Here is a 57,671-nt window from a genome sequence, read left to right as displayed (position 1 = left end):
CCAGGAGATCGACGCGCGGCTGCTGAAGCTCGCCGACGGCACGGCCGTGCTGGGCGAACCCCTGCCCCTGTGAACCCCTCCCCCCACCTTCCCGCTTCCGCTTTCCGCACAGATGGAGACACACCCATGAAGAAGGCCCTGATCTTCGGCGAGTACAAGATCGCCAGGTTCCTGCCGGTGCTGCGCGACCGCGGCTACACGGACTTCGTCGTGTACTCGGCCGTCGAGTTCGACGCGGCCCTCGAGTTCGACGCCACCGGCGTCGAGGTCAAGCTGCTGAGCCTGGACTGGGACGCCGACGACGTGGTCCGCGTCCTGGACGCCGAGCGGCCCGACGTGGCCATCGCCAACCCGTACGCCCACGGCCAGGAGCAGCTGCCCATCGTCTACGGACGGGCCGCGGCCCGGTGGGACGGCCGGTTCGTCGCCCACTCCGCCGAGTTCGCGGAGGTCGCCTGCGACAAGGTCAAGCTGCACGAGACCGGCGTGGAGCGCGGCTGGCCGGTCCCGGCCGGAGCGGTCTGCGCGGACGCCTCCGCGGTCTCCGGCGCCGCCGCCGAGCTGGGCTTCCCGCTGGTGATCAAGGAGGCCCAGGCCCAGGCGGGCGACGGCCGGTTCTTCGCCGCCTCGTCCGAGGAGCTCGACGCGGTACTCGCGAAGGGGCTGGCGTTCCCGGCCATCGTGCAGGCGTTCAAGGTGGGCGAGGAGACCGGCATCGAGCTGATCAGCGCGGACGGTGAGCTGATGCGCTGGCCGATCGTGTCCATGGGCCCGCTGGACGCGGGGCTCGACCCGTCGAAGCGGGCGCGGGTGGTCCCGTACGCGCTCCCCGAGCGTGCCGCGGCGCGCCTGGAGGCGTTCCTCACCGACATCCAGGACAACTTCGCCCCCTACGGCCCGTGGCAGATCGACTTCGCGGTGGTCGAGGACGACATCGTCGTACTGGAGATCAACCCGCGTCTCGGCGGCCTGTCCGACCTGGGAGCCACGGGCAGCGGCACCGACCCGCACGCGGTGTTCACCGCGGCCGCGCTCGGCGAGCCGCTGCCGCGGGCGAGGACGCGCGCGGTGGCGATCGAGCTGCCGTCCGTCGAGATCCCCGGCGTCGAGGTGCCCGCGCACCCCGAGGGCGCCGAGGTCATGCGGGTGACGGCCCGCAAGCCCACCAACCGCTGCTTCATCAACACCGACCGCATGCAGCTGGTCACCACCGTGGGCGACCTGGACGCGGGCAGGCGCTGGGTGAAGGAGCTCGACGCCGCGGGCCTGCTGCGCTGCTCCGTGGACTCCGCGTTCCGTCAGCTGGAGCAGGGCTTCGGCGTCTTCGGCGGGAAGGCGGAAGCGCTGTGAAGGTGCTGATCGCCGGACTCGGCGACAACAAGGAGTTCGGGCTCAAGTCGCTGCGCGACGCCGGGCACTTCGTCGGGGTCATCGACCTGCCGCAGCGCGTCCCCGTCAACCAGTGCGACTGGTGGCGGGCGGGCGACCGGTTCTCCGTCGACTCGATGCTCGAAGCGGCGAGCTCGGCCGGGTTCGAGTGGGACGCGATCCTCTGCTGGGAGGAGCTGTCCACCGACATCGCCCGGGAGGTGGCGCGCAAGCTGGGCGTGCCGGCGCCGCGGATGCCCGCGGGCCACTTCCGCGACAAGGGCGTCATGCACGGCCGGCTGCGCGAGCTGGGCGTCCCCTCGCCGCAGCTCGGCGTGGCCCGCACGGTGGAGGAGTGCGTCGCCCTCGCCGGCGGCCGGTTCCCGGTCGTGGTCAAGCCCACGGACTACGGCGGCAGCGGCGGGGTCCGGGTCGTCGACGATGCGGATGACCTCGCCGAGGCCTTCCGGGCCGCCGCGTCGCTGGCGGCGAGCGGCCGGGTCGCGGTGGACCGCTACGTGACGGGCAAGGAGTACAGCGTCGAGGCGGTGACGTGGGCCCCCGGCGACTCCCAGGTCCTCGCGATCACCGACAAGTACCTGACCCGGCCGCCGTACTGCATCGAGGTCGGCCACATCTCCCCGGCGGCGGTCTCCGAGGCGGAGCGCGAGCTGCTGTCGCAGGCGACGGTCCGCGCGCTCGACGCGCTCGGCATGGAGGCGGGCGTCTCCCACGCGGAGTTCCGCATGACGGAGACGGGCCCGGTCCTGATGGAGATCGCCGGGCGCCCGGCGGGCGGCCAGATCCCGCGGCTCGTCGAGCTGGCCACCGGCTGGAACCTGAACACGGCGGAACTCGCCGCGGTGCTGGGCGAGCGGACGACGCAGGGAACCCCGGCCGCCGAGTCCTCGGCCATCCGCTTCTTCGTCGGCGACGGCCGCACCCCGTTCCGCCACCCCGTGACGTGGGAGACGGCGAGCCTGCCGCCGCTGGTGGACACCCTGCGGGAGCTGCGCTACTTCGCGGGCGAGGGGACGGTGGCGCGGGTGCCGCGCGGCCCGGAGGACCGGCTGGGGTACGCGATCTTCGCCGGTACCCGCGAGGAGACCGCGGCGGCGCTGGCCGCCGTCGACAACGGCGCCGAGGAGTACCGCGGTGAGTAGCACTCAGGCCCGGACGGCGAGCGCGCCGTCCGGGCCCGGCCGGACCGGCCGGGGCCTGTGGCACAACCACGACTTCCTCAAGCTCTGGTCGGGCGAGACCGTCGCCGCGCTCGGCTCCCAGGTGACGCAGCTGGCCCTCCCGCTGCTGGTGCTGGGTGCCCTGGGCGGCAGCGCGTCGCAGGTCGGGCTCGTCACGGCCATGCAGTTCCTGCCGGCGCTGTGCGTGACCCCGTTCGCGGGCCTGGTGATCGACATGTTCGACCGCCGGCTGATCATCCTGGTGGCCAACCTGGTGCGGGCCCTGGCCCTGGCCATGGTGCCGGTGCTCTACCTGACCGACAGCCTCGGCGTCCCGGCGCTGTGCGTGATCGCGTTCGTGGTCGGCTCGGGCACCGCGGTGTTCGACGTCGGCTACCTGGCGTACCTCCCGGCGCTCGTGCCCCAGCAGCATCTCGTGGACGCCAACAGCAAGCTGCAGGGCTCGTACGCCGTCGCCCAGATCGGCGGCTCCGGCGTGGGCGGCCTGCTGATCAAGGTGCTGGGTGCGTGGTTCGCGATCCTGGCGAACGTCGTGGCGTACCTGGCGGCGTTCGTGGCGATGTTCCTGATCCGGCACCGGGAGCCGGCGCGCGACCCGGAGGCGGCGAGCAGGCCGCGCCTGGCCGACATCCTCACCAGCTTCGGGCTGCTGTGGCGCAACCGGATCCTGCGCATGCTGAGCCTGCGGGCCGGCTGGTTCAACATGTGCGAACAGGCGATCCTCACGCTGTTCCTGGTCTACGCGGTCAAGGAACTGCACATGGACGCGGGCGGGGTCGGCTTCGTCCTCGCCTTCGGCAGCATCGCCTCGCTCGCCGGGGCGGCGGTGGCCAAGCGGGCCGGAAAGCGCTTCGGGTTCCCCCGGATCCTGATCCTGGCCAGCAGCGCCTCCTCCGTCGCGCCGATGCTCCTGCTGCCGACCGGCAGCGGCACCGGCTGGAACTTCGCGCTGGCGACGCTGACGTTCGCCGTCTACGGGTTCGGCCTGACCATCTACAACGTCCACGTCGTGGCGTTCCGGCAGACGGTGATCCCGTCGGACGTGCTGGGCCGGGCGACCGCGGCGTACCGGATGCTCACGTACGGCCCGTTCCCGCTCGGCGCGTTCCTCGGGGGCGTGATGGGCGAGCGGCTCGGACTGTGGAACTCGCTCCTGGTCTTCGCGGTCGCCTCGCTCGCGGGGTGGGTGCTGTTCGTCGTGGCCTGTACGAGGCTGCCGGAGACGGAGCCGGCGTCGTCCTGACGAAGGTGTCCCGATGAAGACGCATGCCGACGAGGCGCTCGACGAGCGCCTCGTCGCGGCGCGGTTCCCACGGTGGGCGGGGCTGCCCGTACCGCCCGACTGGGCCACTTCATCCTGGCACTCCACCGCATCGACACCACCACCGCTCCTGACGCTTCCCTTCCGCTCCCCCGACATCCCCGTTGCCGGCCACCGGCGGCGGGGATTCGGCGTGCCCCCGCACAGGCCGCAGCCCGGAGCAAGGTGCTCCGGGCTGCGGGAAAGCGGCGGGAAGAGGCGGGCAGAGGCGGGCAGAGGCGGGAAGGCTGCGGGCAACCGGCGGGCAACCGGCCTCGGGCCGGGGCCGGACGCGCGGGAGCCGGGCCGGAGGTCCGCCTCCGGCCCGGCTCCCGCGCCGGTTCACGTCGTCGGCCGGGTCCTGCCCGCCCAGGCCACCAGCGGCCGGCTGCCCAGGCCGACGAACAGCAGGAGGCAGCCCAGCACCAGCCAGCCGGGCAGCCCCATGCCGAGCGGCAGCAGGCTCATCACCGCCGGCGCGACCGCCTGCACCGCCCCGCTGCCCAGCCCGAACACCCCGGCGTACTGCCCCTGCAGGTGGGCGGGGGCGAGCCCGAAGCAGTACTGGGTCGAAGCGGCCGCGTACCAGAGCTCGCCGAGGGCGAAGACGGCCATGCCGCCCATGAGCAGCCCCGTCGCCGTCCAGCGGGAGGGCCCGTCGGCCAGTGCCATCAGCGTGAGCCCGGCGGCGAAGGCGGCGCCGGCCCAGGCCATGCGCTGACCGGCCGTGCGCACGTCGTCCACCCCGCGGCTCACCTTCACCTGGAGCAGCACCACGAAGGCCATGTTGAGGACCAGGACCGCCGAGACCACCCATCGGGGGGCACTCGTGTGCGCGACGATCCACAGCGGCAGCAGGAACCCGGACACGGCGTAGTTCAGCGACAGCACCGCGTTGGCGAGCGTGGCGCTGAGGTAGGTGCGGTCGCGCAGTGCCGTCCAGCCGCGCCGCCCCACGCCGGCGGCGGCGGTGATCCTCGGCAGCCGAAGGAGGATGAGGCCGCAGCTGACGTAGGCCAGGGCCCGGCAGACCACCAGGGCCAGGTACGCGGGACGGCTGTCGATCTGGATCGCGAAGCCCGCGACGACCGAGCCGAGCGCGAGGGCCAGGTTGGTCACCGACCGCAGATAGCCGATGAGCACCGTGGGCTTCCCCCCGGCCACCCCCCGGATGAGCGGCGCCTTGCTGGCCACGTCCGCGGGAATGATCATTCCCGCGACCAGTGAGACCGCGAGGAAGGACCGGAAGGAACCGATGAGGGTGAAGCAGGAGATCACCGCCCCGCCGCAGAGCATGACCGTGACGTGGACGCGTTTGGGTCCCCACTGGTCCGCCAGCCGTCCGACCAGGACCCCGGCGACCAGGCCCGCCATCGCCCCGCCGAACAGGCCGATGGCGACCTGCCCGGCCGGCAGCCCCACGACGCGCGTGAAGTACAGGGCGCTCGCGGTGGTGAACATCCCGCCGCCGAAGCTGTTGGCGAAGGTGGCGAAGGTCAGGATCCGCTGCTCCGGCGATGCGGGCAGGAGCCGGCGCAGGCCGCCGCGGGCGGATGCGGGCGTGGTCGTCGTCACCGCCACAGTGCGTCCCCGAAGCGGACGCCGGGGCGCAGCGTGGGCTGGAGCGCGCGCAGTTCGCGCGGGGTGAGGCCGTCCGGGACGATCTTCACCTGCGGACCGAACCAGTCCCAGACCTTGGCGAACCGCTGCTGCAGTTCCTCGGCGGTGTCCGCCGCCACCATGAACTGGCCGATCCTGTGGTTCGTACCGGAGACGGCCGGGGTGCGCTCGCCGACGGGCCGCTCGATCCGTACGAACTCCACCCCGGGCCGTGCCATGACCTGGTCCGCCGAGGGGCAGTCGAGCAGCAGACCCGGACCGGAGGTCAGGTACGCGCCGCCGATGGATCCCGGGCGGATCTTGACGTCGATCTCGGGGCGCCGCCCGAGCGCGACCTGGATGGCGCATGCGGCCAGGTCCACGTTGAACTTCGCGTGCACGACTTCCTGTACGAGTGCCCCGCCGCGGCGCGCGGCGCACTCGCCGAAGGTGAGCGCACCGGTCTCGGCGTCGTGGAAGAGCTCCATGTGGAACACCCCGTCCCGCAGGCCCAGCGCCGCGAGCGAGGCCGTGACCACGGGCAGGGCCCGTTCGTAGGCCCAGCCCTCGCCGGCGGGGTCGAAGTGGCGGAAGTTGAGCGGGCGTCCGCTGTCCACGGACGTCAGGCACGGGTCGCCGTACCGGCCGAGGGCGCAGAACAGCAGCTCGCCCTCGAACAGCACGCCGTCGGCGATCCATTCCTCTCCCCGGACGAACTCCTCCAGGATGAAGGTGCGCTGCGCGGTGCCCTGCCTGCGGTATTCCTCGCTGCGCCGGCGCAGCTCCGCCACCGAGGAGACGACGGACGTCCGCTCGGTGGCCGCGCCCGCGACCGGTTTCAGCACGGCCTTGGACGAGTCGAGTCCGGTGATCCCCTCGACGTCGTGGACGTCCTCGACGACGACGGCTCCCGCCGTGGCCAGGCCCGCGGCCCTGATGGCCCGCTTCTGCACGGACTTGTCCCGGAAGCGTACGGCGACCTCGGGCGGTACGGCCGGCAGGCCCAGGTACGCGGCCAGCAGGCCGACCATCACCAGGGAGCCCTCGGTGGTGGTGTACACGGCATCGAAGGACTCGGAGGTCAGCCCGGAGCGGGCGAGCGCCATGAGGACGGCCTCGGCGCTGGTGTGGTCGTCGACCAGGACCACCCTGACCTCGTCGGGTATCGCGATGTGCCCCTGGTCCCAGGCGGCCGCCCCGCAGACGACGGTGACCTCAAGGCCGAGGCGGACGCATGCCCGCATGCCGTAGCGGTCGAGGCCCACGATCAGGATCCTGGGGCGGCTTGCGTTCTCCATGCGCTTCCTTCCTCGTGCTCCGAAGCCGTGTCCGAAGAATTGCCAATTTCGGCAACAGCGTGGCGGCCCATTAACCCAGCACTGGAAGCTCGTTGTCAATAAAGGGCAAACAATCTTGCCTCAGTGAGGCAATTCAAGGCAAGGCTCGACTGCCGGCCCGGGGGCCGCGGCGCCGGCCTTCCCGGCGGTGCGGCGGGGCACGGTCGTGGCGGCCGCGAGGGCCGTGAAGGCCAGCATCACGGCGGCGGCGGACAGGAAGCCTGCGGTGAGGGAGACCCCGGCGAAGTGGCCGACCAGGGGCATCAGCACGGTGGTGGCCACGCCGATGGACAGCATGCGCAGGCTGGCCATCTTCGCCTTCTCCCCGTCCCCCGCGCGGTTCTGGAGGCTCGTCAGGAGCCAGGTGAGGGCGGAGAGGTTGGCGAAGCCGGCCGCGAGCAGGGCCGCCAGGTGGACCGCCGGCGCGGCAAAGAGGCCGAGGGCGAGGGCCGCCGCGCCCTGGAGGGCGCACCACAGCGGCAGCAGCGCGGCCCGCTGGGTGTGCCGGGTGAAGAAGGAGGAGGCGATCATGCCGAGGGCGAAGACCGCCTCCAGCAGGGAGACGTACGGGCCCCGGCCGCCGTAGTGCTCCGCCACCAGCGGGACGACGAGGGTGCTCACGCAGGACTGGAAGACGAAGTCGGCGGCGCACAGCACGATCACGCCGAGGACGGCGAGGTCGCCGCGGTGGCGGTGGAACATGGCCCGCCAGTCGTGCAGGGCCAGCGGCAGCGCCGTACGCAGCACCCCGGCGGCCGGGCCGCGCGGCTCGGGAGCCGTCGCCGGCAGGCCGCGTACGAGCGCCGCGACGGCCAGCGCGACCGCGGTGTCGGCCAGCAGGGCGCCGGCCAGGGAGGTCCACAGCAGCAGGAGGCCCAGCAGGGCCATGCCGGTCAGCGCCCCCACCTGGACGGCCACGTTGATCAGGGCGTTGAGCCGGGCCCGGCGGGCGGGCTCGACGTGCCAGGCGGTGTACTTGAAGAGGGCGGCGCGCTGGACGTTGTCCACGAAGGCCAGCAGGACGACGCCGGCGGCGATCAGCGCCACCGCGCCCGGCGGCCGGATCAGCCCGGTCAGGGCGAGCCCGGCGACGGTGACGGCGCGCACGAGGCTGCACGCGGTGTGCACGTGCCGCGAGTCGAGGGCGTCGACCAGGGGCCCGGAGAACGGCAGGACGCAGACGGCCGCGGCGCCCTGCAGGGTCAGGGCGAGCGCGAAGGCCTGCGGGCTGCCGGTGAGCTGGTACAGGAGCTGGCCGAGGGCGAGCAGGTAGACGCCCATGCCGATGCCCAGGAGGGCGATGGAGGTCAGCAGGGTGGGGACGGTGCGGTCCCGGACGGGAGCCGGGGCGCGGTCGCCCGGCATCAGGCTTCCACCCGGCGGTCCACGACGGGGCGGATCTTGCCGCTGGCCGGGTTGCGGGCGAGGGCGCCCGGGGCGTGGCATTCGACGCGGAAGTCGGCCCGGTCGGCCCGCTCGGCGCCGTCGGCCCGCTCGGCGCCGTCGGCCCGGTCGGCGCCGTTTTCGTAGATCCGGCTGCCGGCCAGGAGCGGGAAGCGGTCGGCCAGGTGGGCGCGCAGCTCCTCGGGGCGCAGCGGGCGCGGGGACTCGGTGCGGACGGTGAGGGTGTCGCGGCCGTCCTGCGAGGTGATCTCGGCCTGGAGCTCGGAGACCCCGAACCCGGATACGGCGTCGAGGAGTTCGGCGTGCAGCAGGGCCGCGCCCATGAGGCGCACGACCCCGTCGGAACGGCCGTGGTATTCGAGGGTGCGGCCGGAGATCCCGCAGGGGCAGTCGTGGTGGACGAAGCGGCCGCGGTCGCCGATCCGGTAGCGGATCAGCGGGCCCTCGCCCTTCTGGAACGTGGTGGTCAGCAGCTCGCCCGCGGTGCCGTCGGGCAGGGGGCGGCCGTGGTCGTCGACGACCTCGAGGTAGTTGTAGTCGTCGTTGACGTGGTGGAGCATCCCGTCGAGGGCCGCGCACTGGTAGCCGAGCTGGGCCCCGTCGTTGGCGGCGAGGACGCTGGAGACGATGCGGGTGCCGAGGTGCTCGCGCAGCCAGGCGCGGTCGGCGCGGCCCATCGCCGTGCCGAGGTAGAGGACCTTCTCGACGCGCAGGAGGGGGTCTTGCCGGTACGCCTCGCGCAGCAGCGGGACGATCATGGTCGGTACGCCGATGACGGCGTTGGCGCCGAAGCTGCGGGCGAGCATCAGGAGGGACTCGGGGGTGGCGGCCTGGGCGGTGGTGCAGCATTCGAGCGGCATCCGGCTGAACTCGGTGACCGTCGTGGTCAGTCCGCCGTAGAGGTCGCCGCCGAAGAGGGTGTTGACCAGCCGGTCCCCCGGCTCCAGCCCCATGGCGTAGAAGAGCGGGACGGCCTCGCGGACCATGTTGTCCCAGTCGGTGCGGGCATAGACGATGTAGCGCGGCGTGCCGGTGGTGGAGCCGCTGCGCAGCACCTCGCCGGTGGGGCGGGCGCCGCTGGCGAAGCCGCGGCCGGCGGGCAGCGAGTGCGCGGCGAGGGCCGCCTTGTCGAGCACGGGCAGGCCGGGCAGGTCGTCGAGGGTGCGTACGGGGGGCAGGTCGCGGTAGTACGGGGACCTGCGGGCGCGGGCCGCGGTGTGGCGCAGCCGGGCGTCGAGGCGGCCGGTGCGGCGGGGGTCCTCGGCGGCGCGGGCGGCGGCGAGGGTGGTGCCGTGCAGGCGGGTGCGCCGGCTGAGGGACGCGGTCCAGGCGGCGCGGCAGTCGCCGCGCAGCACCCCGGCGGTGAACGCGTCCTGCGCGGGCACCGCCCGCCCTCCCGGGAACCGCGTCTCGAGCGCGTCGGGCCCGGCTCCGGCGGGGGCGGCGTACAGGACGGGGTCCCAGCCGGGGGCGGTGTACGGGGCCGACCCCGCGGCGGGGGCGACGAGGGGCAGCAGATCGGGCACGCGCAGCGGAGTTCCGGCCGCCGGGGTGTCGCGGGGGGTGGTGCGGGCGGTGGGCAGGGGCAGGCCGGGGCGGTGCAGGAGGGCGGTGAGCTCCTGCCAGAAGCCGGGGTTCGCGGTGCGCACGGTGACGTGGTTGCCGGTGGCCCAGGCGAGCAGGAGGCCGCGCAGGGTGGTGCCGGGGCGGTCGTCGTCGAGGACGAACGCGCCGACGGGCCGCAGCTCGTCCACGTCGTTGGTGTCGGTGAGCGGCTGCCAGGGGTACTGGGCGAGGCCTCCGAGGAGCTCGTCGAGCCCGTCGGCGAACTCCTCGGCGGCCCCGAAGAGCGGGCGCAGGGCGGCCAGTCCGTGCGCGCCGAGGAGCTCGTCGAGCCCGGAGCCGGGCCGGTCGGCCTCCTCCATCGCGAGCAGCAGGTCGGTCGGGTAGTACCGCACGACCTGCGCGGCGACGGGCGGCGGGAAAGCGGGCACCGGCGCGGGGGCGGTGCGGGCCGCGGGGACGGACGGCGGGGCGGGGGCGGGGGCGGGCGCGGGGGCGGTCATGCGGCTTCCTCGGTGGGGGTCGCGGCGGCTTCGGCGCAGGAGTGGAGGTAGGCGCGCAGGACGTCCGGGTCGGGGTGGGAGGCCTCCACGGCCAGCGGTACGAGCCACTCCTGGTAGGTGATGTGGCGGGCCGCCGGGGTGCCGGGCGGGAGGGTGTGGATCCGGTCGGCGCAGGGGTGGTCGAGCAGGTGCGCGGGGAGGGCCGCGGTGTGCGGGCGGTCGGCGGCCAGGTGGTGTCCCGGGACGACGAGCCAGCCGTGGTAGCGCCCGCTGGGGGTGTCGGGGGCCGGCCTCGGCAGGCCCAGCCGCAGGGCGATCTCGTGCGAGGGCAGGTGGACGCCGGTGTGCCGCAGGTGGGCGTCGACGACCCCGGCGCCGCCCATCCGGTTGGCCACCTCCAGGAAGACGAGTTCCCCGTCCGGGGTCTCGAAGAACTCCAGGTGGACCGTGCCGCAGTCGATGCCGAGCGCGGAGACGGTGCGCCGGGCGAGCTCCTCGTACCGCGCGTCGGGCGGCAGTTGGTGGGAGCCGAGCGGGACGCCCGCGGCGTAGTCGGCGGGCTTGCCCACGTACCGGCTGGTGACGCTGTGGACGAGGACGCCGTCTTGGACGAGGCCGTCCGTGTGCAGGATGTCGCCCTCCACGTACTCCTCCAGCTCGTACGCCTGCGGGTCGGCCAGCGCGCGGTGCGCGGCCAGGGCGCGGCGGCCGGTGGGGAAGACGCGGACGCCCTCGCTGCACGTGCCGCGGCGGGGTTTGAGGACGGTGGCCCCGGACCAGGGCAGCAGGGCGCCCTGCGCGGGGGCGGCCGCGAAGCGGGGGGTGCGGATGCCGGACCCGGCGAGCGCCTGCTTCATGCGGACCTTGTCGTGGGCGAGTTCGGCCCGCTCGGGGGTGGGCCCGGGCAGGCCGAGGTGGCCGCGGACCCGGCAGACGGCGAGGACGCCGAACTCGGAGAGGGACAGCACCGCTTCGTATCCGTCGGCGGGTGAGGTGCGGGCGATGACGCCCGCGGCGAAGTCCTCGTCGGCCGGGACGGGCAGCCGGCGGGCGGGCAGGTCCCCGGGCAGGTCGGCCAGCCGGTCGGCGTGCCCCGCGTAGGTCACGTCGTGGCGCCGGTGGTCGATGGCCCGGTCGTAGCCGGCCTTGCGGTACGGCAGCTGGTGAAGGACGAGGATCTTCATGCCTGACGCTCCAAGGGGACTGCCGTCCGCGGCGCGGGGACGGCGGGAAAAACCCTTGTTCAGCCGCCGGGGCCGGGTCAACGCGGGGCGTGCGGGAATGGCGATGCCGGCGATCGCCCTTTTCGATCGCCCGCCGATCGGCGGCCCCGACCCGGCTCCGGCCCCTCGCCGGCCCCTCGCCGCCTCCTCGCCGGCCCCGCGGCGGCCCGCCCCGACCCCGCCCCTGACCTCGCAACATCGGATTCTTCGATGGCGGCGATAGCGGTTCTCCATCGACGGCGCGTTGAATCGGCGCGGGCAGCGCCACGAGGATCGGTGTACCGCCTGCGCCGATCCGCCACCCGGGGGTGTCCCATGCCGAAGTACCGCAGCCGCTCGGGGAAGTTCGTCGTCTCCGGGGTCTCGTCCGACGCGCACACCTGGAACCTGGTCTTCCTCCAGCTGATGCTGGAGGAGCGCGGACACGAGGTGGTCAACCTCGGCGCCTGCCCGCCCGACGACGAGGTCGTCGCCGCCTGCCTGCGCGAGCGCCCGGACGCCCTCGTGGTCAGCACGGTCAACGGGCACGGCCACATGGACGGGGAGCGGCTCGTACGGACCCTGCGGGCGCACCCGGAACTGGACGGGCTGCGCGCCGTCATCGGCGGCAAGCTCGGCGTGGGCGGCGCGGCCGACAGCCACGTGGACGCGCTGGTGGAGGCCGGCTACGACGCCGTCTTCGCCTCCGAACACGGGCTGGAGGAGTTCGCCGACTTCCTGCGGGAGCTGCGCCCGCGCCGCCGCGCACCCGCGGAGCCGGTCGCATGAGCGGGCCCGGCACCGCCGGCACGGGCCGGTTCGCGGCGCACGTGCGACGGGCCCGGGAGTCCGGGTCCCTGGTCGTACAGCCGCGGATGGGCTTCGCCGGCGCACGCCGGATGCGGGAGGGGCTGCGCGCGGTCCGCGATGTCGCGGCGCCCACCGCGGGCACCGTCACCGTGGACAGCTACACCCGGGTCGGGGAGTACGCGCGGGCCCTGGAGGCGCTGCGCTGCGGGGCGGAGCTGAACGGCTTCCCCCTCGTGGCCCACGGGGTGGAAGGTACGCGTGAGGTACTGAACGGGCTGGCTGCGCAGGACTTCCCGGTCCAGGTGCGGCACGGTTCGGCGCTGGCCGGGCCCCTGGTGGCGACGGCCTGCGCGGCCGGTGCGGACGCCACCGAGGGCGGCCCGGTCTCGTACTGCCTGCCCTACGGGCGGGTGCCGCTGCGGGATTCGGTACGGGCCTGGGCGCAGTGCTGCGAGCTGATCGCGGCGCGCGCGGAGCCCATGCACCTGGAGACCTTCGGCGGGGGCATGCTGGGGCAGTTGTGCCCGCCGCCGATGCTGGTGGCGCTGAGCGTGCTGGAGGCGCTGTTCTTCCGCGAGCGGGGAGTGCGCTCCCTCTCGCTGAGCTACGCCCAGCAGACGCACCCCGGGCAGGACCTGGAGGCGCTCGCCGCGCTGCACCGGCTCGCCGCGGAGCGGCTGGACGGCGGCGCGGACGGCGGCCCGGACTGGCACGTCGTGCTCTACACGTTCATGGGCGTCTTCCCGCGCTCGGCCGCGGGCGCCTTCCGGCTCCTGGAGGAGAGCGCGCGCCTCGCGGTGCGCGGCGGGGCGGCCCGGCTGGTGGTCAAGACGCCGGCGGAGGCGCACCGGATCCCGACCCCGGACGAGAACGTGGCCGCGCTGGAGTTCGCCGCGGCCGTGGCCGCCGACGAGCGGGACCGCACCCGTACCCGTACGCCCGTGCGGCCGGCTTCCGCCGCGGGCCGATACGGCGTGTACGAGGAGGCCGCGCTGCTGGTGGACTGCGTGCTGGAGCAGGCGCCGACGGTGGGCGAAGCGCTGCTGCGGTCGTTCGCGACGGGGCTGCTGGACGTGCCGTACTGCCTGCACCCCGACAACGCGAACCGGGCACGGGCCGTCGTGGACCCCTGGGGGGTGCTGCGCTGGGCGGACCCGGGCCGGGTCCCGCTCCCCCCGGGGACCCGGCGCGCCGCGTCCGGCGGCACGGCGGTCGGCTCCCGGCAGCTGCTGGACATGCTCGACTTCAACGCGCGCCGCTTCGACGCGGAGGACGTGCTCGGACGCCGCCTCGGCGACGGGGCGGCGGCGTGAGCGCCGCCCGAGGCGGGAGCACGCTCGCCGCCGTGCGGGCGCGCGGGGCGTTGCGCGCCGTCGTCAGCCGGGGTGTGCCGGGGTTGTCGGCGTGCTCGGCGCCCGGCGTGTGGTCGGGGCTGGACACCGATGTGGCGCGGGCCGTGGCCGCGGCCGCGCTGGGGGACGCCGGCGCGGTGGAGTGGGTGCCCGCCGATCCGGCGGACCGGCTCGCCGTACTGGCGGCGGGCGACGCGGAGCTGACGGTGGCCAACACCACTTGGACGATGGGCCGCGAGGCCGCCTGGCCGGTCCTGTTCGCCGCCGTGACCTGCTACGACGGCGAGGGTTTCCTCGTCCGGACGGCGGAGGGGATCACCGGCCCGGCCGCTCTCGCGGGCCGCGAGGTCGCGGTGCAGGCGGGTACGACGAGCGCCGACAACCTCGCCGCCTGGTACGGGCCGAGGGGCCTGGCCGTCCGCGTGCGGGAGTACCCGACGCCCGCGGCCGCGCTGGCCGGATACGCCGGCGGCGGGTGCGCCGCGCTGGTGCTGGACCGGGTCGCGCTGGCCGGGCAGCGGGCGCTGCTCCCCGTACCCGACGGGCACACGGTCCTCGCCGAGACCATCTCGCGCGAGCCGATGGCCGCGGCGGTCCGCGAGGACGATCCCGGCTGGCTGCGGCTGTGCCGGTGGGTGGTGAACCTGCTGCTGGCCGCCGAGCACGAGGTGGCGCGGGCCGGCCCCGGGGACGGCGGCCGCGCCGCCGCCCTGGAGCGGGTGGCCGGGGCGGCGGGCCGGCACGGGCCGGCCGCCGGGCTGGACCCGCGCTGGGCCGCCCGGGTCCTGGCCGCCGTCGGCACCTACGCGGACGTATACGAGCGCGCGCTGGGCCCGGCCTCCGGGCTGGACGTGCCGCGCGGCCTCAACGAGCTGTGGACCGGTGGTGGTCTGCACTACCCGGTTCCCCTGTACTGAAAGATCGAGATCGGAGATTCGTGTGACCCTCGTCAGCGACCCCTCAGCGCCCCGCATCGCCATCATCGGGGCGACCGGCGCGGTCGGCGGCACCCTCGTCGAGCTGTTCGAGGAGCGGAAGCTGCCCTACCGCGAGTTGTACCTGGTGGCCTCGCCGCGCTCCGCCGGCCGGGAGGTGTGCGTCGCGGGCCGCTACTACACCGTGCGGGACCTGGAGGAGTTCGACTTCGGCTCGGTGGACCTGGCCTTCTTCTCGGCCGGCACGGCCGTCAGCGAGCGGTGGGTTCCGCGCGCCACGGCCGCGGGCGCCCTCGTCATCGACAACACCCGCGCCTTCCGCGCCGACCCGGCGACCCCCCTGGTGGTCCCGCAGGTCAACGCCGCGGAGCTGGACCGGCGGCCGGACAGCGGTACGGTCGCCAACCCGAACTGCTCCACCATCCCGCTGGTACGGCTGCTGGACGCGGTCGGCCGGCGCTGGGGGCTGCGCCGGGTCGTGGTGAGCACGTACCAGGCGGCTTCGGGGCTGGGGCACTCGGGCATCGAGGAGCTCCAGGAGGCGACCGCGCTCGCGCTCCAGGACCCGGGCGCCGAGCCGCTGTCGAAGCGGTTCACCCCCTCCCTGGCCTTCAACGTGCTGCCGCAGATCGACGAGGTGCTGGAGAACGGCTTCACCCGCGAGGAGGAGAAGCTGCTGCACGAGTCGCGGCGGATCCTGGGCCGGCCGGACCTGGACGTGACGGCGACGTGCGTACGGGTGCCGGTGGTCAACGGGCACTCGGAGTCGGTGTGGGTGGAGTGCGCCAGCGAGGTCGACCGCGGTGAGCTCGTCGCGCTGCTCGGCGCGCTGCCCGAGGTCAGCGTGTACGACGGGCCGCGGGAGCTGCCTCCGGTGCCGGCCTCCCTGGAGGACCCGGACCGGGTGCACGTGGGCCGGATCCGCGTCTCGCCGAACGACCCGCGGGGCTTTTGGCTGTGGCTGGTCGCCGACAACCTGCGGGTGGGCGCGGCGCTGAACGCGGTGCAGATCGCGGAGGAACTCCTGGCCCGGGGCACGCTGTGAGCGGGGCGCGGGTCCTGAAGTTCGGCGGGTCGAGCTTCGCCGGGCCGGACGGGTACGAGCGCGTCGCGGACGCGGTCGGCCGCCGGCTGCGGGAGGGGCGCGGCCCGCTGGCGGTGGTGGTGAGCGCGGGGCCGGGCGAGACGGAAGCCCTGCGGGGGCGGCTGCTGGGCATCGATCCGCATCCCGAGGACGAGACCCTGGCAGGGCTGCTGACGCTGGCCGACACGGCGGGCGCGCAGCTGCTGGCCGCGGCCCTGCACCGGGCGGGCATCGGGTCGGCGGTACTGGCCGGGCAGCAGCTGGGCCTGGTCTCGGACTCGGTGTTCGCGCGGGCCCGGCTGGTGCACACGGACCCGGGGGCGCTGACCTCGGCGCTGGCCGGGCACGAGGTGGTGGTCGTACCGGGCGGGCAGGCCGTGGACGCGCGGGGGCGGCCGACCTGGCTCGGCAAGAACAGCTCGGACCTGTCGGCGGTGGCGGTGGCCGCGGCCGTCGGCGCGCCCGCGTGCGAGATCCACTCGGACGTGGACGGCATCTACAGCGCGGACCCGCACCTGGTGCCGGGGGCGCGGCTGCTGCCGCGGGTCTCCTACGACACGGCCTCGCTGCTGTCGCTGCACGGCGCGAAGGTGATCCACCGGCGGGCCGTGGAGATGGCCCGCAAGTGCGGCGTGGAGCTCGTACTGCGGCACGGGCGGCCGCCGTTCGCGCAGGGCACCCGGGTGGGCGCGGCCGGCGAGCCGGTGCGCGCCGTCGTCCTGAACCGGCGCTCCGTCGCGCTGCGGTACTCCGGCGAGGCCGAGGCCGACCGGGCGTACGCGGCGCTGCGCGCGGCGAACGCGGACGCCGTCCGGCTGGGCGAGGGCCCGCTGGTCGTGGCCGTCGGCGGGTTCCTGGACCTCGCGGAGTTCCACCGCCGCCGGGGCCTGGCCCCCGGAGCGGGCGCGGGCGTACCGGTGACGGTGCTGCGCGGCCCGGTGGCGACCACGCATCTGGCGGCCGACGCGGACGGGGCCGTGGCCCTCGCGCGGCGGCTGCACGGCACGTTCGAGAACGGCCCGGCCTCCCGTGCCCGGCCCCTGAGACTCGCAGGAGTGTGACGCACATGACCATGACCGTCGCCGACATACTCGGCACGCGGCCGGACAGCGGCTCCACGCTCGCCGTCTGGGACCTGCCCGATTCCGTGCGCGAGGCGGTGGGCCGGGACCTGGCGCGGCTGGCCGACCCCGCCGCGGACCTCGACTGGGCCACGGCCCGCTGCCACCAGGTCTTCGCCCAGCTGCCGACCGAACTGCTGCGCCGCCTCCTGGACTTCGGCCGGCACCCCGACACGCCGGGCGTGGCGCTGGTCGGGAACCTGCCGCAGGACGCCCTGCTGCCGCCCACCCCGCTCGACGGCGGGCCGAGCCCGGCCAAGGGGACCTTCGTCGCCGAGGGGGTGCTGCTGGGGCTGAGCGGGCTGCTGGGCGAGCCGGTGGGGATGCTCAGCGAGAAGGACGGCCGGATCGTCCACGACGTGGTGCCGGTCCCGGGCGGCGAGCACACCCAGACCAACCAGGGTTCGCGCGCCTTCCTGAACTTCCACAGCGACATCGTCCACGACCCGGCGGGCCGCTACGACCTGGCCAACCCCGACTTCCTGGTGCTGAACTGCCTGCGCGCCGACCACGACGGCGAGGCCGTGACGTACTACGCGGACGCCCGCGACATCGCGGCCTCCCTCGGCGACGACGTGCTGACGACGCTGCGGAGCCCGCTGTTCCGGCTGAACGCCCCGGGTGGCTACACCCGGGCCCACGCCGGCGGCCGCGAGGTGCTCTCCGACCCGGTGCCGCTCATCGGCGGCGCGGCGGCCTTCCCGGAGATCACCGTGGCGGCCAACGGGGTCCGCCCGATGACCACCGCGGCCGGCACTGCGCTGCTGCGCCTCCAGGAGGTCTGCCGCTCGGTGGCGCAGCCCGTGCGGCTGCGGCCCGGGCAGGCCCTGCTGGTCAACAACCGCAAGGGGGTGCACGCCCGTTCGGTGTTCACGCCCCGCTATGACGGGCTGGACCGCTGGGTCCAGCGCACCTACGTACGGCGCAGTCTGTGGACCATCCGCCACCGCGCCTCGCCGACCGCCCGCCGCGTCCACCTGTGAGCCCCCTCAGGCGGCCGCCGCGGCGGCCGCGGCCGCCGGCCGGTAGTACTCGGACATGAAGGCGACCGTCTGCTCGACGAACAGGCGCATCTCCCGCGACAGCTGCTTGCCGCGCCGCCAGGCGAGCTGGGTGAACACCTCGAAGGGCGGCTCCCAGTCGAGGACGGCGAGCTGGCCGCTCTCCACCGCCTCGGCGACGGTCATCGTCGGCAGCAGGCTGATGCCGAGGCCGGCGGCCACGCCCCGTTTGATGGACTCGATGTTGCCGAACTCCAGGAAGGAGACCGGCTCCCCCGAGCCGTCGTTCAGCTCGGCCTCGAACAGCTCGCGGTAGGCGCAGCCGGCCTCGGGGGCGAGGACGGCGGCCGTGCGCAGGTCCTGCGTCGTGAGGGAGCGGGCCAGGGCGAGGGGGTGGCCGGGAGCGGCCACCACGGACAGCGGCTCGGAGCCCAGGACGGCGGTCTGCACCCCGGAGTGCTCCGTCTCGGCCTCCATCAGGAAGCCCAGGTCGAAGGAGCCCTGGCGCAGCGAGTGGCAGGTCTCGGCGCACAGGCTGGGGCGCAGCACCAGCTGGAGCAGCGGGTAGCGGTGGTGGAAGTACTCCAGGACCGGGGGCATCCGGTAGGAGATCAGGCTCTCCATCGTGCCGATGGTCAGGACCCCGGACGGGTCTCCCAGGCCGGCCGTCACGCCCCGCGCCTCGTCGGCGAGGGAGAGGATCTGCTCCGCGTACGGCATCAGGCGCTCACCGGCCGGGGTGAGCTGGATCTTGCCCCGGAGGCGTTCGAAGAGCTCGACGCCGAGGGAGATCTCCAGTCCCTTGATCTGCGCGGTGACGCTGGACTGGGCGTACTTGAGCTCGGTGGCGGCCCGCGTGAAGCTGAGCAGTGTCGCCACCCGGTGGAAGGTCGTCAGCTGTCGGATGTCCACGTGGTCTCCCGCGGGTTCGGAGCCGGCTGCCTCGGTGTCCGGTCCGGTCAGCCCCAGCCCATGTCGTCACCCGTGCCGTTGCCCGTGCCGGTGCCGGTGGCCGTGCCGGGGGCCGGCTGGGTGGCCGCCGGGACGGGGCCGTCGGCGAGGACCGTGGTGGTCGCGGCGGCGCCGGCCGGCAGGAGGCACGCGGCGGCGAGGGCGAGGGCGGCGGTCTTGGCGGCGATCGGGGCGAAGCGGGCGCGGAGCATGAGCAGTCCCATTCAGGAGTCGGGGTGGGGTTCTCGAACTCCCCTCACACGTCCCGCGGTTGACGTGTTTCGGGGGGTTTCTGCCGAGCTGTGCGGCGGCTGTTTTCCGCCGTGGCTCAAGCATCCTTCGAGTGGTGGGGGCAGGTGAAGGGAAACCGGCTGGCCTGATTGGGCCCTGGCCCTTTCAGTCCACCCGGCGGCTTCCTGGTGGCGCGGTGCCCCGCTGGGTGGTTTCATCCCCTCGATCGGCAGCTCGCTGTTTGGCATGATCAGGGCGGAGCGACCAGTCCGCTCTGTTCAGCAGGGGGATCCAGTGCTTGAGTCATTGGGGTTGGACGGCCCCACAGAATCCGTCTACCGCACGATGCTGGCCCATCCGGGGGACGACGCGACCGCGTTGGCGAAACGCCTGGGCTGGACCGAAGGGGACATCCGCCGTGCCTGGGAGCGGCTGGCCGAGCTGTGTCTGGTGGTGCAGGACCGGGCCGACTTCCCGGACCATCCGCGCGCGGTCAGCCCCGAGCTGGGACTGGAGCATCTGCTGGCCCGCCAGCAGGCGGAGTTCGCGGCGCACCGCCAGCGCATCGCGGCCTCGCGGGCGGCCGCCTCCCAGCTCATCTCGGAGTACGCGGGCCTGCAGCCGGCCGCGTCGCAGACGGGGGTGGAGCACCTCAACGGGGTGGAGGAGATACGGGCCCGGCTGGTCCGTTTCACCAACGAGGTGGAACAGGAGGTGATGGCCTTCGTCCCCGACGGGGGCCAGAGCGAGGAGAACATGGCCGCCGCCAGGCCGTTGAACGAGCGCCTGCTCAAGCGCGGCGTGGTGATGCGCACCATCTACGTCGACGCGGTCCGCAACAGCCCGCCGACGGTGGAGCACGCGAACTGGCTGACCAGCCAGGGCGGCCAGGTGCGTACGGTGGCCACCCTCCCGACGCGGATGACGATCCTGGACCGCAAGACCGCGATCATCCCGCTCAACAGCGAGGACAGCCTGGCCGGGGCCGTGGTGCTGACCGGCCACGGGACGCTGACCGCGCTGTGCACGCTCTTCGAGGGCGTGTGGGACCAGGCGCAGCCGTTCGGCGAGGCGGTCCAGCCCCGGGGCAGCGAGGACGGCCTCAGCCGGCAGGAGCAGGCCGCGCTGCGGCTGCTGGCCGAGGGCCACACCGACGAGGGGATCGCCAAGCGGCTGGGGGTCTCGCACCGCACCGCCCGCCGGATCGCGACGGTCCTGATGGAGCGCCTCGGCGCGCGGAGCCGGTTCGAGGCCGGCGTCCGCGCGGTCCGCTGCGGCTGGCTCCCCTACGAGCCGTAGGCCGTACGGGAGCCGGGGCGGCCGGGGTTACGGCCGGGGGTCGCGCAGGGAGGCGAAGGCGCCCGCGCGGTAGAGGAGGGGGAGCCGGTCCGCGGGGCCCGGGTCCCCCGTGACCAGTTCGGCCACCACGATGCGGTGGTCGCCCGCCGGTACCCGGGCGGTCACCCGGCACACCAGCCAGGCGAGGACCCCGGAGAGCACCGGGGTCCCGCAGGGGCCGGTGGACCAGTCGGCCGCGGCGAACCGGTCGGCTCCGCTGCGGGCGAAGACGGCGGCCAGCGCGGCCTGGTCCTCGCCCAGCAGGTGTACGCCGACGTGCTCGGCGGCGGCGACCGCCGGCCAGCTGGAGGCTCCGTTCGAGACGGCGAACGCCAGGGCCGGCGGGTCGGCCGAGACCGAGATCAGCGAGGTGGCGGTGAAACCGTGGGGGCGGCCGTCCGCCCCGCGGGCGGTGATCACCGCGACCCCGGCGGCGTGCTGGCGGAAGACCGACCGCAGCAGGGTGTCGAGTGCGGGCCGCGCGGCCCGCGGGGTGTCCATGACGGTCATCCGAGGCTGCTTTCCGGGAGCAGTTCGCCGAGCGCGGCGGCGATGTCCTTGGCGCCGGTGCCCTGCATGACGGTGAAGTGGGTGCCGGGCACGAGCCGGGTGCGGACCGGGCCGTCGGCGTGCCGCTCCCAGCCCGTGCGGAACCACTCCAGGTCGCCGGGGTCGTCGGCGACGAGCAGTTCCACGGGCCCGCGGTAGGGGGTGGCCCGCCACGTGGAGGCCGCCCGGGTCATGGCGGTGAACATCCGGGCCCGGGCCAGGATCTCCGCGTCCTCCCCGTCGCGGACCAGGCCCGCCTCGGCGAGCCGGCCGAGGACGGCCTCGTACGCGGCCTCCCGCGGCAGGTCCCGGACCGTGTCCGGGTCGGTGTGCAGCGGGGGCCGGCCCATGGAGAGGGCGAAGCTGTCGGCGAAGGCGCACACCGACTCGGCGTGGCCGAGCGGCTCGGGGAGCCCGGCCGGCGGCTGGGTGTCCACCAGGGCCAGCAGGGCCACCTCGGCGCCCTCGGCCTGCAGAAGCGAGGCGAGCGCCCAGGCGATGCCGCCGCCCAGCGACCAGCCGAGCAGGTGGTACGGGCCCTCGGGCTGCACCTCGCGGATCGCGTCGCGGTAGCGCCGCGCGAGCTCGTCGAGGGACTCCTCGGGGGCGCCGGGGACGATGGGCGCCGCGTCGATCCCGTAGACGGTCCGGTCCTCTTCGAGGTGCTGGGCCAGCGGGAAGTAGGAGGCGGAGGTTCCGGTGCTGGAGTGGACGCAGAACAGCGGGGGCAGCTGCCCGGAGCCGGAGCCGGCCTTGAGGAGGGTCAGGGTGCCGCCCGGTGCGGGCACGGCGCCGGCCGTGGACGCCGAGGCGGCCTCCTGGTCGGCGACGGCGGCCAGTTCGGCCACGGTCTGGTGCTGGAAGAGCTGGCGGGCGGTGATGCGCACGCCGCGCTTGTTGGCGAAGTCGACGGCCCGGATGACGGTGATGGAGTGTCCGCCGAGGTCGAAGAAGTTGTCGTGGATGCCGACCGCGGGGACCTCCAGGAGCTGCTGCCACACCTCGGCGAGGATCTTCTGGGTGGGGGTGGCGGGCGCCTGGGCGGGGCCGTCGGCGGCCGCGGCGGCCGGGTCGGGGAGCTTGAACCGGTCCACCTTGCCGTTGGCGTTGAGCGGGAGCGCGTCCAGCAGGGTGTAGCGGGCGGGCACCATGAACTCGGGCAGCCGCTCGCGCAGGTGCGCGCGGAGTTCGTCGGCGCCGGGGGCGCCCTGGCCGGGAGCGGCCACCAGGTAGGCGGCCAGGTACTGGGCGCCGGCCGGGCCGCGGGCGGCGACCACGCAGGAGCCGACGCCGGGGTGGTCGCGCAGGGCCGTCTCGACCTCGCCGAGTTCGACGCGGTAGCCGCGGACCTTGACCTGGTCGTCGCCGCGGCCGAGGAACTCCAGGCGGCCGTCGGGCAGCCACTTGGCGAGGTCCCCGGTGCGGTACATGCGGGCGCCGGGCGAGCGGTCCTGGCGGAACGGGTCGGGAAGGAACCGCTCGCGGGTGAGCTCCGGCAGGTTGTGGTAGCCGCGGGAGACGCCGTCGCCGCCGATGTGGAGCTCGCCGGGGACGCCGACCGGCAGCGGGGCCCCGTGCGCGTCGAGCACGTAGACCGAGGTGTTGGCGATGGGGGTGCCGACGGGGACGGTGGGGGCCTCGGTGTCGGCTCCGTCGATGGGCGCAGCGGTGGACCAGACGGTGGTCTCGGTGGGCCCGTACATGTTGTGGAAGCTGGCGCCGGTGGCCTCGCGCAGTCGCAGGGCCAGCGCGGTGGGCACCGCCTCGCCGCCGACGAGCAGGACGTCGAGGGCTCCGAGGGCCTCGCGGGCCGCGCCGGAGGGGTCGTCGAGCATCAGCTGGGCGAGGGAGGGCGTGCACTGCAGGTGGGTGACCCCGTGCTCGGCGATCAGCTCGGCGAGGGAGGCGTTGTGGGCGGGGTCGGCCGGCCGCGCCTGCCCCAGCGGGGCATTGGCGAGGACGCGCAGCCGGTCGAGGTGTTCGAGGCCGCCCAGTACGTCGTCGGCGTCGATGCCGAAGTCGACGAGGCAGGCGAGTTCGTCGACGCCGATGGCGGAGAGCTTGTCGATCAGCTCCAGGCAGTCCTCGGGGGTCCCGAACAGGCCGCTGGTGTGCACGTACCGGTCGAAGGCGTGGCCGAGGAGGGCGTCGAGGTCGTCCTCGCCGATGTTGCGGGGGTCGACGTCGACGCCCATGCGCTGGCCGAGCACCCGGACCAGGTCCAGGGAGGTGCGCAGGTAGTCGATGAACGGTTCGCGGACCAGGGCCAGGGCCCGGTCGCGGTCCTCGTCGAGGAAGGTGTGCAGCATGAGGGTGACCTTGCCGCCCTCGGTGCCGAACTTCTCCCGCCAGGTGTCGTGGTAGAGCCGGATGGACTCGGCGAGCTGGTCGAGGTCCTGGCCGAGCAGGTGGGTGAGGATGTTGGCGCCCTGTTCGGCGGCGGCCTTGAAGGTGGCGGGGGTGCCGCCGGAGGAGAGCCAGACGGGCAGTTCGGCCTGGACGGGGCGGGGCCGGATGCGGACCTCGACGTCCTTGCCGTTGCCGGCGGTCAGCGTGGCCGACTCGCCGCGCCACAGCGACCGTACGGTCCGCACGCCGTCGATCATGACCTGCTTGCGGTCCTCGTAGTTCTCGGGGGCGAAGACGAAGTCGTCGTGGAGCCAGCCGGAGGCGAAGGCCATGCCGACGCGGCCGCCGGAGAGGTTGTCGACGACGGACCACTCCTCCGCCACCCGCACCGGGTGGTGCAGCGGCATGACCACGCTGCCGGAGCGGATCGCGATCTTCTCGGTGACCATGGCCAGGGCGGCCGCGGTCACCGAGGGGGCCGGGTAGAGGCCGCCGAAGGCGTGGAAGTGCCGTTCGGGGGTCCACACGGCCGAGAAGCCGTGGCGGTCGGCGAACTTGGCGCCCTCCAGCAGGAGCCGGTAGCGGTTGCCGCCGGGGGCGTCGTCGCCCGCGTCGCTGGCGAAGTAGAAGAGGCCGAACTCCATCGGGCGGGTGCGCGGGGCGGGCGCGGAGCGCAGCAGCTCGTGCGGGCGGCCGGAGGCCACGACCACCTTGAAGCCGCGGGTCAGCGTCCAGAACATCTCGACCTCGGACATGTCGAAGGAGATGCTGCTGATCGCGAGCCAGGTGCCCGGCGAGTGCTCGCCGACTCGGTCGTCGAGACCGCGGAAGAGGTTGAGGAGCTGGGCGTGCTCGACCATGACGCCCTTGGGCTTTCCGGTGGAGCCCGAGGTGTACGTGACGTACGCGAGGTCGTGCGCGCCGACGCCGACGCCCGGGTCGGTGTCGGGGACGTCCTCGAGGGCGTCGGCCGACAGGTCGAGCAGGACGGGATCCGCGCCCTCGGCGAGGGCGGCCGCGGCGGTCAGCCGGGCGGTGCTGTCCGCGTCGACGAGGACCGCGGCGGGGCGGGCGTCGCCGAGGACGTGGCCGAGGCGGGCCGCCGGGTAGTCGGGGTCGAGGGGGACGAAGGCGGCGCCGGACTTGAGGACGCCGAGGAGCCCGGCCGGCATGTCGAGGCCGCGGGAGAGGCAGACGCCGACCAGGGTGCCGGGGCCGGCGCCGAGGGCGCGCAGGCGGTGGGCGATCCGGTTGGCGCGCCGGTCCAGGGCCGCGTAGTCGAGGGCGGCGCCCCGGTGGACGACCGCGGTGGCCGCCGGAGTGCGGGCGACCTGGGCGGCGAAGGCGGCGGGGACCCCGCCGGCGGTCTCGACGGGGACGGCGGTGTCGTTCCAGCGGACCAGGATCCGCTCGTGCTCGGCGGGGGTGAGCACGGCGAGCTCGGACAGGCGCGCGTCGGGGCGCGAGACGGCGCTCTCCAGGACGCGGCGGTAGTGGCCGAGCATCCGCTCGATGCGGTCGCCGTCGTGGAGTTCGGTGGCGTACTCGGTCATCAGGTCGACCCCGCCGGTGGAGCGCTCGGAGAGGCCGATCGTCCAGTCGAACTTGGTGGTGCCCATGTGCAGGGGCAGGCCGGTGAGTTCGATGTCCCCCATGCGGACGGTCTCCACCGGGGTGCCCAGCTGGTAGATCGCGTGCTGGAACAACGGGTTGCGGCTCTGGTCGCGCTCGGGCCGCAGCTCCCCGACGAGCTGGTCGAAGGGGAGCTCCTGGTGCTTGTGGGCGTCGGAGACGGCGTCTCCCGTACGGGCCAGCAGCTCGCGGAAGGTGGGGTCGCCCGCGGTCGAGGTGCGCAGTACGACGGTGTTGGCGAAGTAGCCGATCAGCGGCTCGAACTCGGTGCGGGTACGGCCGGAGAAGACGGAGCCGAGCGCGATGTCGTCCTGGCCGGTGTAGCGGGACATCAGGGCGGCCAGTCCGGCGACGGCCACCGGCAGCAGCCGGGTGCGCTCGCTGCGGGCGAGGGCCTCCAGATCGCGGTGGAGCGCGGGCTCCAGGTAGGCGCCGACCTCGGCGCCGGTCCACTTCGGGTCGGCGGGGCGCGGCCGGTCGGAGGGGAACTGGAGGGAGGGCAGCCCCTCCAGGCGCTCGCGCCAGTACGCCAGCGAGCGGGCCCCGGCCTCGCCGGCCAGCCGGTCGCGCTGCCACACGGCGTAGTCGGCGTACTGGATGGGCAGTTCGGGCAGGACGGGGGCGCGGCCGGCCCGCCCGGCCAGGTAGCACTCGGTGAGCTCCTGCACCATGCGGGTGGTGGACCAGCCGTCGGTGGCGATGTGGTGCATGGACAGCACCAGGACGTGCTCGTCGGGGCCCTGCTTGGCGAGGGTGGCGCGCAGCATCGGGCCGGCCGACAGGTCGATGCGGCGGCGGGCCTCGCGGGAGGCGGTCTCGCGGGTGCGCGCCTCGCGTTCGGCGGCGGGCAGGCCGGAGAGGTCGAGCAGCTCCAGGGCCGCGGGCGCGGGAGCGTCGACGATCTGGCGGGGGCCGTCGGGGGTGGCGAGGTAGCGCGTGCGCAGGGTCTCGTGCCGGGCGACGACGGTGCTCAGGGCGGAGCGCAGCAGGGGCACGTCGAGGGGGCCGCGCAGGCGCAGCGCGAGCGGGGTGTTGTAGAAGGCCAGCCCGTCGGACCACTGGTCGAGGAACCACAGGCTCTGCTGTACGGAGGACAGCGGCAGGGGCTCCTCGCGGCCGGCGGCGGCGATGCGGTCGCTGCCTTGCCGCGGCTCACGGTTGGCGCGCAGCTCCCCGAGCAGCGCGGCGCGCTGCTGCGGGGTGAGCTGTGCCAGTCGGTCGTTGACGTTTCGCGGCATGCCGGGGCTCCTCGTCGACGTGTGTGTCTGGCCCGAAGCCTCCCCGGGACGGGCGCGCACGTGGAGTCGGGGGAAATCCGGACTCCTTCGGCGCGGCCCGGACCGGCAGCGTGATCGCCGGTCATACGCATCATTTCTGAAGGGGCGATCGTGACAAGTACGGGAGTGACCGCGCCGGACAAGGCAGTCCGGACGCGACCGCCGGCCGGCGACTGCGCCGACGGCCTGGCCCGGGAGACGGCCCGGGCCGGCTTCACCTGCCTGCGCCGCGACCGGATCCGGCACCTGCTGGCGGCGGACGCCCTGGAGGACTTCCGCGCGGCCTGGGAGGACCTGGAGCTGGACACCGGCATCCCCGGTGGGAAGCTGTTCCGGCTGCGCCGCTACGGGCGGCTGCGGGTGGAGGTGGAGGCGGACGGCACGGCCTCGTTCACCCCGCTGCCGCACGCCTCGTTCCGCCAGGACGTGATCCACATGTGGCGGGGGCAGGACCGGGTGTTCGCTCCGATCGCCCCCGAAGTGCTCCTGCACGAGGGCATGCTGGCGCTGGTCGGGCTGGACGCCCGGGCGGCCGCGCAGCTGAGCGGCACCACCTCCTGGGAGGTCGGCGTCCACCTGATCCGCATCCTGGCCGAGCCGGGCGGCGAGGGCGAGCCGACCCCCGAGGGCCGCCACCGCGACGGGCACGCGTACGTCGGGATGCACCTGCTGCGCCGGGACCGGTGCGGCGGCGGGCTCTCGACGGTCCACCCCGAGGGCGGCGAGCCGGTCCGGCTGACCCTGCTCGACCCGCTGGACTCGATGTTCGTCGACGACGCCCGGGTGACGCACGAGGTGTCCCCGATCAGCCCGCTGGACGGCACGGCGGTGCGCGACATGCTGCTGGTCGACCTGAACCCGGCCACCGCGGCCGGCGGGTGACGCGGGCGTGAGCGCCATGGACCGTACCGGCGAGACCGCGCTGCTGCGCGCGCTCGTCGACATCCCGTCCGTCTCGGGCACCGAGGCCGCGGTCGGGGCCTTCCTGGCCGCGACGATGGACCGGCTCGGCTTCGAGACGCACGTCGACTCCGCGGGCAACGTGCACGGCTCGGTCGGCCCGGCGGACGGGCCGCACCTGCTGCTGCTGGGCCACATGGACACCGTGCCGGGCGAGGTTCCCGTCCGGCTGTCGGGCGACGTCCTGTACGGCCGGGGCACGGTCGACGCGAAGGGGCCGCTCGCCGCGATGGTCTGCGCAGCGGCCCGCCTCGCGGACACCACCGGCGCGCGGATCACCGTCGTCGGCGCGGTCGACGAGGAGCGCACCTCGGTCGGCGCCCGCCACCTGGCCGGCCTGATGCGCCCGGACGCCGTGGTCATCGGCGAGCCGAGCGGGGCCTCCTGCGTGGGCATCGGCTACAAGGGCGTCTTCCGGTTCCGGATGACCGCCGAGCAGCCGGCCGCGCACACCAGTTCGCCCGAGGCGACGGCCGCGGAGATCGTCGCGGACTTCTGGTTCGGCGTACGGGAGTGGCTGCAGCGGCGGTACGGGCCCGGGACCGCGAGCGCCCTGTTCGACCAGGCGCTGCCCTCGGTGGTCGCCATGGGCGGCGGCCTGGAGGAGGCCTGGATCGAGGTGTCGTGCCGGGTGCCGGTGCACTTCGACGCCGCCACCTTCCGGGCCGCGCTCGACGAGCTGGCGGGCGGGCGGCGGATCACCGTCGTCGAACACGTGGAGGCGGTGCGGTCCTCGCGCACCGACCCGGTGGTCAAGGCGCTGTCGGCGGCGATCCGCGAGAGCGGCGCCCGGCCGGCGGCGAAGCTGAAGCTGGGCACCGCCGACTGGAACGTGGTGGGTCCGGTCTGGGGGGTGCCGACGGCCGCGTACGGCCCCGGCGACTCCCGCTACTGCCACACCGAGGACGAGCACATCGCTCTGCCGGAATACCTCACTGCCATCGACGTCCTGACGGCGGCGCTGCCGCGGCTGGCTCAGTCGGTGGCCCTGCGCACCACGACCGGTGCCCTCAACGGAATGGGAGGCGGCACGCCGTGAACACACGACGACCGCTGGCGGTACTGACCTCGCGCGTACGGCTGGAGGAGCGCCTGCTCCTGGCCGAACTGCGCAAGCGGGACATCGAGTTCGAACAGCTCGACACCCGGCGCCTGACGTTCCAGCTCGACGGACCGGGTGCGCTGCCCTACCGGGGCGCGCTCAGCCGGGAGATCTCGCACACCCGCAACGCGTACGCGAGCCGGCTGCTGGAGCACCTGGGCGTGCCGGTGCTCAACAGCTCGCGGATCATCAACCTCTGCGGGGACAAGCTGCTGACCACCCTCGCCCTGCGGGAGGGCGGACTGCCCACCCCGCGCGCGATGGTCGGGCTGGTCCCGGACGCGGCGCTGGACGCCCTGGACGACTTCGGCTACCCGGCCGTGGTCAAGCCGCTGACCGGCTCCTGGGGCCGGATGGGCGCCCGGCTGCACGACCACGAGGGCGCCGAGGCGATCTTCGAGCACCGGGCGGCGCTGCCCGGCCCGCACCACCAGATCACCTACGTCCAGGAGTACATCGACAAGCCCGGCCGCGACATCAAGGCGTACGTCTTCGGCGGCGAGGTGGTCGGCGCGATCTACAAGATCTCCGAGAACTGGCGCACCAACACGGCGCTCGGCGGCCGCACCGAGGTGTGCCCCCTCACCGACGACCTGGTCAAGCTGCTGACCGCGACCGCCGAGGCCATCGGCGAGGGCGTCCTCGGCGTCGACGTCATCGAGCACAAGGACGGCCGGATGGTCGTCAACGAGGTCAACCACACGCCCGAGTTCCACGGGGCGATCGAGGTGCTGGGCACCGACCTGGTGGGCGCGTACGTGGACTACGTCATGGCCCGGCTCGCCGTCTGGGACGCGCAGTGAGCCCCGCGCGCGGCCGGCTGGCCCCCCTCCCGCTGGCCGGACCGGTGCCCTTCGACGGCCGGGTGCTGGAGGTGCCCCGCGGCCGCTACGACTGGCTGCACCTGGAGGTGCGCGCCGCCGCGGCGGCGGACGCCACGCTGTGGCTGCACTTCGCCGGGGGCACCGACCCGGAGACCGCCGAGATCCCAGCGGGCCCGGCCGTGCGGCTGCGCGTGCCGGTGACCCGCCGCGACGAGCTGGAGCGCGTACGGCTGCCCGAGCGGGAGGGGCTCGTACTCCTCGCGCTGACCACCGTGGCACCGGCTCCGGCCGGCCTGCCCGATCCCCACGAGAGCGGTCTGGTGACGACATGAGCGGCACACTGGCGATGTTCGGCGGCGCCAAGACGCTGCGCCGGCAGGACATGGGCAAGGAGCTCACCGGCTGGCCGGTGATCACCGAGGAGGAGCACGCCGCGGTCCGCGGGGTGCTCGACGGCGGGCTGTTCACCTCCAACGACGCCGGGCGCGGCGAGGTGTCCGCGCTCCAGCGCGACTGGGCCGCGTACACCGGCACCCGCTACTGCGCGGCCGTCTCCAACGGGACGGCGGCGCTGGAGCTGGCGCTGGCCGCGCTCGACCTGGAGCCGGGCTCCGAGGTGCTGGTGCCGGCGCTGACCTTCATCGGGACCGCGATCCCGGTGGTGCAGCGGCTGCTGGTGCCCGTCTTCGTCGACGTGGACCCGGTCACCTTCACCATGGATCCCGAGGCGGCCGCCGCCGCGGTCACCGAGCGGACCCGGGCGATCATCGTGGTGCACCTGCACGGTCTGCCCGCCGACATGACGGCGCTGCGGGCGCTCGCGGACAGCCGCGGGCTGAAGCTCATCGAGGACGCCGCGCAGGCCCAGGGCGCCGAGTACCAGGGCCGCCGGGCCGGCTCGATCGGCGATGTGAACGCCACCAGCCTCAACGTGGTCAAGAACCTGCCGACCTGTGGCGAGGGCGGGCTGATCACCACCGACGACGAGGAGCTGTACGAGCGGATCGTGCTGCGCCGCCAGTTCGGCGAGGACCTGCGGGCCGGCAAGGACCGCGACTACATCTCGCGGGTGCTGGCCGGCAACGAGAAGCTCAGCGCGGTGCAGGCCGCCTTCACCCGGCGCCAGTTGGCCCGCCTCGACGAGTACCACGCGCTGCGCGCCAAGAACGTGGAGTCCTTCCTGGACCGGATCGGCAGGCTGCCGGGGCTGCTCGCCCCGCAGGTCCCCGCCGACCGCACGCACGCCTGGCACATCCTGCGGCTGCGGTTCTCGGCGGCGGGCCTGGGCCACCCCGAGGTCTCGGACGGGGCGCTGCGCGCGGTGCTGCAGCGGGCGCTGAAGGCGGAGGGCGTGCCGGTGGCCCCGTACCAGGTGGTGCCGCTGCCCGGGCAGCGGGCCTTCCGGGAGCTGTCGGGCTTCGGCGGCTACCCGTGGCGGATCGAAGGGGCGGCCCGGCCGCGCCACGACATCTCCGAGTTCCCGGTCTCGCTGGCCGTGATCGAGGACTCGCTGACGATCCAGCGGATCCACCTCAACCCGGCGGCGGGCCCGGTCCTCGACCGGTGCGCGCAGGCCTTCGAGAAGGTCTGGGAGCGGATCGAGGACCTGCTGCCGCTGGCGCGGGCCATGGAGTACCGCCCGCCGTGGCACGCCGCGGTCAACACCCCCGAGGAGAGCGCGTGAGCACCCCCCTGCTCGACCCGCCCGCGACGGCGGCAGCCGCACCGGCCGCCCCCGCCGACACGGCTGCCGATCTGGCGGACCTGGCGCACGAGGTGCGCGAGCTCGTCCTGCGGATGGGCACCACCGCCCACGGCACCCACGTCGGCGGCAGCCTGTCCGCGGCCGACGTCCTGACCGTCCTCTACCACGAGGTGCTGCGGCTGCGGCCGCAGCAGCCCGACTGGGCCGACCGCGACTGGTTCGTGCTCAGCAAGGGGCACGCGAGCGCCGCCCTCTACGCGGTCCTGGCCCAGCGCGGCTTCATCGACCGGGCCGAGCTGGCCACGTACGGGGCGCCGGGGAGCCGGCTCGCCGGGCACCCGCTGCGCCGGCTGCCCGGGGTGGAGTTCCCGACCGGTTCGCTCGGGCACGGCCTGTCGCTGGCCTCCGGGGTCGCGCTGGGGCTGCGCCGCACGGGCCGCCCGGGGCGGGCCTTCGCCCTGCTGGGCGACGGTGAGCTGCAGGAGGGCTCGGTGTGGGAGGCCGCGATGAACGCGGGCCACCACGGGCTCGACAACCTGGTCGCGGTGGTCGACCGCAACGGGCTGCAGATCTCCGGCTCCACGGAGGAGTGCGTGAGCCTGGAGCCGCTGGGCGACCGCTGGCGCAGCTTCGGCTGGGCGGTGGCGGAGGTGGACGGCCACGACCTGGACGCGCTGCGGCAGGTGTTCGCGGCCCTGCCGGACGGAGCCGGGCGGCCGACCGTGGTGCTGGCGCGGACCGTCAAGGGCCGCGGGGTGCCCCTCTTCGAGGGCAAGAAGAAGTCCCATTCGGTGCAGCTGACACCTCGGCTGTTCCAGCGGGCCCTGACCGGCCTGAACGCGAGGAGGGCACGATGACCGCCACGATGCCGGAGACGGCCGCGCCGGCGGCCCCGGCCGCCGAGGCCGCTCAGGACGCCGAGCCGACCTGGGAGGAGCGGTACGCGCTCCCCGCGCGCGAGGTGTACCGCCGCACGCTGCTGGAGCTGGCCCGCACCGACCCGCGGGTCATCTGCGTGGACTCCGACATGGGCGGCCTGGAGACGCTGTTCGGCGAGGAGCTGCCGTCGCAGTACGTCAACGTCGGCATCGCCGAGGCCAACCTGATGGGGGTCTCGGCGGGGCTGGCGGCGACCGGGCTGCTGCCGTACGCGAACACCCTGTCGGGGTTCGCGGCGGCCCGCGCCTGCGAGCAGGTCAAGATCGACGTCGCCGGGAACAACCTGCCGGTGCGGATCGTGGCGACCCACGCCGGGCTGTCGGCCGGGCACTACGGGCCCACGCACCACGCGGTGGAGGACCTGGCGATCCTGCGGACGCTGCCGAACCTGACCGTGGTGGTGCCGGCGGACGCGGTGGAGACCGAGTACGCGGTGCGCGCCACGGCGGACCTGCCGGGGCCGCTGTTCCTGCGGCTGGGCCGGGCGGCGACGCCGCTGGTGCACGAGGGGCCGTACGAGTTCACGGTCGGCAGGGCGCGCGAGCTGCGGGCGGGTACGGACGTCACGATCGTGGCGACGGGCCCGTACCCGGTGTCGATGGCGCTGGAGGCGGCTCGGGACCTGGCCGCGCGGGGGGTCTCGGCCCGGGTGCTGAACATGCACACGATCAAGCCGCTGGACCGGGAGGCGGTGCTCGCGGCGGCCCGGGAGACCGGCGGGATCGTCACGGTGGAGGACCACCTGGTGTCGGGCGGCCTGGGCGCCGCGGTCTGCGAGGTGGTGACGCAGGAGGCGCCGTGCCGGGTGCACCGGATCGGCGTGCCGGACCGGTTCTTCGACCACGTCGCCGACGAGCGGCAGTTGCTGGAGCTGGCCGGCATCAGCCCGGCGGAGATCGCCGCGGCGGCGGCCCGGCTGGCCGCCGCCCCGCGATGAACGGCCTCTCCATGAGCGGCCCCGCGATGAGCGGCCCCGCGATGAGCCGCGGGGCGGTGAGCGGCCCCGCGGCGGGCCGCCCGGCCGCCGTTCAGGGGCGCGGGGTGCGGACGGCGCGGGCGGCCGGGCTGCGCCACCAGGCCAGCAGGCTGGTGTGGATCAGCCGGGGCTGGGCGAACGCCGCGATCTGCGCGGCGGGGCGGGCGAAGAACAGCCCGTCCCCCGTGCGCCGGTCCGCGGCCGAGGCCAACGCGCCTTCCACGGAATCCCGTTGGGACGCTGTGGCGCCGGGCAGGAAGTCGACGCCGAGCAGCGCCTCCTCCGGGGCGGCGGGCAGCGGCTCCCCGGTCCGGCAGCGGGTGCCGCACGGACCTGCCCACCAGGACACCGCCCAGCCCTCCCCACCGGGGGCGTAGGGCGCTCCGGGCTCCTGCGGGGCGCGCGGATCGCGCACCATGTGGACCTCGGAGAGCGGCTTGTCGGCGGCGCCGAAGTGGCGGACCGTACGGAAGCCGACCCGGGCGTAGAAGGCCGGGTTGCCCCGTTCGACCACGGCGTCGAGCACCACCTGCCGGGCGCCGGCGGCCGCGGCCGCGGCTTCGAGGCGGCCCAGCAGCAGCCGGCCGAGCCCGGCGTGGCGCACCCGGGGGGAGACGGCCAGCCGGCGGACCTCCCAGTCGCCGTCGGGGCGGACCACGGCCCGCACCGATCCGGCGGTCTCCCCGTCGAGGGAGGCGACCCACAGCCCGCGGCCCGCGGCGAGGTCCTCCCGTACGTCCCCGGCCCGTTCGCGGGCCCCGTCGGCGACGGGCAGGCCCGGGACGAGGTCGCCGGCGGCGTACGCGGCGGCGGTGACCTCGGCCACCCGCTCGCAGAGGTCTTCCGGAGCGCCGGGAACAGAGTCAAGGAATCGGATCTGGATATCGACGGCAGTGGCCGCCTTTTCTGTGGTGAGCACAGCCGCAACATAGTGGATGTGATGGGATTGGGAAACACCGTCGTCAATCTGTCCGCGCATTTCAACAATCGCGGAATACAGCCGCCGGACACCCCCGGCGACTACGGTTTCAATATCTGGCGCAATACGTTTCCGGCGGAGGAACTGCCGGAGCCCGGCTCCCTGGTGGACCTCGTGGGGGCCGTCTTCGAGTTCCCGGCCCGCGAGAGCGCGGCGGGGGACAACGTGCGCTGCCGCGGGCAGCTGGTGGAGCTGCCGGGCGGCAGCTGGGACTGGATCGGCCTGGTCGGCGCAGCCGAGCGGCGCACCGAGGACGAGCTCGAACTGCACTACGCGGACGGCACCGTGCGCCGGGAGTGGCTGCGGATGAGCGACTTCTGGCCGCAGACCGGCGCGTACTTCGGCGAGCCGAGGGCCTTCGTCACCGGCAGCATGCGCTACCCCCGCCACACCCACCTGCACCACGCGCCGTCGATCTGGCAGCAGCGGGTGCCGGTGCGCGTGCCCGCGCCGCTGGCCGCGGTGCGGCTGCCGGACAACCCGGCGATGCACGTCTTCGCCATGACCGTCACAGCGGACGAGGAGAGCCGTCTTGCGAGTTGAACTGGGACCCGTCGGCTACTGGCGGCACGAGCTGTCGCACTGCCTGCACACGACGGCCGGGGTCCTGCTGGGCTTCCACGGGCTGGACCCGGTGCAGGCGCTGGGCGCCGGCTGGGGCTTCGACTACCCGGCGGGCGACATCCGCCGCGAGGAGTACTACTTCCCGGGCGCGGCCGAGGACCTCTTCGGCGGGCTCGCCCCCTTCCACGACGTGCACTCGCGCTGGCACGAGCCGGCCGACGCCCGCGAGGGCTGGGAGCAGGTGCGGGCCGCGCTGGCGGCGGGCACCCCGGTGGCGGTGGCCGCCGACAACTTCCACCTGCCGTTCCGGCCGGCCTACCGCGACGTGCACACCAACCACCTGATGGTGCTGTACGGCTTCGACGACACCACCGGCGACGTGTTCGTGGCCGACCCGGTGCCACCCGCCTTCCAGGGGACCATCCCGCTGGCCGCGCTGGAGGCCGCCCGGGACTCGGGCAACCCGGTCCACCACGACCGGGACCTGTTCTTCACCGCGAACCCGATCGGCAACCGCTGGCTGGAGCTGCGGATCGGCGAGGACCAGCCCGCCTTCGACCCGGAGTTCGTCGACCGGGTGACCGCCGCGAACCTGCGCGCGCTGCGGGCGGAGCCGTCCGCCGCCGACACCGCCGCGGGGCACCTGCGCGGGCTCGCGGGGCTGCGCACCTTCCTGACGGAGGCCTTCGACCGGCTGCCCGGGGACCCGGCCGTCGGGGACGAGGTCTTCGTCGTCATCGGCCCCGTCCTCGCGGTGACCGGGCTGCACGCGGAGTTCCTGCGCGAGGCCGGGCGGCGCTTCGGCGAGCTGCGGCTGGCCGAACTGGCCCGCGAGGTGGACCGGGTGGCCCACCACTGGTCCGCGCTGCGCATCGCGGTGGCCACGGCCGGCCCGGACCGGGCCGCGCAGGTGCCGGGGCTGCTGCGCCGCACGGCCGCGCTGCTCGACGCGTACGACCGGGCGCTGGACGGCCTCCAGAGCCGTCTCGACGCCCGCGGACAGGCCCTTCGGGGCGCGTAGGGGTTATCCCCGACTGACTGCGCGGGACCCCACCCGGCAGGCTCGACCTGCGGTGGAAACGCCCGCGGAAAAACATGCCGAATACCGCATGGAAAGGAATGCTGTCTTGCTCAAGGAAGCATGCCCGGAATGCACCGGAGACGTCTCCGTCGCACCCGAGGTGGAACTCAACGAAATCGTCGAGTGTGCGGAATGCATGGCGGAACTCGAAATCGTTTCGCGCGAGCCGCTGATCATGGCCCTGGCCCCCGAGGCCGAAGAGGACTGGGGTGAGTAAGTGATCCGCGCCGGGATCGTCGGCGGGGCCGGGTACATCGGGGGCGAACTGCTCCGGATGCTGCTCGGCCACCCCGAGGTCGAGGTCGTGGCCGCCACCTCGACCCGCCTGTCCGGCAGGCGGGTCGACGGCAGCCACCCCAACCTCCGGGGTCTGACCGACCTCAGCTATGTCGCACCGGAGCAACTGCCCGAGTGCGACGTCCTCTTCTTCACCGCGTCCAGCCTGGACGACCCCGCCGGGCGGGCCGAGCTCGCCGCCCGCGGCAAGGTGGTCTTCGACCTCAGTGCCGACCTGCGGCTGAAGGACCCCGAGCTGTACCGCAAGCACTACGGCCGGGAGCACCCCGTACCGGAGCTGCTCGCGGACGCCGTGAGCGGTCTGCCCGAGCTGCACCGGGAGCGCCTGCGCACCGCCGACCTGGTGAGCGTGCCCGGCTGCATGGCGAGCGCGTCGATCCTGGCGCTGAACCCGCTCGCCTCGGCGGGCCTGATCGAGTCCCGGGTCACCGTGGACGGCCGGGTGGGCTCCAGCGGTTCGGGCGCCTCGGCGGGCGAGATGAACCTGCACTCCGAGCGCAGCAACGTGCTGCGGGTGTTCGCTCCCCTGGGCCACCGCCACCAGGCCGAGATCAGCCAGGCCACCGGCCTGGAGGCGCTGATGACGGCCACCGGTGTGGACGCCGTCCGCGGTGTGCAGGTGGTCATCCGGGCCACCGCGCGGCCCGGGGTCACGGAAGCGGCGATCCGCTCCGCCTACCGCACGGCGTACGCGGCGGAGCCCTTCGTCCGCGTCGTCGCGCAGAAGCGCGGCAACTACCGCTTCCCGGAGCCCAAGCTGCTGCTCGGCTCCAACTACTGCGACGTCGGCTTCGCCTACGACGCGGCGAGCCGCGAACTGCTCGTGATCGGGGCGCTGGACAACCTCGTCAAGGGCGGGGCGGGCAACGCCGTGCAGAGCATGAACATCCGCATGGGCTGGGACGAGCGGACCGCCCTGGGCTTCCCGGGGCTGCACCCGATCTGACCGTGCCGGGCCCCGTACGAGGCCCCGTACGCCCGCACCGGCGCCGACGGGACTCCCCGGCGGCGCCGGGCCCCGCCCGCCCGGCCGAAGCGGCCGCGGCGGCCGGCCCCCGTGCCCTTCGAAAGCCCCGTACCGATCCGAGAGGCAGCGACACATGATTCACCCCGTCACCGTCGTCAAATGCGGTGGCAGCCCGGCGATCGACCGGGAGGCGATGTGCGCCGACATCGCGTCCCTGGCCGCCGCGGGCCGCCGTGTCGTGCTGGTGCACGGCGGGGCCGCCGAGGTCGACCTGCTCGCGGAGCGGCTCGGTGTCCCGCAGCGCCGGCTGACCACGCCCAGCGGCTCCTCCAGCCGCTACACCGACCCCGCCACCCTGGAGGTCCTCCAGCTGGCGCTCGCCGGAAAGGTCAAGCCCGCCCTGGTGGCGGCGCTGGGCCGCGGCGGCGTCCGCGCCGCGGGGCTGACCGGACTGGACGGGGCCACGGTCACGGCCCGGCGGACCGCCGCGCACCGCGCGGTGCTCGACGGCCGCACCGTGATGATCCGCGACGACCACAACGGCCGGATCCGGAAGGTGGATCCGACCCTGCTGACCCTGCTGCTGGAGCACGGCATCGTGCCCGTGCTCTCACCGCCGGCCCTCGCCGAGGACGGCACCGCGGTGAACGTGGACGCCGACCGCACGGCCGCCGCGGTCGCCGCGGCCCTGGGCGCCGAGCGGCTCGTGATGCTGACGGGCGCGCCGGGCGTCCTGGCCGACCACCGCGACGAGTCCTCGCTGCTGCCCGAGTACCGGGTGCCGGTCGAGGGGCCCGTCGGGGACGCGGCCGTGGGCGGCATGAAGGCCAAGCTGCAGGCGGCCCGGGAGGCCCTGCTGGGCTCCGTGGCCGAGGTGGTGGTCGCCGACGGCCGCGTGAAGGACCCGGTCTCCCGTGCGCTGGGCGGCGCGGGCACCACCGTACGGCTGGCCGCCGTACACGAGACGGGCGGCGCCGCGCCGCTGACGACGACGGGGAGCTGACGGCGATGGCCGAGACGACGACCGGAACGACGGCCGCGGCGGGAGCGGCGGCCGGTACGGGAGCGGCGGCGGCCGGCGCGGGTGCGCGCAGCCTCGCCGACACCCGCAAGGCCCTGCTGGCGCTGCGCGAGCGCCAGCGCACCACGGTGCGGGCGACGAGCACCTCGATCACCCCGGCGGCCCGCGACCGGGCCCTGCCGCTGTCGTTCACCCAGCAGCGGCTGTGGTTCCTGAACCAGTGGTCCCAGGGCCGGCCCGTCTACAACGCGCCGTCCGTGCTGCGCCTGCGGGCGCCGCTGGACCTGCCGGCGTTCCGGCGGGCGCTGACCGCCCTGGTGGGGCGGCACGAGATCCTGCGCACCCGCTACCCGGAGCTGAACGGGGTGGCCTACCAGCACGTAGACCCGGCCCCCGCCGAGGTGCCGCTGCCCGTCACCGACCTCGGCGCGCTGAGCGGCGCGGAGCGGGAGGCCGCGGTCGAGGCCCACGTACGGGCCGAGATCCGGCACTCCTTCGACCTGGCCGCCGAGCACGCCCTGCGGGTGTCGCTGGTCCGGCTCGGTCCGCAGGAGCACGTGCTGGTCCTGGCCATGCACCACATCGCGACCGACGGCTGGTCCACGGACATCCTGACCCGCGAGCTCGTCGCCCTCTACCGGGCCGAGGCCGCCGGAGCCGTTCCCGTCCTTCCCGAACTTCCGGTGCAGTACGCCGACTTCGCGGTCTGGCAGCGCGGCCACCTGACCGGCGAGGTGCTGGACAAGCAGCTCGCCTACTGGCGGGAGCGGCTGGCGGGGGCCGCGACCCTCGACTTCCCCGCCGACCGGCCCCGGCCCGCGGATCCCACCCGCGACGGCGCCACGCTGACGCGGATGCTGCCGGACGAGCTGCTGCGCGGACTGCACCGTACGGCCCTGGCCGAGCGGGCCACCCTGCTGACGGTGGTGCTTGCCGCGTTCACCGCGCTGATGTCCCGCTACACCGGCCAGGACGACGTCGTCCTCGGATCGGTGTTCTCGGGCCGCACCCGGCCGGAGATCGAGAACCTCATCGGCTTCTTCTCCAACACCCTGGTCCTGCGCACCTCCACGGAGGGCGACCCGACCTTCCGCGAGCTGCTGCGGCGCACCGGCGAGACCGTGATGGGCGCCCACTTCAACCAGGACCTGCCCTTCGGCACCCTGGTGGACGAGCTGGCCCCCGAGCGCGACCCGAGCCGCAACCCGCTCTTCCAGACCTGCTTCACCCTGCAGCACGCGGCGGCCGCCGAGGCCGAGGCGGGCGGGCTGTCCGCCGAGCCGTACCCGGCCGACCCGGGCACCGCCCGCTTCGACCTGGCCGTGCAGCTGACCGAGGTGCCCGGGCAGGGCCTGCGGCTGTGGGCCGAGTACTCCACCGAGCTCTTCGACACGGACCGGATCGAGCGCCTGTTCGGGCACTACGCCCGGCTGCTGCGGGCCGTCACCGAGAACCCGGAACTGCGCCTGAGCGAGCTGCCGCTGCTGACGGACGCGGAGCACGAGCAGCTGGTCCGCGGCTGGAACGACACCGCCCGCACGTACGGCTCGGAGGAGCTGTGCCTGCACCAGCTCGTCGAGTCCGTCGCCGACGCCCACCCGGACGCGGTGGCCGTGGTGTACGAGGGCGCGGCGCTGACCTACCGGGAGCTCGACGAGCGGGCCGACCGCCTCGCCCACGCGCTGCGCGCGCGGGGCGTCGGGCCCGAGTCGGTGGTGGGCGTGCTCGCGCGGCGCGGCCCGGCGCTGCCGGTGGCCTTCCTCGCCGTGCACAAGGCGGGCGGCGGCTACCTGCCGCTGGACCCGGACCACCCGGCCGCCCGCTGGGAGCTGCTGCTGGAGGAGGCCGGCGCCCGTACCGCCGTCACCACGGCCGACCTGGCCGGGGAGCTGCCGGCCGCGGTCACCGCCGTGCTCGCCGACGACCCGGCGCTCGTGGACGGGCCCGCGCCCGGCCGGCTGCCCGCCTCGGCGGGGCCGGAGAACCTCGCGTACGTGATCTTCACCTCGGGTTCGACCGGGCGTCCCAAGGGCGTACAGGTGGAGCACCGCTCGATCGTCAACTTCGCGCGGGCCATCACGGAGCTGTTCCGGATGGGCCCCGGGGACCGGGTGCTGCAGTTCGCCAACCCCTCCTACGACGTCAGCCTGTTCGACTTCTTCTCCGCGCTGACCAGCGGCGCCGCCCTGGTCCAGGCGCCGCGCGAGACCCTGCTGGACCCCGAGCGGCTGACCGCGCTGATGCGCGAGCAGCACGTCACGGTGGCCGACCTGCCGCCGGCGGTGCTCGGGGCGCTCGACCCGGAGGCGCTGCCGGAGCTGCGGACGCTCTTCGTCGGCCTGGAGGCCTTCCCCGGCGAGCTCGTCAACCGCTGGAACACCGGCGGGCGCGAGTTCCACAACGGCTACGGGCCCACCGAGGCCACCGTCGCCTGCATCGACTACACGTGCCCGAAGACGGTGCACGACTCGATGCCGCCCATCGGCACCCCGCTCGCCAACTACACGGCGCACGTGGTGGACCGGTTCGGCGCCCTGGTGCCCGTCGGGGTGCCGGGCGAGCTGCTCGTCGGCGGCACCGGGGTGGCCCGGGGCTACCTGAACAGCCCGGAGCTGACCGGGCAGAAGTTCGTACCGGACCCGTACGGGGACGGGAGCGGGGACGGCGGCGACGGCGGCGGGGAGCGCGGGCGGCTGTACCGCACCGGCGACCTCGTGGTCCGCCGCGCCGACGGGAACCTGGAGTTCCGCGGCCGCGTCGACCAGCAGGTCAAGATCCGCGGGCTGCGCATCGAGCCCGGCGAGATCGAGCAGGCGCTGACCGCGGAGCCGGAGATCGCCGAGGCGGTCGTCGTGGCGCACGGCGAGGGCGCCGACGCCCGGCTCGTGGCGTACGTGGTCCCCGTCCCGGGAACGGACGCGCTGGACGAGGGGGAGCTGCGCCGCCGCCTCGGCGGACGGCTGCCCGCGCACCTGGTGCCCGCCCTCTTCGCGGTCCTCGCCGAGCTGCCTCGGGCAGCGAGCGGAAAGCTGGACCGGGCCCGCCTACCGGAGCCCGAAGCGGCCGCGGCCGCCGTGGAGTTCGAGGCCCCCTCGACGCCCACGCAGATCGCGCTGGCCGGCATCTGGGAGGAGATCCTGGGCCGGGGCGGCTTCAGCACCCACGACGGGTTCTTCGCCGTCGGCGGCAACTCGCTCAAGATCACCCAGTTCGCGGCCCGGGTCCGGGAGCGCTTCGGGGTGGAGCTGGAACTGCGCGACCTGTTCGTCAACAGCACCCTCGGGCAGCTCGCCGACCTGGTCGAGGAGCGGGAGCTGGCCTCGGCCGACGACGCCGAGCTGCTGGCCCTGCTGGAGCGCGCCGAGGCCGCCGGCGGCGGTGCGCTGTGACCGGCCGGCACCCGGGCGGCCTCACCGCCGCCGAGGAGGGGTTCCGCGGGCGGGTCCGCGCGCTGCTGGCCGAGGAGCGCGTACGCGCCCTGGCGGACGAGATCGCCGCGTACCCGCCGGGCACCGAGGCCACGCACCTGCCGGTGCACCGCTGGCTGGGCGAGCGGGGCTGGCTGGCCCCGAACTGGCCGCAGGAGTACGGCGGGGCGGGCCTGGGCGCCGCCGAGGCGGCCATCGTCACCGAGGAGATGACGCTCGCCGGGATCCCCGACGACGTGCACGTCCTGAGCATCGACATCGTCGGCCGGTTCCTGCTGGAGGTCGGCACCGAGGAGCAGAAGAAGCGGCACCTGCCGGCGCTGGCCGCCGGCGAGGAGATCGCCACCGTGCTCTTCACCGAGCCGGACGCCGGATCCGACCTGTCGGGGCTGCGCACCGCCGCGCGCCGCGACGGCGACGGCTGGCGGCTGTACGGACAGAAGATCTACAACATGAAGTCGCAGTACGGCGAAGTGGCGCTGTGCGCGGCCCGCACCACCGAATCCCCGGTGGCGATGCACGGCATCACCCTCTTCCTGCTGCCGCTGCGCTCCCCCGGCGTCCACGTGGAGCCCGTCCCGACGCTGTGCAACGACCGGTTCAACCTGGTCGTCATCGACGGGGTGCGCCTGACGGAGGCCGATGTCGTCGGCGAGGTCGACAACGGCTGGGCCCTGATGAACGACCTGCTCCAACTGGAGCGCACCGGAGTCGACTTCCACGCCAAGGCCCGCCGCCTGCTGGACCTGGTGACCGAGCGGGCCGCGGCAACGGGCCGGCTGGCGGACCCGGCGTACGCGCTGCCGCTGGCCGCGCTCGACGCCCGGCTGCGCGCCGGGCACGCCATGGCCTGGCAGCAGGTGCGCAACCTCGGCGCGGGCAGTGCGGACCCGGTCGGCTCGGCGATGGCCAAGTGGTACGTCACCGAGCAGATCCGGCCGGTGCTCGACCTCGCCCTGGAGGTCTGCGGGCTGGAGGCGGCCCTGACCGCCTGGGACGGCGCCGCGCCCGACGGCGGGGTGCTGGAGGCGGGCCTGCGCATGGGCCCCTCGCACCGGCTGGCCTCCGGAACCTCCGAGGTCATGCTCACTTTGATCGCCACCAACGGTTTGGGGCTGATGTGACGACGGCCGTGCTCGACGAGCTGAGGGAACTGTTCGGGCAGGAGCTGGCGCCGGTGCTGCGCCGGCTCGGGGAGCGCCCGCGCGGCGCCGCGGACGGGCCGGCGGCCCGGCTCGGCGAGGAGGACGCGGGGACCCGCGACGCCGTCTGGGCCACCCTGGCCGAGCTGGGCGCCTTCGGCCCGCACCGCGAGGCCGAACGGGCCGCGATCGCCGAGCTGATGGGCGCGGCGCTCTACCAGAGCCCGTACGCGGACACCGTGACGGCGGCCGCGCTGCTGGCCGCCACCGGGGATCCGGCGTACGGACCGCTGCTCGACGAGGCCGCCCGGGGCGCGGCGGCCGTGGCCCTCGCGGTCCGGGCGGACGGGCTGACCGGCCCCGACCGGCCCGGCCCGCTCACCGTGCACCGCGAGGGGGAGGGGTACGCGGTCACCGGCCGGCGGCCCTTCACCGCCTTCGCGGCCGACTGCGGCCACCTGGCGGTGGTCGGAGCCGGGGCCGACGGCGAGCCCGTACTCGCCCTCGTAGCGCGCGAGCAGCCCGGGGTGCGCCTGACGCGCCGCGACGACATCGGCCGCGGCGACCTGTACGCGGTGGAGCTGGACCGGGCCGCGGTGTCCGGGGCGGTCCACCCGGTGGGCGCGGCCTGGCCGGCCGTACTGGCCGCGGCGCGGCTCCGGCAGGCCGCCGCGCTGGCGGGAGCCGCGCGGGCCGCCGTGGAGCTGGCCGCGGAGCGGCTGAGGTCCCGGCAGGCCTTCGGGCAGCCGCTGGCCCGGCAGCAGGCGCCCGCCCACCGGCTGGCGGCGCTGGCCGCCGAGGCTGCGACCGCCTCGGCCTTCGCCCGCTCGGGGGCCGCGGCCGCCGACCGCGGGGAGGACGTACGCGCCACCGGGGCGCAGGCCCTGTACCTGGCGGGCGATCTGGCCCGGCGGGCGGCCGCCGAGTCGGTGCACCTGCACGGCGCGTACGGCATGACGGAGGCCTGCGACGCCCAGCTGTTCCTGCGCCGCGCCGCCGTGGACTCCCAGTGGCTGGGCACGGGCACCGAGCTGCTGCGGGAAGCGGCCGCGCTGCTCGCCCCCACCCCGAACCCCCGCTGATCCGAAAGGCCGCGTCATGCACGACTCCCCGCTCCTGGACCCGGTGCCGCTGCTGCAGGACCTGATCCGGATCGAGACCGTCAACCCGCCCGGGGACGAGGGCCGCCTCGTGGCCCACCTCGAACGGCTGCTGATCGCCGAGGGGATCACGGACTACAAGGTGGTCGGCCCCAGCGCGGAGCGCACCAACCTGGTGGTGCGCTTCCCCGGCCGGGGCGAGGCCCCGCCGCTGCTGCTGCACGCCCACTCCGACGTGGTGCCGGTGACGGGCCAGGAGTGGACGCACCCGCCGTTCGAGGGCCGGCTCGTGGACGGGGAGGTGTGGGGCCGCGGCGCGATCGACATGAAGGGCGGCCTCGCGATGATGCTGTCCGCCCTCTTCCGGCTGCGCGCGGCCGGGGAGCGGCCCGCCGGGGACGTGGTCCTCGCGGTCGTCGCCGACGAGGAGGACGGCAGCGGGGCGGGCGCCGCCTACCTCGTCGAGCAGCACCCCGAGCTGTTCGAGGGGGTGCGCTACGCCATCGGCGAGGAGGGCGGGGCCGGGATCGAGCTCGCCGGGATCCGCTTCCACCCGGTCGTGGTGGCCGAGAAGCGGCCGGGCTGGCTGCGGCTGACCCTGCGCGGGCCCGGCGGGCACGCCTCGCGGCTGGCCGCGCCGGGCAATCCGACGGCCCGCCTGGGAGCGGTGCTGACCGCGCTGAGCGGGGCCCGGCTGCCGCGCCATCAGATGCCCGCCGCCGACCGGATGCTGGCCGCGCTGGCCGGGGCGCTGCCGGAGCCGCTGGCCGCGGCGGTGACCCGGCTGCGGGAGGACCGCGAGGGCGACGCGCCGCCGGCGGGGCTGCCGCTCAACGAGGCGCTCCAGCTGGACTCGGTGCTGCGGCACACCGTGAACCCGACGGTGGTGCGCACCGGGCACAAGATCAACATGATGCCGGCGGAGATCACCGTCGACGTCGACGGGCGGATCCTGCCCGGGGAGTTCGAGGTGGCCGACCTGGTCGCCGAGATCCGCGCCCTGATCGGCGGCGACGGTGAGGACGAGGACGGCGACGCGATCGGGATCGAGCTGCTGCACGAGGACCCCCGGGTCCGGCCCGAGCTGATCGCGGAGCCCGAGTTCGGGCCGTTCTACGACCGGCTGGAGGCGATCTTGCGCGAGGCCGACCCCGAGGCCGTGCCGCTGCCGGTGATGAGCCCGGCCACCACCGACGCCACCGTCTTCGCCCGCCTCGGCATCCGCTGCTACGGCTGGCTGCCGCTGCGGCTCCCCGCCGGGGCCCCGCACCGCCGCCTGCTGCACTGCGCCGACGAGCGGATCCCCGTGACCGCCCTGGAGTTCGGCACCCGCTGCCTGACCGAACTGCTGCGCACCCACCCCTGAACCGCCGGTCCCCTGACGACGAAGGCCAGTGACGCCATGTCCTCCGAGTTCCTCTCCCCGCAGCGCGCCGCGCTGCTCGCGCAGCTGCGCCGCGGGCGCGGCCTCGGCTCCGCGCCCGGCGGCATCACGCGCCGGCCCGACCCGGCCGCCCCCGCCGCCCCGTCCTCCGGCCAGCGCCGGCTGTGGTTCTTCGACCAGCTCCAGCCGGGCAGCGCCGCGTACAACATCGCCTGCGGCGTGTGGCTGCGCGGCCCCTTCGACCAGCCGGCGCTGGAGCGGGCGCTGACCCGCATCACCGAGCGGCACGAGGTGCTGCGCAGCGTCCTGCGCGCCGACGGCGAAGGCGGCGTACGGGCGGTGGTCCTGCCCGCGGCGCCCGTGGCCGTCCGCACGGTCGAGGCCCCCGGCGAGGCCGGGGAGGAGCTCGTACGGAGGGCCGGACAGATCGCCGCCGAGCCCTTCGACCTCGCCGCCGGACCGCTGCTGCGCTGCACCCTGCTGCGCGGCGCCGGCGACGCCCGGCTGCTCGTCCTGGCCATGCACCACGCCGTGTCCGACGGGTGGTCGCTGCAGGTGCTGATCCGCGAACTGGTCGAGCTGTACGGGGCGCAGGCCGAGGGGCGCGAGCCGCGGCTGCCCGCACTCGCGGTCCAGTACGCCGACTACGCGCTGTGGCAGTCGCAGTGGCTGTCCTCCCCGGCCGCGGCCGCGCAGCTGGAGTACTGGCGGGGGCGGCTCGACGGGGCCGTCCTCGCCGACCTGGCCACGGACCGGCCCCGGCCGGCCCGTTCCGACTTCTCCGGGGCACACGCCCGCTTCGAGGTGGGCGCGGCGGCCGGGGCCCGGATCGGCGCGCTCGCCGAGCGGCTGCGCACCACCCCCTTCACGGTGGCCATGGCCGCCTTCGCCGCGGTCCTCGCCCGCTTCACCGGTCAGGACGACCTGGTGGTGGGGACGCCGGTGGCGGGCCGCGGCCGGGCCGAGACGGCCGCGCTGGCCGGGTTCTTCGTCAACACCCTGCCGGTGCGCGTCGACCTGTCGGGCGACCCCTCGCTCGAGGAGCTCGTCCGGCGGACCCACGGCGAGGTGCTGGACGCCCGGTCCCACGCCGACGTGCCCTTCGACCACCTCGTCGAGGAGCTGCGCCCGCAGCGGGACGCGGGCGGCCGCACCCCGCTGGTGCGCTACCTGTTCCAGTCCGACGAGCAGCCCCAGGAGCCGGTCTCGGTGGGCGGGTTGGAGATGCTGCCAGTCCGGCTGGACACCGGTACCGCCAAGTTCGACCTGGCCGTGGACCTCTCCCCGCGCGCCGACGGCGGCTTCGACGGGCTCGTCGAGTACAGCACCGAACTGTTCGACCCCGCCACGGTGGAGCGGATCGCGACCGCGCTGCGCCTGGTGCTGGAGGAGGCCGGGCCCGCGCGGGCGGGCGCCGCCCTGTCGCGGCTTCCGGTCATGACCCCGGCCGACCGCGCCGGGCTGCTGGAGCGGTGGAGCGGGGCGGGCGTGCCCGCCGTGGCGACCGGCGTCCCCACCGTGCACGGGCACATCGAGGCCCAGGCCGACCGCACCCCCGAGGCCACCGCCGTGCAGTTCGGCGAGGAGCGGCTGAGCTACGCCGCGCTCGACGAGCGGGCCAACCGGCTCGCGTGGGAGCTGCGGGCGCGCGGCGTCGGCCGGGGCGACCTGGTCGGGGTGGCCCTGCCCCGCGGCCTGGACCTGATGGTGGCGCTGCTCGCGGTCCTCAAGTCCGGCGGCGCCTACCTGCCGCTGGACGCCGGCTACCCGGCGGCCCGGATCGAGATGATGCTGGAGGACGCCGGGGCCAAGGTCGTCGTCACCGACACGGACGCCGTGCCCGCGGAGCTGACGGCCGCGGCCGGGGCCGCGGGGGCCCGGGTGCTGTGCCTGCGGCGCGACGCGGAGGCGGTCGCCGCCCGTCCGGGACACCGCCCGTGGGCCGGCGCCGGAGCCCGCGACCTCGCGTACGTGATCTTCACCTCGGGGTCCACGGGCCGGCCCAAGGGCGCCATGAACGAGCACGCGGCCGTCGTCAACCGGCTGCTGTGGATGCACCGGGCGTTCGGGCTCGCCGAGGGCGAGGGCGTGCTCCAGAAGACGCCCATCGGCTTCGACGTCTCCGTGTGGGAGCTGTTCTGGCCGCTGATGGTGGGCGGCCGGTGCGTGCTCGCCCGGCCCGGCGGCCACCAGGACCCCGAGTACCTGTGCGACCTGATCGCCTCGGCCGCCATCACCACCGTCCACTTCGTGCCCTCGATGCTGGCCGCGTTCACCACCGCCGGACGGCTGCCCGCCGTACGCGACACCCTGCGCCGCATCGTCTGCAGCGGCGAGGAACTGCCCGCCGCGCTGGTCACCGAATGCGCCGCACTGCTGCCGGACGCCGGGGTGTTCAACCTGTACGGGCCCACCGAGGCCGCCGTCGACGTCACCTGGTACCCCTGCGCCGAGGGGTACGGCGGCCGGGTGCCGATCGGCCGCCCCATCGACGGCGCCCACGTGTACGTCGTCGACCGCGCGGGCCGGCCCGTCCCCGTCGGCGTGGCGGGCGAACTGCTCCTGGGCGGCCCGGCCGTGGGCCGCGGATACTGGCGCCGGCCCGGGCTGACCGCGCAGCGGTTCGTACCGGACCCCTTCGGCGCGCCCGGATCCCGGCTCTACCGCACCGGCGACCTGTGCCGGTGGCGGGCCGACGGCACCCTGCAGTACCTGGGCCGCATCGACCACCAGGTCAAGCTGCGCGGGATGCGGATCGAGCCGGGCGAGATCGAGGAGGCCCTGCGCACCCACCCGGGCGTGGACTCGGCCGTGGTCTCGGTGCGCACCGGCAGCTCCGGAACCCCCGTGCTGGTGGCGCACGTCCGGCCCGCCGAGGGGACGGACGCGCAGGAAGCACCCGACGCACTGGCCGGCGTCCTGCGGGCGCACCTGCGGGAGCTGCTGCCGGCCCACATGGTGCCCACGGCCTTCGCCGCCGTCGCCGAGTGGCCGCTGGGCCCGAACGGCAAGCTCGACCGGCGCCGGCTGCCGGACCCGGAGCCCGCCGCCCCCGAGGCCGGCCGGGTCCAGCCCGCGACGCCCGTGGAGAGCGAGCTGTGCGCGATCTGGGCGCAGGTGCTGGGCGTGCCCGCCGTCGGCGCCACCGACAACTTCTTCGACCTCGGCGGGCATTCGCTGCTCGCCACCCAGCTGCTCGCCCGGGTACGGGCGCGGTACGGGGTGGAGCTGCCGCTGGGCCGGCTCTTCGCGGCGCCGACGGTGCGCGCGACGGCCGAGGCCCTGGCCGCGGCCGGGCGCCGCCCGGCGTCCGCCCCGGCCCTGCGGCGCATCGACCGGTCCGCCTACCGCGTACCCGCCCCTTCGATTGCGGAGTGAGTCCTGACATGACCCAGACCGAGACGGCCGCGCCCGAGACGGCCCGGACCGAGACGCCCGAGGAACTGTTCTCCCTGCCCGCCTCCTTCGGGCAGAAGCGGATGTGGCTGCTGGAGCAGGCGGGCAGCGGGACCGCCCTCTACACGATGCGCGCCGCCCTGCGGCTGCGCGGCCCGCTGGACCCCGGGGCGCTGGAGCGGGCCCTGACCGAGGTGGTCGCCCGGCACGAGGTGCTGCGCAGCGTGCTGCGGCTGGACGGCAACGACATCGCCCAGGTGGTGCGGGCCCCCGGCCCGGTGGACTTGCCCGTCGTGGAGGTGCCCGGCGGCCTGGAGGCGGCCGTGGCCCTGGCCGCGGAGCTGAGCCGGGAGCCCTTCGACCTGTCCGCCGGCCCGCTGCTGCGGTGCACGCTGCTGCGGCTGGCCGAGGACGACCACGTGCTGCTGGCGCTGGTCCACCACAGCGTCTGCGACGGCATGTCGCTGGGCGTGCTGCTGCGCGAGCTGACGGCCCTGTACGAGCCCTGCCTGCACGGCCGTGCGCACCCGCTGGAGGAACTGCCCCTCCAGTACGCGGACTACGCCGTCTGGCTGCGCGAGCAGGTGGCCTCCGGCGCCCTGGAGGAGCAGCTGGCCTACTGGGGCGAGCGGCTCGCCGGGGTGCGCGAGCTGCGGCTGCCCGCGGACCTGCCGCGCCCCGCCGTACGGGCGTGGTCGGCGGTGTCGGCGCCGGTGAAGGTGGCTGCGCCGGTGGTGCGCCAGCTGCGGCTGACCGCCCCCGGCGGCGGGGTGACCGCCTCGATGGTGGCCCTGGCCGCGTACGCGGTGGTGCTCTCGCGCTGGAGCGGGCAGAGCGACCTGGTGGTGGGCCTGCCCGTGGCCGGGCGGCCCGAGGTGGACCTCGAACCGCTGGTCGGGTTCTTCGTGAACACGCTCCCGATCCGCGTCGACCTGTCCGGGGACCCGTCCTTCGGCGAGCTGCTGGCGCAGGTCCGGGACCGGTGCGTCGAGGCGTACTCCCGGGCCGACGTGCCGTTCGAGCTGATGGTCGAGCGGGCGCACCCGGACCGGAGGGCCGGCCGGCTGCCGCTGGCGCAGACGCTGCTGAACGTGCAGCAGTCCGTACCACTGGGCCTCGCCCCGATCACCGGCGTGACCCTGGAGCCGGTCGAACTCCCCGACACCGCGCTGCAGTTCGACGCGGTCGCGGACCTGGTGGAGCAGGGCGACGCGGTGACCGGGCACGTGTCCCTGTCCGCGGACCTGTTCGCCGCCGAGACCGCCGCCCTCGTGGCCCGCTCGCTGTCCGCGGTGCTGCGGACCGCCTCCGCGGCTCCCGGCACCGCCCTGTCGGCGCTGCCCTGCCCGGTGGCCGAAGCCCGCGCGACCGCGGGCGGTTCCCAGGCGCCCGAGGAGCCGTACGAGGAGCCCCTGCGGGACCTCCCGGCGGGCGGCGGGAAGCCGCAGACCCCCGGCGAGCACCTGCTGGTCGCACTGTGGCGCGAGGTGCTGGAGGTCTCCGAGGTCGGCGTCCACGACGAGTTCTACGCCCTGGGCGGCAACTCGATGCGGGCCGTGCGGATCGTGACCGCCGCCCGGGAGCAGGGGTTGGAACTTCCCCTGGACCGGATGCTCGGCCAGCACACCATCCGCGAGGTCATCGCCCACACCGAGGCCGCCGCCGCGGCCGCCGGGCACCGCACCACCGCCGCTCCCGCGGCCGCCTGACAGGAGAAACCCCGTGACCACCCAGACCACCGCACCCGCGGCGCACACCGCGCCCGCCGGCAAGGACTACTCCGTACCGGTGCTGCCCGGCACGGGGGACACGGACTACGCCCGCTACATGCGGACCGACACCCTGCTGTCCCTCCAGCGCCGCCCGGAGGAGGTCATCCACCGCGACGAGCTGCTGTTCCAGGTGGTGCACCAGTCCACCGAGCTCTGGCTCAAGCTCGCCTGCCAGGAACTGGCCGACAGCACCCGGCTGATCGGCGAGGGCTCCTTCGACACGGCCGTACGGCTGCTGGAGCGGGCCCGGCTCGGCGTCCGGCTGGCCACCGACCAGCTGGAGATGATGCGCCGGCTCTCGCCCTGGGACTTCCAGACCATCCGCACCGTCCTGGGCCACGGCTCCGGCTTCGAGTCCCCCGGCTGGGCGGCCGCCCGGCGCGCCACCGCGCTGCTGGGCGAGGCCTTCGACCGCGCCGTCGAGGAGCGGGGGATCGACCTCGCCGAGGTCTACCGCACGCAGCCCGACACGCCCGTGCACCGCCTCGCCGAGGCCCTGATCGGCTGGGACGAGGGGATCTCCCTGTGGCGGGTGGAGCACTGCAAGATGGCGCTCCGCCTGCTGGGCGAGGACGTGCTCGGCACCAAGGGCATCCCCATCGGCGTGCTGACCAAGCTGATCGGCCACCAGTTCTTCCCGCGCCTGTGGCTCGTGCGCACCGAGCTCACCCGCACCGGCCCGATGGGCGACGCCGCTCCGGCCGCCCCGGCCGCTCCGACTGCTCCGGCCGCCCCGGCCGCTCCGACCGCGCCCCCGGCGGCTCCCTGCCCGGCGGCCCCCCTTCCCGAGGAGAAAGACCGCAAATGAAAGCGCTCACCGACTGGCTCGCAGCGCCCGAGCCGGACCTCTTTCCCTACGCCGGCGTGGTCGCGGCCTACCGGGAGGGCGGCAAGCACTTCGTCTCCGACTCGCTGTTGGCCCTGCTGGACCGGGCGCGCGGGGAGCTGACCGCCGCGCCCGCCCCGGCCGGGGCCGGGCAGGAGGCCGCGCGCGAGGTGCTCGACCGGTTCCTCGACACCGCCCTCGACAAGTACGACGGCCGCTACGACTACCCCACCTACACCGCGCTGTCCCTGCTGGCCCCGCCCGCCGGGGCCGCTCCCGAGGAGATACGCGGGCACCGCGACCGGCTCGTCGTACACCTCCTGGGCGACCTCGCCCGCTTCGAACTGGCCGCCGTGGCCGGGGAGACCGCGCTGCTCCCGCAGCTGCGCCCCTCCCCGCTGCTGGTCGGCAAGCGCCACCGGCTGGCGCTGCGGGTGGCCGCCCCCGCGCTGGCCCGCCTCGGACTGCCCGGCCCCGTACCGGGCGAGGAGCCCGAGAAGGCGGCGCGCCGGCTGTGGGAGACCTCCGAGGCCGCGATGACCGAGCGGGAGCGGCTGGTGCTGGAGCTGAGCATGCTGCCGGTGCACGTCACGCACGACGAGTACCTGTTCATCCGCGTGCTCCAGGCCTTCGAGGCCACCTTCACCCTGCTGGCGGCCGAACTGCGGGCCGCGATCGAGGCCCTCGACGCGGGCCGCGGGCCCGCCGCCGCGGACCGGCTGCGCCGCGCGGCGACGGCCCTGACGGAGTCCGCGCCGCTGTTCTCGCTGCTCGCCACCATGCAGGCCGAGGCCTTCCGGGTGTTCCGGGAGTTCACCGAGGGGGCGAGCGCCATCCAGTCGCGCTCGTACAAGCTGGTGGAGTCCCTGTGCCGGACCCCGGACGCCGAGCGGCTCCACTCGCACGCCTACCGCTCCGTGCCCGAGGTCCGCGAGCAGGTGCTGGCCGGGCAGCGGACCCTGGACGACGCGTACGCGGACGCCCTGTCGGGGCCGTTCGGCGGCCGCGGCTGCGTGCTGCCGGCGGCCGCGGCGATGGAGGAGTTCGCCTCGGCGCTGCGCCGCTGGCGCCAGACCCACTACCGGCTCGCCGTGCGGATGCTGGGCAGCCGCAGCGGCACCGGATACACGGAGGGGACCCCCTACCTCGGCGAGGTGCGGAAGATCCCCGTGTTCGACTCCGTGCAGCGCCCTCAGGAGTCGCGAGCCACCTCCGCGGCCTGATCCGGGACGGTGCGCAGGGTGCGTACGGAACGGCCCGCGATCGGCGCGACCGAGAGCAGCAGCAGGACCGGTGCGACGGCGAGGGCGGTACGGGCCCCCGCGTACTGGGTGAGCAGCCCGGCGCAGGTGGTGCCCAGCGTGAGCATCCCGAAGCTGATGAGCCGGTAGGTCGCGGTCATCCGGGCGTACAGGTGCGGGGCGGTCAGCCGCTGCCGCATGGTCACCGCGATCACGCTGCCCGCGGAGGCCCCTCCGGTGCCCAGCAGGTAGGCCAGCGCGCTCACGGGCAGGTCGGCGCCGCCGCCGTCGGCGGTGAGCAGCAGCAGGTAGGGCGTGGTCGAGAAGACCAGGACGGTCAGGAAGGCCCGGCCGAAGCCGAGGCGGCGCAGCAGCGGCGGGGCGGAGAGCGCCCCGGCCACGGCGCCGAGCCCGCCGGCGACCATGACGAGCCCGAAGTCCGCGCTGTCGTGGCCGAGTTCGCGGACGAAGCGCATCAGGAATGCCAGGTTCAGCAGGGCGATGCCCGCGTTGTAGATGCCGGCGTGCACGGCGACGGCGCGCAGCGGCGGATTGTCCAGGACCGAGCGCAGCCCCTCCCCGAGCTCGCGGCGCAGGTCGCGCGGGGCGGCGGACCGGACGGTCTTCTCGCGGTGGCGTACGAGCATCAGGGCGCTGGCGGAGGCCAGGTAGGACAGGGCGTCGAAGACGAGGGTGGCGGCGGGGCCGAAGAGGGCGGCGAGCCAGCCGGCGAGGCCGGGGCCGGCGGTGCCGCCGACGGCCTGGTTGGCCGTCACCAGGCTGTTGGCGGCCGGGAGCTGGGCGGCGGGCAGCAGCCGCGGCAGGTAGGCGGTGGCGGCGATGTCGTACACCGCGCTCAGGGAGCCGCCGAGCAGGGCGATCAGCCAGACGTGCCACAGCTCGAGCCCGCCCGTCAGCGCGAGGACGGGGACGGCCAGGACGAGCGCGAAGCGGGCGAGGTCGGCGGCGATCATCACGGGGCGGGCGGGGCGGCGGTCCAGCCAGACCCCGGCGAAGAGCGGCAGCAGGAAGAACGGCGCCATGTAGAGGGTCTGGAGCAGCCCGACCTGCGTGCCGGTCGCGTGCAGGCCGGTGACCATCAGCAGCGGCAGCACGAATTCCGTGATCTTGGAGCCGAACTGGGAGACGGCGTCACCGACCCACAGGGCCCGGTAGTCGCGCGTCGTGCGCAGCGGGTGGCGGGGGCGGGCCGGGCCGCTGCCGGGCTCGGTGCGTGGATCGGTGCGTGGCTCGGTGCTCGTCATGGTGGCCTTTCCACGGGTTCTCGGCGCCCTCCGCGTCAACGGCGTCAACGCCGTTAACGCCGTTGACGCCGTGCCTGCGAGACGCCGTTGACGGCGGACTGCGGGAGACCGGGGTCCGGGCACCCTGACGGACTCTCACAGCCCCCGCCCGCGCGGGGCAGTCGGGGAAAGCCCCGATCGAGGCGAGCAGGCCTGCTGGGCCAAGGTGTGCACCGTTGACCACTGCGCGATCGATCGAGGTGAGGTCGTTACTTGACGTCCTCCCCCCTCGTGACGAGGGGGGTCCTCGGCTCGCGCCGTGGGGTTTCCTGGTTCATCGCCGACTGCCCGCCCGGAGTTCTCCGTTGAGGTCTTACACCAGCTCCACAGGCTGCAACCGCCCGTCCGGCGGCCAGAAGGTTCTTCGCCGCGTTCACGTCCCGGTCATGGGTCGTGCCACAGCCCTCGCACGTCCATGTGCGGACGCTCAGCGGCATCTTCCCGGCGAGGGAGCCGCAGTGGGAGCACAGCTTGGAGGAGGGGAACCATCGGTCCACGACCACGAGGTTCCGCCCGTACCAGGCTGCCTTGTACTCCAGCATCCTGCGCATCTCCCGCCAGGCTGCATCGGAGACGGCGCGGGCGAGGCCCCGGCTCTTGACCATGTTGCGCACGGTCAGGTTCTCGATCACGAGCGTTTGGTTTTCACGTACGAGTCGAGTGGTGAGCTGGTGCAGGTGATCCCGGCGGCGGTCGGCGATCCTCGCGTGGATCCTGGCGACCCTGCGCCGGGCCTTGGTCCGGTTCGCTCCGTCGCCCTTGGCCTTGCGGGCCAGGCGCCGCTGCGCGCGGGCGAGCCGCACCCGGTCCTGGCGCTCATGCCGGGGGTTGGCGACCTTCTCGCCGGTGGAGAGGGTCACCAGATGGTCCAGGCCCGCGTCGATGCCGACCGCGTTGCTGGCAGCGGGGAGGGGGACCACGTTCGGGTCCTCGCACAGCAGCGACACGAACCACCGCCCGGCCGCGTCCTGGGACACGGTCACCGTGGACGGAAACGCTCCCTCCGGCAACGGCCGGGACCACACGATGTCCAAAGGCCCGGCCATCTTCGCCAGCGTCAGCTTCCCGTCACGGAAGCGGAAACCGCTGCTGGTGTGCTCGGCGGACTTCCGGGACTTCTTCCGCGACTTGAACCGCGGGTACTTCGCCCGCTTGCCGAAGAAATTGGTGAACGCCACCTGCAAGTGCCGAAGGCACTGCTGGAGCGGAACCGACGACACCTCACCCAGGAACGCCAGCTCCTCAGTCTTCTTCCACACGGTCAACATCCCGGACGTCTGGTTGTAGTCGACGCGCTCCTGCCGCGCCCACGCCTCCGTCCGAGCAGCGAGCGCCAGGTTGTAGACCTTGCGAACACAGCCGAAGGTGCGAGACAGCTCCGCTGCCTGCACATCCGTCGGATGGAAGCGGTACTTGAACGCCCGCTTCACATGGCCCGTGGTCACGCTCACAAGCTGGTGAGTCCATAAAGCAAGGGCCAAATCTGCAGGTCAAAGCGCAGGTCTTCGCGCAAGAGGCTCAAGACCGCGTCCTGCCCTGCTCCGCGGGAGTTTCGCTTCCTCCCCCATCCGAAGGTGGGGGTATCCACGAAAGGACTCTGATGAACTGGCGAGACGTACTTTCCGGTACGGCACAGGAGCGCCCGCACGCGACGGCCTTCCGCTTCCACTCCGAGGAGCCGGGCGAGCCCGAGCGGCTCGACTGGGCCGGGCTCGACGCGCGGGCCCGGGCCGTCGCGGCGCACCTGGCGGACCTCGGTCTCGCCGGGCGCAGTGCGGTCCTGCTGTTCCCCGCCGGACTGGACTACGTGGCCGCCTTCTTCGGCTGCCTGTACGCGGGGGTCGTCGCGGTCCCCGCGTACCCGCCGAGCCGCAATGCCCGCTCCACCGAGCGGCTCGCCGCGATCGTGCGCGACAGCGGCGCGGACACGGCACTGACGACGGCGGTGATCCGCGACCGGCTCGCGCCGCGCCTGGCCTCCGCCGACGGGGTGCCTCCGCTGCGGCTGGTGGCGACCGACGCGATGAGCGCCGCGGACGCGCCGGCCTGGCGGGCCCCGCGGATCGGCGAGGACGCCACGGCCTTCCTGCAGTACACCTCCGGCTCCACCTCCACGCCGCGCGGCGTCGTCCTGAGCCACGGCAACCTGCTGCACAACACCGCGATGATCGGCCGGGTGTTCGGGCTGGACACCGGGATGCGCGGGGTGTCGTGGCTGCCGATGTACCACGACATGGGCCTGATCGGCTCGGTCATGGGGACCGTCCGCGCGGGCGGCACCATGTCGCTGATGGCGCCGAGCACCTTCGCCCGCGACCCGCTGCGCTGGCTGGGCGTGGTCGCCGAGGAGCGGGCGACCGTCACCGGCGGCCCCAACTTCGCCTACGACCTGGCCGTCGAGCGCACCACCGAGGAGCAGCGGGCCGCCCTGGACCTGTCGTCCTGGCGGGTGGCCTACAACGGGGCCGAGCCCGTCCGGCCGGCCTCGCTGCACCGCTTCGCCGAGGCCTTCGCCGTCTCCGGCTTCCGCCCCGAGGCCTTCCTGCCCTGCTACGGGCTGGCCGAGGGCTCCCTGCTGGTGACGGGCGGCCCGGCGGGCACCGGATTCCGCACCTGCGAGCCGCCCGCCGGCTCCGGCGCGGCCGGCGAACTGGTCGCCTCCGGGGTGCTGCCGCCCGAGCAGCGGCTGGAGATCGTCGACCCCGAGACCCGGCTCCCCGTCGCCGAGGGGGAGGTCGGCGAGGTGTGGGTGGCCGGCCCGAGCGTGGCGCGCGGCTACTTCAACCGCACCGACGCCGTCGCCGACACCTTCGGCGCGCTCGTCGAGGGCGGCGACGGCACCGGCTTCCTGCGCACCGGCGACCTCGGCTTCCTCTCCGGCGAAGGCGACGCCCGCGAGCTGTACGTGACGGGCCGCCGCAAGGACCTGATCATCGTCCGCGGCCGCAACCACTACCCGCAGGACATCGAGCTGACCGCCGAGCGCTGCTCGCCCGCGCTGCGCGGCAACGGCGGCGCCGCGTTCTCCGTCACCGGCGCCGACGGCGGCGAGCGGCTGGTCGTCGTCCAGGAGCTGATCCACGGCCACGGGCTGGCAGACCCGGCGGAGCTGGCGCGCGCCGTACAGGCCGAGGTCGCCGCGCAGCACGAGGTGCGCCCGCACGCCGTGGTCCTGATCCGTACGGCCTCTCTGCCGCGGACCTCCAGCGGCAAGGTGGCCCGGCACGCCTGCCGCGCCGCCTACCTGGCGGGCGAGCTGCTGGTGACCGCCGTCCACGCCGACGAGGAGCCGCCGGCCCCCGCGGCCGGGGACGCGGCCGCGGAACCGCCCGTACCGGCCGCCGGTGACCGCGAGGCGGTCCTGGCCCACCTGCGGCGGGCCGCGGCCGTGCTGCTGCGGACCCGGCCCGAGGAGGTGCCCGCGGACGCCTCCCCGGCGGCCCTGGGCCTGGACTCCCTGGACTCCGTACGGCTCCTGCACCGGCTCCAGCGGGAGTTCGGGCTCGAGCCGGGCCCGGAGGAGGCCTTCTCGCTGACCCTGGCCGAACTGGCCGACGCCATCGCCGCCGCGGACGCCGGGGCACCGGGCACGGCGCCCGCGCCGCTCGCCGACACCCCGCCCGGCGACGGCGAACTCTCCCACGGGCAACGGGCCATGTGGTTCCTGCACCGGATGGACCCCGACAGCACCGCCTACCACCTGGCCGCCGCCGCGGAGCTCTCCGGCGAGGTGGACACGGCCGCGCTGCGCCGCGCGCTGGCGTCCGTCGTACGGCGCCACGCCGCCCTGCGCACCACCTTCCCCGAGGTCGGCGACGGCCCCGTCCAGCGGGTCCACGCCGTCCTGGAGCCGGAGTTCAGCGAGACCGACGCGAGCGCGTGGCCGGCGGAGCGGATGCGGGCCGAGCTGACGGCGCTCGCCTACCGGCCCTTCGACGTGGAGGCCGGACCGCTGCTGCGGGTCGCCCTGCTGCGCTGCGGGCCCGGCCGGAACCGGCTGGTCGTCTCCCTGCACCACCTGGTCGGCGACCTGTGGTCGCTGGAGATCCTGCTGCGGGAGCTGGGCGCGCACTACCGGGCCGAGACCGGAGGGCCCGCCCCCGAGGCGCCGGCCGTTCCCGGGTTCGGCGCCGCCGTGCGCCGCCAGGCCGGGCGCCTCGCCGGGGCGGAGGGCGAGCGGCTGTGGGAGTTCTGGCAGCGCGAGCTGGCGGGCGCCCCGACCGTGCTGGAACTGCCCGCCGACCACGTCCGGCCGGCCCGCCGGCGCGCCCCGGCCGGGGTGCGGCGCTTCCGGCTGGAGCCGGGGACCGCCGCCGCGCTGGCCGCCCTGGCCCGCGCCGAGGGAACCACCCTCTACACCGTCCTGCTCACCGCGTACCAGCTGATGCTGGGCCGCACCGCCGGGCAGGCGAGCCTGCTCGTGGGCTCCCCCGTGCACGGCCGGGAGCACGCGGACACGGCCGAGGTCGTCGGGCCGTTCCTGAACACCGCGGTGCTGCGCGCCGACCTGCGGCCGGGCGAGTCCTTCACCGCCCTGCTGCGGCGGGCCGCGCGG

General features: G+C 74.8%; 44 protein-coding genes (2 of these 44 running past the window's edge). 32 read left to right on the top strand and 12 right to left on the bottom strand.

Annotated elements, in window-relative coordinates; all coding sequences use genetic code 11:
* The 4 genes in view from ACFYZS_RS32700 to ACFYZS_RS32685 are tightly spaced (at most 53 nt apart) and all read left to right on the top strand, a layout consistent with a single transcriptional unit that may run on beyond the window.
* Nucleotides 1–73, top strand: partial view of an ATP-grasp domain-containing protein gene (locus ACFYZS_RS32700; RefSeq protein ID WP_389020596.1) — the 3' portion only. Its footprint begins 1,154 nt before the window's first position; only the last 73 of its 1,227 coding nucleotides appear in the window; its start codon lies beyond the left edge, outside the window; its stop codon occupies nucleotides 71–73.
* Between the two features lie 53 nt (nucleotides 74–126).
* Complete coding sequence (locus tag ACFYZS_RS32695) at nucleotides 127–1,350, top strand: ATP-grasp domain-containing protein (protein WP_389020593.1); 1,224 nt, start codon at nucleotides 127–129, stop codon at nucleotides 1,348–1,350.
* A complete protein-coding gene (locus ACFYZS_RS32690; protein ID WP_389020590.1) occupies nucleotides 1,347–2,531 on the top strand; it encodes an acetyl-CoA carboxylase biotin carboxylase subunit family protein in 1,185 nt (394 codons plus the stop codon). Before ACFYZS_RS32695 ends, ACFYZS_RS32690 begins: the two co-directional genes overlap by 4 nt.
* The gene (locus ACFYZS_RS32685) at nucleotides 2,524–3,813 is read left to right on the top strand and encodes an MFS transporter (protein ID WP_389020587.1); all 1,290 of its coding nucleotides are present in this window, start codon (nucleotides 2,524–2,526) and stop codon (nucleotides 3,811–3,813) included. Before ACFYZS_RS32690 ends, ACFYZS_RS32685 begins: the two co-directional genes overlap by 8 nt.
* 399 nt (nucleotides 3,814–4,212) lie before the next feature.
* On the opposite strand, the gene ACFYZS_RS32680 is transcribed toward ACFYZS_RS32685, so the two are convergent.
* The 5 genes from ACFYZS_RS32680 to ACFYZS_RS32660 form a co-directional block, all read right to left on the bottom strand.
* Entirely contained in the window at nucleotides 4,213–5,445 is a 1,233-nt protein-coding gene (locus ACFYZS_RS32680; RefSeq protein WP_389020584.1) for an MFS transporter, read from the bottom strand.
* Complete coding sequence (locus tag ACFYZS_RS32675; protein WP_389020581.1) at nucleotides 5,442–6,767, bottom strand: hypothetical protein; 1,326 nt, start codon at nucleotides 6,765–6,767, stop codon at nucleotides 5,442–5,444. Before ACFYZS_RS32675 ends, ACFYZS_RS32680 begins: the two co-directional genes overlap by 4 nt.
* 120 nt (nucleotides 6,768–6,887) lie before the next feature.
* Complete coding sequence (locus tag ACFYZS_RS32670) at nucleotides 6,888–8,171, bottom strand: MFS transporter (protein ID WP_389020577.1); 1,284 nt, start codon at nucleotides 8,169–8,171, stop codon at nucleotides 6,888–6,890.
* On the bottom strand, nucleotides 8,171–10,276 hold the full coding sequence (locus ACFYZS_RS32665) for a phenylacetate--CoA ligase family protein (RefSeq protein WP_389020574.1): 2,106 nt from the start codon (nucleotides 10,274–10,276) through the stop codon (nucleotides 8,171–8,173). Before ACFYZS_RS32665 ends, ACFYZS_RS32670 begins: the two co-directional genes overlap by 1 nt.
* The gene (locus tag ACFYZS_RS32660; protein ID WP_389020571.1) at nucleotides 10,273–11,460 is read right to left on the bottom strand and encodes an acetyl-CoA carboxylase biotin carboxylase subunit family protein; all 1,188 of its coding nucleotides are present in this window, start codon (nucleotides 11,458–11,460) and stop codon (nucleotides 10,273–10,275) included. The genes ACFYZS_RS32665 and ACFYZS_RS32660 overlap by 4 nt, the downstream gene beginning before the upstream one ends.
* 354 nt (nucleotides 11,461–11,814) lie before the next feature.
* Here ACFYZS_RS32660 and ACFYZS_RS32655 point away from each other — a divergent pair, with 354 nt between their 5' ends.
* From ACFYZS_RS32655 to ACFYZS_RS32630, 6 genes are read left to right on the top strand one after another with little or no spacing between them, the layout of a single operon-like run.
* Nucleotides 11,815–12,267, top strand: a complete 453-nt coding sequence (locus ACFYZS_RS32655; protein ID WP_389020568.1) for a cobalamin B12-binding domain-containing protein — start codon at nucleotides 11,815–11,817, stop codon at nucleotides 12,265–12,267.
* Nucleotides 12,264–13,601, top strand: a complete 1,338-nt coding sequence (locus ACFYZS_RS32650) for a methylaspartate mutase (protein WP_389020565.1) — start codon at nucleotides 12,264–12,266, stop codon at nucleotides 13,599–13,601. Before ACFYZS_RS32655 ends, ACFYZS_RS32650 begins: the two co-directional genes overlap by 4 nt.
* On the top strand, nucleotides 13,598–14,557 hold the full coding sequence (locus ACFYZS_RS32645; RefSeq protein ID WP_389020562.1) for a transporter substrate-binding domain-containing protein: 960 nt from the start codon (nucleotides 13,598–13,600) through the stop codon (nucleotides 14,555–14,557). The genes ACFYZS_RS32650 and ACFYZS_RS32645 overlap by 4 nt, the downstream gene beginning before the upstream one ends.
* Before the next feature lie 22 nt (nucleotides 14,558–14,579).
* Nucleotides 14,580–15,620, top strand: coding sequence for an aspartate-semialdehyde dehydrogenase (locus tag ACFYZS_RS32640; RefSeq protein WP_389020559.1), 1,041 nt, complete (start codon nucleotides 14,580–14,582; stop codon nucleotides 15,618–15,620).
* On the top strand, nucleotides 15,617–16,720 hold the full coding sequence (locus ACFYZS_RS32635; RefSeq protein WP_389020556.1) for an aspartate kinase: 1,104 nt from the start codon (nucleotides 15,617–15,619) through the stop codon (nucleotides 16,718–16,720). Before ACFYZS_RS32640 ends, ACFYZS_RS32635 begins: the two co-directional genes overlap by 4 nt.
* Before the next feature lie 5 nt (nucleotides 16,721–16,725).
* The gene (locus tag ACFYZS_RS32630; protein ID WP_389020553.1) at nucleotides 16,726–17,763 is read left to right on the top strand and encodes an oxygenase; all 1,038 of its coding nucleotides are present in this window, start codon (nucleotides 16,726–16,728) and stop codon (nucleotides 17,761–17,763) included.
* 6 nt (nucleotides 17,764–17,769) lie between these two features.
* Here ACFYZS_RS32630 and ACFYZS_RS32625 read toward each other — a convergent pair whose 3' ends face one another.
* Nucleotides 17,770–18,693 carry a LysR family transcriptional regulator gene (locus ACFYZS_RS32625; RefSeq protein WP_363124878.1) on the bottom strand — a complete coding sequence of 308 codons (924 nt, stop codon included), beginning with the start codon at nucleotides 18,691–18,693 and terminating at the stop codon, nucleotides 17,770–17,772.
* A gap of 47 nt (nucleotides 18,694–18,740) precedes the next feature.
* Nucleotides 18,741–18,944 carry a hypothetical protein gene (locus tag ACFYZS_RS32620; protein WP_389020550.1) on the bottom strand — a complete coding sequence of 68 codons (204 nt, stop codon included), beginning with the start codon at nucleotides 18,942–18,944 and terminating at the stop codon, nucleotides 18,741–18,743.
* A gap of 313 nt (nucleotides 18,945–19,257) precedes the next feature.
* On the opposite strand from ACFYZS_RS32620, the gene ACFYZS_RS32615 reads away from it, so the two are divergent.
* Nucleotides 19,258–20,262 (top strand): LuxR C-terminal-related transcriptional regulator, encoded by a 1,005-nt coding sequence (locus ACFYZS_RS32615; RefSeq protein WP_389020547.1) that lies wholly within the window; start codon nucleotides 19,258–19,260, stop codon nucleotides 20,260–20,262.
* A 27-nt stretch (nucleotides 20,263–20,289) separates the two neighbouring features.
* Here ACFYZS_RS32615 and ACFYZS_RS32610 read toward each other — a convergent pair whose 3' ends face one another.
* Nucleotides 20,290–20,811, bottom strand: a complete 522-nt coding sequence (locus ACFYZS_RS32610) for a flavin reductase family protein (protein WP_389020544.1) — start codon at nucleotides 20,809–20,811, stop codon at nucleotides 20,290–20,292.
* Nucleotides 20,808–26,069, bottom strand: a complete 5,262-nt coding sequence (locus ACFYZS_RS32605) for a MupA/Atu3671 family FMN-dependent luciferase-like monooxygenase (protein ID WP_389020541.1) — start codon at nucleotides 26,067–26,069, stop codon at nucleotides 20,808–20,810. Before ACFYZS_RS32605 ends, ACFYZS_RS32610 begins: the two co-directional genes overlap by 4 nt.
* Before the next feature lie 150 nt (nucleotides 26,070–26,219).
* Between ACFYZS_RS32605 and ACFYZS_RS32600 the strand changes: the two genes are divergently transcribed.
* The 7 genes from ACFYZS_RS32600 to ACFYZS_RS32570 are packed head-to-tail and all read left to right on the top strand — an operon-like array spanning nucleotide 26,220 to nucleotide 32,575.
* Nucleotides 26,220–26,990 (top strand): 2OG-Fe dioxygenase family protein, encoded by a 771-nt coding sequence (locus ACFYZS_RS32600; protein ID WP_389020538.1) that lies wholly within the window; start codon nucleotides 26,220–26,222, stop codon nucleotides 26,988–26,990.
* Between the two features lie 16 nt (nucleotides 26,991–27,006).
* A complete protein-coding gene (locus tag ACFYZS_RS32595; RefSeq protein ID WP_389020737.1) occupies nucleotides 27,007–28,107 on the top strand; it encodes a M20/M25/M40 family metallo-hydrolase in 1,101 nt (366 codons plus the stop codon).
* On the top strand, nucleotides 28,104–28,973 hold the full coding sequence (lysX, locus tag ACFYZS_RS32590; RefSeq protein WP_229343261.1) for a lysine biosynthesis protein LysX: 870 nt from the start codon (nucleotides 28,104–28,106) through the stop codon (nucleotides 28,971–28,973). Before ACFYZS_RS32595 ends, lysX begins: the two co-directional genes overlap by 4 nt.
* Nucleotides 28,970–29,326 (top strand): hypothetical protein, encoded by a 357-nt coding sequence (locus tag ACFYZS_RS32585; protein ID WP_389020534.1) that lies wholly within the window; start codon nucleotides 28,970–28,972, stop codon nucleotides 29,324–29,326. Before lysX ends, ACFYZS_RS32585 begins: the two co-directional genes overlap by 4 nt.
* Nucleotides 29,323–30,678, top strand: a complete 1,356-nt coding sequence (locus ACFYZS_RS32580; protein ID WP_389020531.1) for a DegT/DnrJ/EryC1/StrS family aminotransferase — start codon at nucleotides 29,323–29,325, stop codon at nucleotides 30,676–30,678. The genes ACFYZS_RS32585 and ACFYZS_RS32580 overlap by 4 nt, the downstream gene beginning before the upstream one ends.
* A complete protein-coding gene (locus ACFYZS_RS32575) occupies nucleotides 30,675–31,556 on the top strand; it encodes a transketolase (RefSeq protein WP_389020528.1) in 882 nt (293 codons plus the stop codon). Before ACFYZS_RS32580 ends, ACFYZS_RS32575 begins: the two co-directional genes overlap by 4 nt.
* Nucleotides 31,553–32,575, top strand: coding sequence for a transketolase family protein (locus ACFYZS_RS32570; RefSeq protein WP_389020525.1), 1,023 nt, complete (start codon nucleotides 31,553–31,555; stop codon nucleotides 32,573–32,575). The genes ACFYZS_RS32575 and ACFYZS_RS32570 overlap by 4 nt, the downstream gene beginning before the upstream one ends.
* Before the next feature lie 91 nt (nucleotides 32,576–32,666).
* Here the strand turns inward: ACFYZS_RS32570 and ACFYZS_RS32565 are convergent, their stop codons facing one another.
* A complete protein-coding gene (locus ACFYZS_RS32565) occupies nucleotides 32,667–33,533 on the bottom strand; it encodes a GNAT family N-acetyltransferase (protein WP_389020522.1) in 867 nt (288 codons plus the stop codon).
* A 21-nt stretch (nucleotides 33,534–33,554) separates the two neighbouring features.
* Between ACFYZS_RS32565 and ACFYZS_RS32560 the strand changes: the two genes are divergently transcribed.
* From ACFYZS_RS32560 to ACFYZS_RS32500, 13 genes are all read left to right on the top strand, one after another.
* Nucleotides 33,555–34,136 (top strand): hypothetical protein, encoded by a 582-nt coding sequence (locus ACFYZS_RS32560; RefSeq protein ID WP_389020519.1) that lies wholly within the window; start codon nucleotides 33,555–33,557, stop codon nucleotides 34,134–34,136.
* Nucleotides 34,126–35,178: a BtrH N-terminal domain-containing protein gene (locus ACFYZS_RS32555; RefSeq protein ID WP_389020516.1), complete on the top strand. Its 1,053-nt coding sequence runs from the start codon at nucleotides 34,126–34,128 to the stop codon at nucleotides 35,176–35,178. The genes ACFYZS_RS32560 and ACFYZS_RS32555 overlap by 11 nt, the downstream gene beginning before the upstream one ends.
* A gap of 52 nt (nucleotides 35,179–35,230) precedes the next feature.
* Nucleotides 35,231–35,455, top strand: coding sequence for a lysine biosynthesis protein LysW (locus ACFYZS_RS32550; RefSeq protein WP_324615947.1), 225 nt, complete (start codon nucleotides 35,231–35,233; stop codon nucleotides 35,453–35,455).
* Nucleotides 35,456–36,481 carry an N-acetyl-gamma-glutamyl-phosphate reductase gene (gene argC, locus ACFYZS_RS32545; RefSeq protein ID WP_389020513.1) on the top strand — a complete coding sequence of 342 codons (1,026 nt, stop codon included), beginning with the start codon at nucleotides 35,456–35,458 and terminating at the stop codon, nucleotides 36,479–36,481. It begins immediately after the preceding gene.
* A 154-nt stretch (nucleotides 36,482–36,635) separates the two neighbouring features.
* Nucleotides 36,636–37,505, top strand: coding sequence for a [LysW]-aminoadipate kinase (locus ACFYZS_RS32540; protein WP_389020511.1), 870 nt, complete (start codon nucleotides 36,636–36,638; stop codon nucleotides 37,503–37,505).
* Nucleotides 37,506–37,510: 5 nt separating this feature from the next.
* A complete protein-coding gene (locus ACFYZS_RS32535) occupies nucleotides 37,511–40,912 on the top strand; it encodes an amino acid adenylation domain-containing protein (protein ID WP_389020508.1) in 3,402 nt (1,133 codons plus the stop codon).
* The gene (locus ACFYZS_RS32530) at nucleotides 40,909–42,075 is read left to right on the top strand and encodes an acyl-CoA dehydrogenase family protein (protein WP_389020505.1); all 1,167 of its coding nucleotides are present in this window, start codon (nucleotides 40,909–40,911) and stop codon (nucleotides 42,073–42,075) included. Before ACFYZS_RS32535 ends, ACFYZS_RS32530 begins: the two co-directional genes overlap by 4 nt.
* Entirely contained in the window at nucleotides 42,072–43,175 is a 1,104-nt protein-coding gene (locus tag ACFYZS_RS32525) for an acyl-CoA dehydrogenase family protein (protein WP_389020502.1), read from the top strand. The genes ACFYZS_RS32530 and ACFYZS_RS32525 overlap by 4 nt, the downstream gene beginning before the upstream one ends.
* Before the next feature lie 16 nt (nucleotides 43,176–43,191).
* Nucleotides 43,192–44,559, top strand: a complete 1,368-nt coding sequence (locus tag ACFYZS_RS32520) for a M20/M25/M40 family metallo-hydrolase (protein WP_389020499.1) — start codon at nucleotides 43,192–43,194, stop codon at nucleotides 44,557–44,559.
* Nucleotides 44,560–44,595: 36 nt separating this feature from the next.
* Entirely contained in the window at nucleotides 44,596–47,955 is a 3,360-nt protein-coding gene (locus ACFYZS_RS32515; RefSeq protein ID WP_389020497.1) for an amino acid adenylation domain-containing protein, read from the top strand.
* A gap of 8 nt (nucleotides 47,956–47,963) precedes the next feature.
* Nucleotides 47,964–49,682, top strand: a complete 1,719-nt coding sequence (locus tag ACFYZS_RS32510; protein WP_389020494.1) for a condensation domain-containing protein — start codon at nucleotides 47,964–47,966, stop codon at nucleotides 49,680–49,682.
* Nucleotides 49,683–49,695: 13 nt separating this feature from the next.
* Entirely contained in the window at nucleotides 49,696–50,553 is an 858-nt protein-coding gene (locus ACFYZS_RS32505) for a tryptophan 2,3-dioxygenase family protein (protein WP_389020492.1), read from the top strand.
* Complete coding sequence (locus ACFYZS_RS32500) at nucleotides 50,550–51,794, top strand: tryptophan 2,3-dioxygenase family protein (RefSeq protein WP_389020489.1); 1,245 nt, start codon at nucleotides 50,550–50,552, stop codon at nucleotides 51,792–51,794. Before ACFYZS_RS32505 ends, ACFYZS_RS32500 begins: the two co-directional genes overlap by 4 nt.
* Here ACFYZS_RS32500 and ACFYZS_RS32495 read toward each other — a convergent pair.
* Together ACFYZS_RS32495 and ACFYZS_RS32490 are read right to left on the bottom strand one after the other, a co-directional pair.
* Nucleotides 51,764–53,077: an MFS transporter gene (locus tag ACFYZS_RS32495; RefSeq protein ID WP_389020486.1), complete on the bottom strand. Its 1,314-nt coding sequence runs from the start codon at nucleotides 53,075–53,077 to the stop codon at nucleotides 51,764–51,766. The genes ACFYZS_RS32500 and ACFYZS_RS32495 overlap by 31 nt on opposite strands.
* 248 nt (nucleotides 53,078–53,325) lie before the next feature.
* Nucleotides 53,326–54,567, bottom strand: coding sequence for an RNA-guided endonuclease InsQ/TnpB family protein (locus tag ACFYZS_RS32490; RefSeq protein ID WP_389020483.1), 1,242 nt, complete (start codon nucleotides 54,565–54,567; stop codon nucleotides 53,326–53,328).
* Between the two features lie 149 nt (nucleotides 54,568–54,716).
* Between ACFYZS_RS32490 and ACFYZS_RS32485 the strand changes: the two genes are divergently transcribed.
* Nucleotides 54,717–57,671 carry the 5' portion of an amino acid adenylation domain-containing protein gene (locus ACFYZS_RS32485; protein WP_389020480.1) on the top strand. It continues 2,535 nt past the right edge of the window, so 2,955 of the gene's 5,490 nt are visible here — the first part of the coding sequence; the start codon lies at nucleotides 54,717–54,719; its stop codon lies off the right edge, out of view.

This window comes from Streptomyces sp. NPDC001903 (assembly GCF_042891345.1).
Taxonomy (GTDB): Bacteria; Actinomycetota; Actinomycetes; order Streptomycetales; family Streptomycetaceae; genus Streptomyces.
Note: the sequence above shows the minus strand (reverse complement) of the source record. Positions and strands in the feature narration are given on the sequence as shown.

What these genes read in the sequence shown, in the direction of transcription:
- ACFYZS_RS32650 (WP_389020565.1), top strand. Translation starts at nt 12,264, where the DNA reads ATGAGCGGGCCCGGCACCGCCGGCACGGGCCGGTTCGCGGCGCACGTG.
- ACFYZS_RS32670 (WP_389020577.1), bottom strand. Translation starts at nt 8,171, where the DNA reads ATGCCGGGCGACCGCGCCCCGGCTCCCGTCCGGGACCGCACCGTCCCC.
- ACFYZS_RS32495 (WP_389020486.1), bottom strand. Translation starts at nt 53,077, where the DNA reads ATGACGAGCACCGAGCCACGCACCGATCCACGCACCGAGCCCGGCAGC.
- ACFYZS_RS32570 (WP_389020525.1), top strand. Translation starts at nt 31,553, where the DNA reads ATGACCGCCACGATGCCGGAGACGGCCGCGCCGGCGGCCCCGGCCGCC.
- ACFYZS_RS32510 (WP_389020494.1), top strand. Translation starts at nt 47,964, where the DNA reads ATGACCCAGACCGAGACGGCCGCGCCCGAGACGGCCCGGACCGAGACG.
- ACFYZS_RS32540 (WP_389020511.1), top strand. Translation starts at nt 36,636, where the DNA reads ATGATTCACCCCGTCACCGTCGTCAAATGCGGTGGCAGCCCGGCGATC.
- ACFYZS_RS32580 (WP_389020531.1), top strand. Translation starts at nt 29,323, where the DNA reads ATGAGCGGCACACTGGCGATGTTCGGCGGCGCCAAGACGCTGCGCCGG.
- ACFYZS_RS32630 (WP_389020553.1), top strand. Translation starts at nt 16,726, where the DNA reads ATGACCATGACCGTCGCCGACATACTCGGCACGCGGCCGGACAGCGGC.
- ACFYZS_RS32595 (WP_389020737.1), top strand. Translation starts at nt 27,007, where the DNA reads ATGGACCGTACCGGCGAGACCGCGCTGCTGCGCGCGCTCGTCGACATC.
- ACFYZS_RS32520 (WP_389020499.1), top strand. Translation starts at nt 43,192, where the DNA reads ATGCACGACTCCCCGCTCCTGGACCCGGTGCCGCTGCTGCAGGACCTG.
- ACFYZS_RS32695 (WP_389020593.1), top strand. Translation starts at nt 127, where the DNA reads ATGAAGAAGGCCCTGATCTTCGGCGAGTACAAGATCGCCAGGTTCCTG.
- ACFYZS_RS32610 (WP_389020544.1), bottom strand. Translation starts at nt 20,811, where the DNA reads ATGACCGTCATGGACACCCCGCGGGCCGCGCGGCCCGCACTCGACACC.
- ACFYZS_RS32665 (WP_389020574.1), bottom strand. Translation starts at nt 10,276, where the DNA reads ATGACCGCCCCCGCGCCCGCCCCCGCCCCCGCCCCGCCGTCCGTCCCC.
- ACFYZS_RS32620 (WP_389020550.1), bottom strand. Translation starts at nt 18,944, where the DNA reads ATGCTCCGCGCCCGCTTCGCCCCGATCGCCGCCAAGACCGCCGCCCTC.
- ACFYZS_RS32560 (WP_389020519.1), top strand. Translation starts at nt 33,555, where the DNA reads ATGGGATTGGGAAACACCGTCGTCAATCTGTCCGCGCATTTCAACAAT.
- ACFYZS_RS32535 (WP_389020508.1), top strand. Translation starts at nt 37,511, where the DNA reads ATGGCCGAGACGACGACCGGAACGACGGCCGCGGCGGGAGCGGCGGCC.
- ACFYZS_RS32515 (WP_389020497.1), top strand. Translation starts at nt 44,596, where the DNA reads ATGTCCTCCGAGTTCCTCTCCCCGCAGCGCGCCGCGCTGCTCGCGCAG.
- ACFYZS_RS32500 (WP_389020489.1), top strand. Translation starts at nt 50,550, where the DNA reads ATGAAAGCGCTCACCGACTGGCTCGCAGCGCCCGAGCCGGACCTCTTT.
- ACFYZS_RS32605 (WP_389020541.1), bottom strand. Translation starts at nt 26,069, where the DNA reads ATGCCGCGAAACGTCAACGACCGACTGGCACAGCTCACCCCGCAGCAG.
- ACFYZS_RS32660 (WP_389020571.1), bottom strand. Translation starts at nt 11,460, where the DNA reads ATGAAGATCCTCGTCCTTCACCAGCTGCCGTACCGCAAGGCCGGCTAC.
- ACFYZS_RS32675 (WP_389020581.1), bottom strand. Translation starts at nt 6,767, where the DNA reads ATGGAGAACGCAAGCCGCCCCAGGATCCTGATCGTGGGCCTCGACCGC.
- ACFYZS_RS32655 (WP_389020568.1), top strand. Translation starts at nt 11,815, where the DNA reads ATGCCGAAGTACCGCAGCCGCTCGGGGAAGTTCGTCGTCTCCGGGGTC.